The sequence below is a fragment of the Dethiosulfovibrio faecalis genome, assembly GCF_021568795.1.
Taxonomy (GTDB): domain Bacteria; phylum Synergistota; class Synergistia; order Synergistales; family Dethiosulfovibrionaceae; genus Dethiosulfovibrio; species Dethiosulfovibrio faecalis.
On record NZ_JAKGUE010000013.1, the window covers coordinates 1 to 56,540 of the forward strand.

The following is a 56,540-nucleotide window of genomic DNA, read 5'->3' on the forward strand; positions in this document are numbered from 1 at the left end:
GACACCGCAGGAGATCTACTTCGGAAAGGAAGACCTATAGCAGTCTGACCTAAACTAATCTAGGCTAAAAAATGGTCTTGACAATGGGGTCCACCATAGGTTTAGCTCCAGCTGTAGCTCTTCCGGACATGGCTCCCAATGTAGTCGAGTATATTTCGGAGGAGTGATCTCTTTGAAGATGAAGCTTTTGCGCCCCACCTTGGGAGTCATTACGATCGTAGTGTTGTTGCTGTATATGTTCTCCTTTGTCGTTCCGTTTAACGAAACGGTTTTGATAACTACGTTTGGAAGGGCGGATCAAGCTGGTGTTAGAAATTCCGCAGGAGACGAGTCCGGGCTTTTCTGGCGCTGGCCTTGGCCCATACAGAAGCTGTATAGATTCGACCGTCGCATTAGAGTTCTCTCCGAAAGCCTAGAACAACAAGAGACCTCGGATAGACAAGTGATAGTGGTCCAGGGCTACGTCTCCTGGAAAATAATTAATTGTCTTGACTTTTTTCGTAGTATGAAAACCGTAGAGGAAGCAGAGAGACTTTTAAGAGATCGGATGAGGACCGCTTGTTCCGAATTGGGTAATTTTAGGTTTGATCAGCTTATCTCCATCGAAGGAGCTCACGTTGAGAAGGCTGAGAAGGCTATCTTGGAGAGGATGAGGTTGGATCTGGAGGGGCGTCGATGGGGAATAGCCTTGGAGAGAATGGGGATAAGCAGGGTTCTTTTCCCCGAGAAGATAACGGAGGCGGTTTTTCAGAGGATGAGACAGACTCGACAGAGAATGGCTCAGAAGGCGAGATCGGAAGGAGAGGCTATAGCTAAAGGCATAATGGCTAAAGCCGCTAGCGACAGCGATAGAATAATGGCTTTTGCTAGAAGACGTGCTCAGGAGATACGTTCCGAGGGGGATGCTCTCGCTGCCGGGTATGCAGAGGCATTTGCATTGCACCAGGATTTTGCTCTATATCTTCGTCAATTGGAGACGTTGGAAAATACCTTGCAGCATAATACAACTTTCATTCTAGATTCGGGGATGGCTCCTTATTCTTTGCTTGATGAAATGTTGTCCCATTCTTCTAGGAATAAGGAGGCGAAGCGACCTTGAGGGAAATGTCCGAATCGGATATCTTAAAAGCGAGGGCTTTAGATAAGCTTATTCGTTCAGGAGGGCGTTTTTTCCTTGTCGTAGGAGTTCTTTTTTGTGTTTATGTCGCTTTGAGCGGGGTGTTCTGGGTCGAAGAAGGAACGGTCGTTATCCATACGAGGTTGGGAAGGATTTTAGGAACCGGATCCGAGTCGGTATATGTGCCGGGAGGCCCTTATTGGGCTTTGCCTAGCCCGATAGACGATAAGATAGTGGTAACGACAAATCTTCAAAGATTGTCGTTGGAGAACTCTTTTTGGTGCGATCGCCTGGGAGGAGACGGTTTGGTCCCAGGGAAGGACGGGTTTCTCATCACCGGAGATCACAACATCGTTCACGGTAGCTGGGAGTTGGTCTTTCAGGTGTCCGTCGAAGGAGATAACCCTATTCGTTTCTTAAAGTCTATAGGCGACATGGACAGGGCGAAACGACTACTTTCTTTTATGACGGAAGGTGCGTTGGTCTGCGGTATAGGCAGTACCTCTATAGATGATTTTACCCGTGGGAATATAGACGAAAAAGCCATCCTTTCTTTGATAAGAGGGCGTTTGAAATCGCTCGATTGTGGCATAGAGGTAGTAGATCTGTCTAGATCATCTCAGCCGCAGGTTCCTTTTCAGGTAGTTGACGATTTTTTAGCCGTTAACGAGGCGGAAAGCGCTAAGCTGAAATCCATAGAGGATGCCAGAAGAGACAGAGAGAGCCTTTTGCAGGCTACGGCGGGAACGGTTTTTAACGAGTTGATAGAGGCTATCGATCGTTACGAAAAAAAGGACAGTGCCGATAGTTTTCTGACGGGAGAAAAGTTGGAAACGATATATGGTCTATTGGACGGAGAGAGAATTGGAGGAAACGCCTCGATTGTCATCAATGAAGCCAAACTTTATAAGACCGAGGTTGTGGAGGAGTTTCGGGGGCGTTCTGAGCGTTTCGAAAAGTTGATCTCGTCATGGAAAAACGACGGAGCGGTTGTGGAAGACAGATTGCTTTGGAGAACATGGGAGAAGATTTTATCTGGAACGGTAAACTCCTACTATCTTCCTCCAGGAAAGAAGAGAATATATCTGCATCTCCAGGATAGTCTCAACGGTCTATAACAGAAGAGAGAGAGAGAGAGGGGGGCCTCTCTCTCTCTCTCGTTTTATCTCATTTCCGTTCTAAGCTGGTCTAGCCAGGAGACGATCCTTCCCTCGGTAAGCTCCGGCTGATTCGTCTCGTCTATTGCCAGTCCGAGGAACTCCCCGTCTCTTATTGCCAGTTCTCCTCCCGAGTAACCCTCGGTAGAACGCTTGCCTATGACCTGGATGCCTTTGTCCGCTACGGCATCGTGGAGAAGCCCTAGGGCATCCACGAATGTGTCGCCGAAGCCCTCCTGATCTCCCGTTCCGAAGAAAGCTACCTTTTTTCCGGACAGATCGGCCTGTTCCAGCTTGGGAAGGTAGTCGTTCCAATCGTCCTGTAGCTCTCCCATCCCCCAGGTGGAGGATCCCAGAATTAGGACGTCATATCCGGTGACGGCCTCGTCCCCGGCGGATGCGACGTCGAAAAGGTCCGCTCCCAGATCCTTGGCTATTTTTTCCGCGACCGCTTTCGTAGCTCCGGTGGTGCTACCATACAGTACACTTATAGTGGCCATCTATAAAGCGCCTCCTTTTTGTAGTTTGCTTATGCTAACAAAGCTTATCATGTCTAAGACAACTAGGCAAGGTGTCAGTCTTTTTTTATTGGCGAAAGAGGGCTTGACCTTTGTAAGATAGGGTGATAAAGTCTCGTTAGTTAAGGCTAACAGAGCCTTATCGCCTGAAATTCATCCTCCAAGGGGAGGTCTTTCGACTTCCCCTTCCCCCAATTTTTTGTCGCCTTTGGGAGGTGTCGTAAGATGCAGAACTCTCGATCCATGTCGATCTGCCCTTCCGGAACGAAGGGTTTGGTGTTGGTGATCGACGGTGGTAACTGCATGAGAAATCGGTTGGCCGATATGGGAGTTTTCCCAGGGGCCCTGGTGGAAGTGCTAAGAAATGAGGGTGGCCCGGTTTTGCTCAAGGTCGGTAGTGGCCGACTGGCTTTAGGGAGGCAGATGGCAGAGAGGATAATGATCGCTTAAACCCGAAACTACCGGCGGAGTCGCCGGTTTTTTCGGTCGTTTTTTTGAGTTAGATTACAGCAACTTTGTTGGAACGGAGGTAACGCTGTGACTTTGGACGAGGTTAAGCCAGGAAGCACCGTTCGTCTGGTCCGTAACGGGGCCAGGGGTGTGGTGGGGCAGAGGCTTATGGATATGGGTTTTTTTAAGGGCGTAACCATCAAGGTGGTCCGGAATGCACCGCTTGTAGATCCGGTGGAGTTTCTCCTGGGAAGTCAGCACGTTACCGTAAGACATGCCGAGGCCGCCACGATAGAGGTCGAGCCGATATGACGATCTCAAACACGGTAGTCGCTCTGGCCGGTCAGCCCAACTGCGGTAAATCGACCATCTTCAATATGTTGACAGGGGCCCGTCAGCACGTGGCCAACTATCCCGGAGTGACCGTGGACATAAAAAGAGGGAAGTATCGATTCCAGGATCGTTTCTTCGACGTGGTGGACCTTCCAGGAACCTACAGCCTAACGTCCTATTCCTCCGAGGAAATGGTCGCCCGGGACTTCATCCTGGATGGCGAGGCCGACGTCGTGGTGGGGGTCGTTGACGGCTCCAACCTTCGCAGAGGACTTTACCTTACGTTTCAGCTTTTGGAGATGGGAGCTCCGCTGGTAGTGGCTTTGAATATGGCGGACGTCGCCAGGTCCAAGGGGACTCCCGTCGACGTAGATGTCCTATCGAGAGAACTGGGGGTTCCCGTTCTGGAGACCGTCGGCAACAGAGGAATAGGCGGCAAGGAGCTTAAGAAGCAGCTTTTCTCGTTCCTATCAGCCGAGGGTAGATCTCCCTTTGTCGTGGATTACGGGCCTTTGGAGCCTTTGATATCGGATCTTTCCGACGAGATGAAGTCCATCCCCGAAATATCCTTCCCAGCTAGGTGGTCGATCATAAAGCTTTTAGAGGGAGATTCCTCCGTCATTGAACGGGTGGGAGCCTCCGGAGATAGAGGAAGAATCCTTTTGGAAAGGGTCTCTCGTTTGGGCGCTTCCTTCGAGGAGGAGCATGGGGACGATCCCAGGTCCCACATCGGTCTCTGCCGTCACCTGAGAGCGGAGGAGATAGAGTCTCGGTGCGTGAACGACAGATCCGCCGGCAAGGTGTCCTGGACGGACAGAATAGACTCTGTGGTGGTTCACAGGTTCGGCGGTCCCCTGATACTTCTGGCCGTTGTCTACGGGCTTTACGAGTTGGCGATAGTTCAGGGCTATAAGGCCACCGAGTATCTGGTCCCTTGGCTCAGCCGTTTCGAGGCTTTGGTGTCCGGGTGGCTGCCTCCCGCCGGAGTGCTGGAGGAGCCTCTGGTTCGCTCCCTGGTGTTGAGCGTGGTGGCGGCGATTAACTCGGTTCTTATATACGTGCCTATATTCCTCATCCTTTTTGCGTCGATAGCCATTCTGGAGGACGTGGGGTATATGCCGAGGATGGCCTTCATTCTCGACCGTCTGTTCCGTAAGTTCGGGCTTCACGGTCAGTCTACCCTGCCTCTGATACTTGGAGGGGTCTTCGTCGGAGGGTGTGCCGTCCCGGGCGTCATGGCTACCAGGGTCATAGCGGACGAGAAGGCTCGATTGGCCACCATACTGGTGGTTCCTCTGATGAACTGTATGGCCAAGATACCTCTCTACACTCTCTTGATAAGCGTTTTCTTCGCCGATCGCGGGGGGGCCATGATGGCCTTCATATCCACCATAACCATAATCTTCGGCCTGGCCGTGGCGAAGGTGCTGTCTTTAACGGTCCTGAAGGGGAAAGAGAGTTCGCCCTTCGTCATGGAGCTGCCCTCCTATCACAGGCCTACCGTGAGAGGTGTGCTCACCCGATCGGTCGAGAGGACCTGGCTTTTTCTGAAAAAAGTTGGAACCGTGGTCGTGGCGGTAGCTATATTGGTCTACTTCCTGATCAACTATCCCTCTCTGTCTCAGGAGCGTTACTCAACTTTTACCGAAAGGGCAGGCGAGCTCGTGGCTGGATTCCAGTCGAAGGTGGAGGGGACGTCCTACGAAAAACTTCTCGGAAGCGAGAGTGGAGTTATACGTCTTATCGACTACATGGAAAAGTTCAAGAGCGCCAGGATGTCCGGGCAGGACATTAACAGCCTGGACGCGAAGTTCAAGGCGATGGATCCCGAGCTTTTCCCCTTGATAGATCGTTCTAATCGCTCGGACAAGGACGCTAAGAAGGTCAACAGGGCCTATAAGCTCTTCAGGAGAGACAGGGCCTTCCTGATGAAGGAGATGTCCGACGAGAGGACCAACGGTAGTTGGCTCGGACGTGCGGGAAAGGCCCTGGAGCCCGTCACCCGTTATGCCGGTTTCGATTGGAAGGTGAACGTGGCTCTGCTGAGCTCCCTTGCCGCCAAGGAAAGCAGCGTTGCTACCTTGGGGATGATATATCGTCCAGTCGACTCGGATCAGGGCTCTTTGGAGGAAGGCATAAAGAAAGAGGGAGGCATGACGCCTCTTCACGCTTTGGCACTGATGGTCTTCATGGCCCTCTATCCCCCCTGTGTGGCGACTTTGATAATGGTCAAGGTTGAATCGGGAAGCTGGAAATGGGCCTTCTTTTCCTTGGGGTATCCGATAGTTCTGGGGCTTTTCTGCGCGTCACTGATATTTACAGTAGGCAGTAACTTGGGCCTGTCCGGGTTTACCGCGACCTGGGTCTTCTACGGCTGTGCCCTTTTAACGACATTTGCCCTCGGCCTCATCAATCCATCGAGTCGAGAGGCATCCATAGAGAAAGGGAAGGAGGTGTAATACATGAAGAGGAGAGTTATATTCGCTCTGGGAATGGCCCTGTGTCTGGCCTGGACCGTGGTCGCTTATGCTCATACCCCCATCTGCGCCTGTTACCTCAACGGCGACGGTACCGTTACCTGCGAGGGTGGTTTCTCCGACGGATCTTCCGCCGCCGGTGTCAAGATGACGGTACGTACTCCCGATGGCGCTGTCATCCAGGAGGGAAAGATGGACGATCTCGGCGAGTTCACCTTCGATGTCCCCGAAGGGGATTACGAGGTTGAGTTCAACGCCGGACCTGGTCACGCGGTCTTGATAAAAGGTGAGGAAATACAGTAAGCCATGGACCCCGGGGTGCCTCGTCAGGCGCCCCGGTTATCTCGAGAGGAGTGACTTTATATGAAGCGTAGCGGTGTTTTGGGGCTAGCCTGTGCCCTTATATGTTCCCTCAGCGTTCCGGCTTTTGCCCATTTTCAGATGGTATATACCCCTGAGAGCGCTCTGACCAAACCGGAGACCTTGAATCTCAAGCTTGTTTTTACCCATCCCTTCGAGGCGGGACACACCATGGACATGGACGGCGTGGACAGTTTCGTGATGGTTCATAAGGGCAAGAAGACCGATCTTACCAAGTCGGTCAAGCCCATAATGTGGACCAGTCTCACCAATTCCGGAAAGGGATACGAGGCCGAGGTTCCCCTGAGAGGCATGGGAGACTTCGTCTTCGGTCTGGTCCCCATGCCCTACTTCGAGGCATCCGAGGGGATCTGGATGCAGCAGTGCACCAAGATGGTAGTCAACGTCGCGGGGCTTCCCACCGACTGGAACGAGGAGATCGGCCTTCCCGCCGAGATAGTCCCTCTGGACAAGCCCTACGGTCTCTGGACCGGCAACGTCTTCCGCGGTGTGGTCAAGGCCAACGGAGAGCCCGTCCCCTTCGCCGAGATCGAGGTGGAGTATCTGAACCACCTTCCTATGCTGGAGGGTAATTCCTTCGCCGCCGAAGCAGCAGTGGAGGCCCCTCAGGATTGTTTCGTCACCCAGACCATCGTCGCCGATGCGAACGGTACATTCGTCTACGCCCTTCCCAAGGCCGGATGGTGGGGATTCGCCGCTCTCGGAGTGATAACCGAGGACTACAAGGGAGCCGAGCTCGGGAAGGATGCCGTCATCTGGGTCCAGGCCCGAGATATGAATTAGGCCCTGAGATCTCTGACAAAAAAGGCCGTCCCGTTATTCCTAGGGGCGGCTTTATGTTTTTGTAGCTCTTCCTCCGCCGAGGCGATCGATCCTCCCAGGCTTATGCTTAAAGAAGGGGGCAGGACCTTTCTTGGATTGGATGGCTCTCAGATCAGGAAAGCGTCGATCTGTCTATCCCCTTTGGTTGGGGGTGTCTTTTTATGGATATTTACCTTGAGGCGGAAGGTGGCCGGTCAGACAGAGGCCCTTACGGCCCAGTTGGACCGGAGCGAAAGGGCGGAGAGGGAGGTCATACGGCTCAACTCCGAGCTCCGAAGAACCCAGAGAGAGATAGCCTTCACCCTGGGCGAGGTGATAGAAAACAGGTCTAAGGAAACGGCCAATCACGTTCGCAGGGTGGCCGCCATGGCCGAATCCCTTGCTTTGATGAGAGGTCTTACCGTGGAAGAGTCCAGAAGGATTGCCTTGGCTTCCTCCATGCACGATATCGGAAAGATAGGCATACCCGATAGGATTTTATCGAAACCCGGTCCTCTCTCGGAAGAGGAATTCGAGCTCATGAAGGGGCATACCGTGCTGGGATACGAGATATTGTCTCGTACAGGAGGCCCCCTATTCGGGATAGCGGCTCGGATAGCCCACGAACATCACGAGAGGTGGGACGGTAAGGGCTATCCCAAGGGAATATCGGGAGAGGATATTTCGATGGAGGCCAGGATCGTGGCGATAGTAGACGTTTTCGACGCTCTATCTCATAAACGGGTTTACAAGGAAGCCTGGCCGATTCAGAGGATACTGGACCTGATATCGGAGGAGAGGGGGTCTCATTTCGACCCGTCCTTGACGGATCTCTTTCTGTCGAATTTCTCCGTGTTCTCCGAGATATGCGATTCCATGCCGGATAGGACATGAACATCACGGAATAAAAGGGCAGCCCGGTTATAGTGCCGAGCTGCCCTTTAGCCTATAAGTTCCTCTCTGTCAGGTCTCTTTTTAAGGTATCTGGCACATTGTTTCATCCTGTCGTATCCTAGCATTATTCCGAGGATAAAATCCTGTTCGTCCGTAAGCTTGGATAGATCGGTCGTTCCGAAACGGCTGACCACGGCGATGCAGTCGGGATGTCCGAAAAACACGTTTATCCTGCCGTTGCCTATGGGGTGTATGACGTAGGGTATCCCGTGATGGCTCAGTTTATGTTCGATCTGTCCTTTTTCTGAGATCGGAGCGGTGTGAAGTATCAGGTTTCTGAGTCCCTTCCAGTATTCGTAAACGTGATGACAGAAGATCTCCATATAAAACGCCTCCATGGGATAAATAGGAGGAGCCCGGGGGGAACCGGGCTCCAGCATTGAGAGGGGGAATTTGACATCATGTCAGGAAAGAACGGAAGGGGAGTTCGTTCTTTCTAACTTCCTGACTGGCCATAGGATACATCCGTTTGTTCGTCTTGTCAAACACTTTTTCTCGTTTCCGGCATTAAAAAAGGAACCCGTTTTTCGGGTTCCTCGTATAGGTGTCTTCTCTATGGGGTGGTGGAGGTCATCCTTTTCCACTTGGACTCCCTTTCCATTCGCCTCTCCGCAAAGAACTTCTGTCTCTGCCGTTTTATCTCCAGATCCTCTTCCGCCAGTTCTTTCCTCTTCTCCCTGGCTTTGTCCGATTTCTTCTTGAGGTCTTTCATCTCGTAGAAGGCCTTGCGCCTTTCCTGTCCCTCCTTGACCGTCTTGTGGTGTATGTCGATCATGTCGATACTGGCTTTATGGACGTTCTTTTTCGCTTTTTTCAATTCCTCGAGAAGCTCTTCATCGGTCTGTGGAACTTTTACGGGTGGATTTTGGTCTACTCGCATGGGCCTCCCTCCTCGAAAGGTTATCTATGCTATCTATATATATGTTATCGGATTTTTTCCCTTTGTCCATCAGCCTCTTTTCGGAAAAAAACGAAATAGCCGAGGGATCCGTCTTGATCCCTTGGATACGATCCACAGGGTTATCAAAAGGACGGAGGATCCCCAGCTTATCCACGGAGAGAGAATCTTCTCGGTCTGACCCAGAGTGGCCTGGGCTGAGGTACCTAAAAACCCGTACAGGCCGTCGAGAGCCAGGCCGGAGACCACGGATACCACCGCTATCGATCCCAGGTATATGAGGAGTCTTTTCGTTCCCAGGATTTTCTGCAGTACCGGGATGGCCGATACGTTGGTGGCCGGTCCCGCCATGAGAAATACGAGAGCGGCTCCGGGAGACACGCCCTTGAGTATCAAGGCCGCCGCCAGAGGGGTGGAAGAGGTGGCGCAGATATACATCGGTATGCCCGCTATCAGCATGATCAACATGGATCCTATACCGCCTCCCAGGGCCCCCTCGAGGAAGGTCTGAGGTACGGCGACGGCTATTATTCCCGATAGGGCTATTCCCAGGAAAAAGGCGCCGGCCAGATCTCCCCATATGTCGAAAACGGCGAACTTCAGCCCGTCTCTGAACTTATCGCGGATCGAACGGTGCTTACTGTCTCGAATATGTCCGTGGTCGTGTCCATGGTGGTCGTGGCATGAGTTACAGGCGACGTCCAGCCTCTCTTTCGCTTTTTTATCCTCCTCTTCTCCTCCGAAAAATACGGATAGAATTCCTGCGGTAAAAGCCGATATGAACGCCACTATCGGACGGGCCACCGTCATGATGGGATCCAGAAGGGCGTAGCTCATGGCTATGGAGTCCACCCCGGATTCCGGCGTCGAGATCAGAAAGGCGGTGGTCGCACTCGCCGATGCTCCCTGTTTTCTCAGTCCCGCCGCCGCCGGGATCACCCCGCAGGAACACAGGGGCAGGGGAATTCCCGCCAAGGAGGCCCTCACCACGGGGGCTACGCCACGTCCTCCCAGAAAACGGTTGACCCAGCCGGGATCTATGAAGGCTTTCAGAAATCCGCTGAGCATGATCCCGATCAACATATAGGGGGCTGCATCGAGAAACATATGTCCCGCTTCCTTGACGATTTCCACCGCAAAATTCATCTTTCCTCTTCCTTTCCTCTATGTTCCTGGTGCTCCAGTCCTATGGTCAAGATCAGATATACGTGATGATCGTCGAGAGAGTAGAATAGTTTCTGTCCTTCTCGTCTTCTCTTGACTAGCTTGAGCTGTCTGAGGCTTCTGAGGTGATGGGATGTCGACGAATCGCTTATGCCCAAAGAGGAGGATATCTCGGAGACGCATTTCTCCGTCTCCATCATTTCGAGCGCTATCCCCAGTCTCGTAGGATCTCCCAGAGCCTTGAACATGGCTGATAATTCCTCCAAAAAAGGTCTGTCCTTTTCCAAGTCGAACTCACTCCCTTCGATATATGAGCATATATTCAAATATACGTTTAGTCAAGTATCCCTTGCGGTTTCAGACGGAAACTGATATACAAACATCCGTGGTTCGAGGAAGGGAGAGGAAAAACATGTCCCGAAAAAAAGCTTTTCGGATGACCTTCGTAACCTTTTGCATAGCCATCGTGTCCTGGTTTTTCGGCTTGGCGGCGGGGAAAGTAGTGGTGGATTCCTGGGATCTGGAGGATTGCTGGATAGTGGAGATAGAGACGTTCCGGCAGGTTCAGGAGGATCCGTCGGAAAAAATGAGCGAGGACGACGGATGGAAAAGCCTTCGCTTCGACGTCTTGGCTACATTTCTCACAGGAGATATGGAAGGAAGAAGCGGCAAGGTCACGGTGGAACAGCTGGAGGGTAGCTATCTGAAGATGGTTCCCGGAAGGAAGTATATCCTTATGGCAGACCGTTTTCCCGACGGAGTGGTCCAATATTCCGTCAGCGACAGGTTTAGGCTTCCCTGGGTGGTGTCCTTTATCGTCTTCTCAGTTTCATCCGTGTGTTTTTTCGCAGGATGGGCCGGGGTTAGGGCCCTGATAGGGCTGGGACTTTCTCTGGTGGTGTTGTTGAAGGGGTTCGTGCCAGCTATACTTTCCGGTTTCGATCCGGTGTTTTCCGCCATAGTCGCGGTGGCGTCAGTTTCGGTGGTCACCGTATTTCTAGTCGTTCGTAGACCGGCCTACAGGCCGATAGCCTTTTTAGGCGCCATAGGCGGAGCCTGTGCGGCCTGGGCTCTCGGGGCCTCGGCGAACTGGCTCTGGCAGATCACAGGCCTCGGAGGCGAGGGGGCGGCTCTCTTCGCCAGTTCCTTCCCCGGATACGATATGAGAGGGATCTTTCTGGCTTCGGTGATAATAGGGGCCATCGGGGCTGTCTTGGACGTAGCCATATCTGTTACATCCTCCATGGCGGAGCTCGTGGATTACGATCCGGCAATTCCGATGCCGAGACTCTGGCTTTCCGGGATAAGCGTGGGGCGAGAGATATTGGGAAGCATGATCAACACCTTGATCCTGGCCTATTTCGGCAGTTCCCTGATAATGACCCTTTTGATGGTGACGTCCGGGATAGATCTGAACTTTCTTTTTAACGATCCTATGGTCGCCCAGGAACTGATCCAAAGCCTTGCAGGAACCATGGGGCTTCTGTTGACCGTGCCTTTGACCGCTACAGTAGCGGTCTGGTGGATATCTCTGAGAAGAAAGACGAGGTAAAGTCGTCTATCGTCCTGTTACTTCCTCTATTTCCTTTTTTATCGTCTCGTATATCCTCTGTGCCAATTGCTTGTCGTTGGAGTTCTCCAGGTAGAGCCTTGATCCGCAGTTCTCGAACGCACTGCGGAAGACGTCTCTCTGTTCTTTCGAGAGAGAGACGTAACGTTGTCCTTTTTCCATGGAGCTCACTATCTTATCCAGTTTTTTCCGGTTCTGCTCTCTCTGGATTTTCAGGGCTAGCGGTCGCAACTCCTCTATGGAGTCGGAAACGATATCCCTGACTTCCTGTGGAAGACCTTTCCACATCTTAAGGTTGACCATGGTCTGCATAACGTAGATCTTGTGCTTGGACCTTACGTAATGGCTTTGAAAGTCCATAAACCCCATCTCCTCCACGACGTAGGGAGGGTTTTCCTGTGCCTCTACGTGGCCGAGGTGGAGAGAACTGTAGACATCCATGAACGGAACTATCCTGGGTTTAGCTCCCAATGTCTCGTAGCATTTACCTATTATGCTCGATGGCATCGTCCTTATCTTCAGCCCTCTGAAGTCTTCTGGAGAGGTCAAGTTCCTGTTGGAGGTCCAGTCCATGGCTCCCTCGTTCCAGTAGGCCAGAACCGTGATTCCCTGTCTTTCATAGGCCGACGTAAGATATTCGTTCAGAGCCACGCTTTGGGAGAGAATCCTCTCGTTTTCGTCGTCGTCGTCGCTGAAAAAAAAGGGTATGGAGAATATCTGGTTTTCAGGGACCCTCGCTCCCACCTGTCCCGCCCCGTCCAGAAGGAAGTCGACCGATCCCTGACGGCAGAGTTCGTAGATTTCCTGCGGGGTTCCAAGAGTTCCCAGCGGGAATACGGATAGCTCTATCGCTCCTTTGGATTTTTCGTTCAAAAGCCTGGCGAACTCTCTGGCGTAGAGGTCGCAGACACTGCCCTCTACCTCCTCCTCGGCGAGTCGCCAGCGGTAGATATTGCCACAGGCTTCTGTCGCTGTAAGTGCGATAAAAACTAAGAGGATGCTTAGAATTCTACTTTTCACGTTGTCTCACCCCTTCCCCTAGCTGTATTTTCACTATAGGCAAAAGAGACGGGGTTAGCAAGGTTCCGCCTCAGACCGCAGAAGCTAAAAAATCTAGTTCTTCCCCATTATCTCCTATCTTGATGTGTTCCCTTAAACGCCTCCAAAAAATCACGTCGTAGTAGTAGTGTTTTTTAAAGATGCCCTCTTGGATTTTATCTGTCAGGTTCTTTAGGTTCATGTTTTATTATGGAATAGCCATAAGACGTGTTGATTCATAGATCCAAAGAATGTATTCTGTAGTTGAATGTTCAGGATATCATCGATCTTTTCAAAGGAGGCGGGGTTTATGACTATTCGAGCTAGACTTTGGCTTATGGCTTTTGCTATAGCTGTCTTGATCGTCGCCATCAGTGTCGTCGGTTTTGTGAGGAGTTCCAACGTTATGGAGAGACAACTCAACGAAGTTGGGACCGAAACTGCCCAGACGGTGGCCCACGGAAGTGCTCTCTATTTCGAGAGGTTAGAGATGGTCCTCGAGAACATCAAAGAGGCGGTGGACCATCTTAGGGAGGCTGGCCTGGGGGATACTACAGAGAAGCTCATACCTTACATGGAACACTACACCGAGATAAACAAACAAAGGGGCATACAGGACGTGTACATGGCCTTCGAGGATCGGTCCTTTGCCGACGGGACCGGGTGGGTCCCACCAGCCGACTACGACCCTAAGGTGAGGGCTTGGTATAGAAGTGCCGCCGACAATCCAGATGGAGCCGTGGTCGTCACAGATCCATATCTTGACGGCATAACGGGCAAGATGATCATAAGCTTGGCTGTGGCCTATAAGGAGAAGGGCAAGTTGCTTGGAGTAGTCGGTCTTGACGTGGAAACATCTTCTCTTATGAAGTTTGTGGTTAGCCAAAAGATCCTTGGGAAGGGTTTTGGGATGTTGTTGGACCGTTCCGGCAACGTAATAGCGGCTCCCTACGAAGACTGGGTTATGAAGGAGAACATGCTTACAAAATCCTCTATCGTCACCGATGACATGGTGGCTATAGGAAAGGATATAGTCGAGGGAAAGACCGGCATGGCCGATTACGTCTCACCTGTTGACGGAGCCATGAAGAGGCTTTTCTTCGCTCCCACTGGAAAAGGGCTGTATCTTGTTCTGGAATATCCCGTGTCTGAAATCCGAGCTGCTGTGGCGTCCCTAACCTCCTGGCAGGTTGGCATAGGGGCTATGGGGCTGATAATCTCTCTGTTTATCGTCTTCTCCATTTCAAGAGGTATTCAAAAATCCCTCGTAAAACTTTTGGATACTACATCCAGGGCTGGGGGCGGCGATCTGCTTGCTAGGTATGACGGCAAGGGTAGAGATGAGCTGGATCAGATAGGTTCGTCCATAAACGACATGATCCAAGGGTTGCTTTCCCTGGTCAAGTCCGCCGATGGGGTTGCCAAGAGCTCCATGGCCAGAGCAGAGGCTCTTGCCGCGCTGTCGGAGGAAACAGTTGCCTCCATGGAGGAGATCAGAAGCTCTATGGACGAGATGCTGACCCAGTTTGAGAGCAACGCATCAGCCCTTCAGCAGGCCAATGCAGGCATAGAGGAGATTTCGGGAGCCTCTAACTCCGCTGCTACCGCGGCCTCCGGCGGAGCGGAAGGAGCCTTTAAGACCAAAGAGATGACCGACACCGTGTCCAAGGAGATGGAGTCAGTCCTTAGAGAGATCCTCCACGTGGAGGATATAGCCAGCGAGAATGTCGATAAGGCGGCACAACTAGAGGAGACGGTAAAACAAATAACCGGTTTTGTGTCCTCCATCACCACCATCGCCGACCAGACCAACCTGCTGGCTCTGAACGCCGCCATAGAGGCTGCCAGGGCAGGAGAGCACGGCAGGGGATTTGCCGTGGTTGCCGAAGAGGTTAGGAAGCTGGCGGAGGAGTCCGCCAAAGCCGCTTCCCGTATAGAGAATCTTATTGCCAACTTGAGGGATCACTCGGCAAAGTCTGTGGGATCATCTAAAAACGCCGTCGATACCCTGAAGGGGACTGGTGCGAGGACGGAAAGCGTACAGGAGAGACTGAAACAGAGCGTCATGGAGATAGCTAAAGTCAGCGACGCAATGCAGAGTTTGGCTGCGGTGGCTCAGGAACAGGCTGCCTCCAGTGGTGAAATGTCCTCTGCCGTCGGATCGGTGGCCAAGGGAACCACAGCCCTGGCGGCAATGGTGGACAGGGTGAGACAGGCCACCGACGAGACTGCCGGTGCCTCCGAATCCATAGCGACCCAGGCCCAGGAGTTGTCGGAGATGGCTAGATCCCTCCAGGATCAGATGGAGAAGTTCTCGACAGAGGAAAGGGGCCCTTATGAGATAGAGGGGCCAAGAGCTAAAAGCCTTCCTCCCAAATCGTAGCGGTAGCAGGTCGTAAAGGTGTCGCTAGGCGGCCTTTGCGAGATGATAGCCAATAACAAGAAGGGCTATTGGAGACTCTCCAATAGCCCTTTTCTTAAATGCGGTTTTCTGCCTAATTTAGAACAATCCGGAGATTCTTCCGTTTTCGTCCACGTCTATCGCCAGAGCGGCCGGTTTCTTGGGCAGACCCGGCATGGTCATTATGGAACCGGTTATGGCCACTATGAATCCGGCTCCGGCGGAGGCCCTTACCTCTCTGACCGTTACGGTGAAGCCGGTAGGGCGGCCCTTCTTCGCCGGGTCGTCGGATATGGAGGCCTGGGTCTTGGCCATGCAGATCAGGAGGTCGTCCAGACCGAGATCGTGGATAGCCTTTAGGTCCTTCTCCGCTTTGTCGGTGAAACTGACTCCGTCGGCTCCGTAGATCTCAGTGGCTATCTTGGTGATCTTCTCCTTGGGGCTCAGCTTCTCGTCGTAGAGGAAGCGGAAATCGTTCTTCTCGTCGCAGGCGGCTATGACCTTCTCCGCCAGGTCGATTCCTCCCTCGCCTCCCTTGGCCCATATCTCAGACAGGGCCACCGGGGCGCCCAGGGCGGCGCATTTCTCCTCGACCAGCTTGAGCTCCTCTGGCGTGTCGGTGGGGAAGGCGTTGATAGCCACCACCACGGGAAGCCCGAAGCTCTTCATGTTCTCTATATGTTTCTCCAGGTTGGGGATACCGGCGGCGAGGGCGTCCATGTTAACCTCGCCCAGCTTCTCCTTGGAAACTCCCCCGTGCATCTTGAGGGCCCTTACCGTGGCCACTATCACCACCGCGTTCGGCTTCAGACCGGCCAGACGACACTTGATGTCCAGAAACTTCTCCGCGCCCAGGTCGGCGGCGAAGCCCGCCTCGGTCACGAAGTAATCCGCCAGCTTCAGGCCGTACTTGGTGGCCATGACGCTGTTGCAGCCGTGGGCTATGTTGGCGAAGGGGCCGCCGTGTATGAAGGCCGGAACGTGCTCCAAGGTCTGCACCAGGTTGGGCTTGAGGGCGTCCTTCAGCAGCATCGCCATGGCTCCCTGGGCTCCCAGGTCTCCCGCCGTCACAGCCTTGCCATCGTAGTCGTAGGCCACGATGATCTTGGCGAGCCTCTCCTTGAGGTCCGAGATCCCCGAGGCGAGACAGAGAATGGCCATTACCTCCGAAGCCACCGTTATGTCGAAGCCGTCCTCTCTGGGCATGCCGTGGGGTTTGCCCCCGAGGCCTATGACTGTATGTCTCAGGGCCCTGTCGTTCATGTCCAGAACCCTCTTCAAGACGACCCTGCGGGGATCGATGTTCAGCTCGTTGCCCTGCTGTATCGAGTTGTCCAGCATCGCGGCGAGGAGATTGTGGGCCGAGGTTATGGCGTGGAGGTCTCCGGTGAAGTGGATGTTGATGTCCTCCATAGGCACGACCTGGCTGTAACCGCCTCCGGCGGCTCCGCCCTTGACTCCGAAAACCGGGCCAAGAGATGGCTCTCTGAGGGCCAGGGTGGTCTTCTTTCCCAGCTTGGCCAGGGCCTGGGCTAGGCCTACCGACGTGGTGGTCTTTCCCTCTCCAGCCGGGGTGGGGGTGATGGCCGTCACCAGGATGAGCTTGCCGTCCTCCTCGTCCTTGATACGGTTCCACAGATCGTAGGACACCTTGGCCTTGTACTTGCCGTAGTGCTCCAGGTCGTCCTCCTCTATGCCGAGTTGGGCGGCCACCTCCGTTATGGGTTTCATCTTAGCCTGCTGGGCTATCTCGATGTCCGAGAGAAATGCCATGTAAGAACTCCTCCTCACTCTTTTGTCTCGTTTTTGGGACGCTCTGTCCCTTTTTTGCTCTTCAAAGATCTTACCTCACATTTCGATCGATCACAAGTCCGTTTGATCGGGTAAAACGGGGTCCTTCAACAGGTTCCGTCCTTTTTTCAACATATCTTCGTATAATTCGTCCGGCAGAAAGCTTCCTCCTGTAAGCCAGGATATCGCCGTCTCGCCGGGAAGCGGAGAGAGCAGCAACGGGCCCTGCAATCCTGCCGTCGCCGAGGGTTCTGTCTTGACCGACTCGGAACGGTCCATCAGATATTGAAGCTCGTAAAGGCGGTCGTCCTCCACGGTCATAACCCCGTCTATAAGATTGCGGCAGATGGACCATACCAGTTTCGAAGGGGCTCCGACGGCAAGGCCGTCCGCCTCGGTGATCCCGTCTATGCCGTAATCCGAGACGGTGATATCCGGGGTGTCCTGTACCATGGCCAGGGCCATACAGGGAGCGTGGGTCGGCTCTACGAACCAACATTTGACCGAGTCTCCGTAAAGCTGTTTGAGTCCGAAGGCTATTCCTCCGGGAGCTCCTCCGACTCCACACGGTAGATACACCCTGAGCGGGTGTTTGTCGTCGACGACGATCTTCATCTCCTTGAGTTGATTTCTAAGCCTGAGAGCTGCCACGGCGTATCCCACAAACAGGAGTCGGGAGTTCTCGTCGTCGACGAAGTGACAGGTTTTGTCCTCACGGCAAATCCTCCGGCCTTCCGATACGGCGGTACTGTAATCGTCGTCGTGCTCTACCACCTTTACGCCCTTGGATCTCAAAAGTTCCTTTTTCCAGTTTTTTGCGTCTCTGGACATATGTACCGTCACGTTAAAGCCCAGCTCGGCGGACATCACCCCTATGCTGATCCCCAGGTTTCCAGTGGATCCTACCGCTACAGAGTGATGGGAGAACAGTTCCTTGAACTCCGGTTCTTCCAGAACCCGATAGTCTCGGTCTATCTCGAGTTTCCCCGATCTCAGAGCTATAGCCTCCGCGAGGGCGAGTATCTCGTGGATTCCCCCTCTGGCCTTTATGGAGCCCGCCACAGGCAGGTCGTTGTCTTTCTTTAACAGCAGCCTCGGGAGGGTGGTTCCGTAGGATTTTTCCAATGCTTTTTTCAGTTTTCCCGCCTCGGATAGAGGTGATTCTATGATCCCGTCCGCCGTCTTCGGAAAACGGGAGGCCAGATAGGGTGCGAAGCGATGGAGCCTTCCGTCGGCATCGGCTACGTCCGACATGGTCAAAGGGAGCTTTCTCAAGATTTCCGCAGCGGGAGATCTTCTGTCGTTTTCCCAGAACATGGGCTTTTTTCCCCTCAAAGATCTCAGTGTATCGTCTTTTTTGTCCATAGGTTCAACCTCCCTGAAGTTGATAGTTTCACAGAATGGAGGAGGGGAATCGGCGACATAATTCGGCAGTTTCCTCCAATACGTTCTTTCCCGAAAGGGCCCTGGAGATGAGGGCTGCGACGGTCTCCATCTCCGATGGGCCCATTCCCCTCATGGCCGCCACCGTGGTGCCTATCCTTATGCCGCTGGCTATCCAGGGCTGTAGGGGGTCGAAAGGGATCCCGTTTCTGTTGACCGTGATTCCCGAGCTCTCCAGAAGCCCTTCGCCCTCCTTGCCGGTGATATTAAGGTTCCTCAGGTCCAACAAGACTATGTGACTGTCGGTTCCTCCTGTCACTGTTCGGAGCCCTCGTCTCGTCAGCCCCGAGGCCAGGGCCCTCGCGTCGTCCACGATGCGTCCGGCCAATACCTTGAATTCCTTGGTCGCAGCTATGGCGAAGCAGGCCGCCTTTGCCGCTACCAGAGAGGTTATCATCGATCCCTGATGGCCCGGGAATATGGCCAGGTCGATCTCCTTGGCGTATTTTTCACGGCAGAGGATACAGCCACCTCTGGGACCCGGCAGGGTTTTGTAAAGGGAGAAGGTCACGAAGTCGCAAAAAGGAACGGGGTTTACGTGAATTCCGGCGGCTATCAGTCCTGCCGTATGGGCAACGTCGGCCAGTAGCATCGCCCCCGATTCGTCCGCTATTTCCCTGAAGGTTTTCCAGTCGATCTCTCTGGGATAGCTGCTGCCTCCCCCCACTATCAGTTTGGGCCTGTATCTCATAGCCATATCTCGGAGTTGGTCCAGGTCTATGAGCTCGTCGTCTTTTCTCACCCCGTAATGTACGAATCGGTAAATTCTGCTGGCTATGTTTTTTTTGTGCCCGTGAGATAGATGTCCTCCCGACGACATATCCATGGATAGCACCGTGTCTCCCGGTTCCAGCACCGCCTGATACACAGCCAGGTTGGTGTTTGTACCGCAATGGGGCTGGACGTTTACGTGTTCCGCTCCGAACAGGGCTTTCGCCCTCTCTATAGCCAAGGTCTCTATCTCGTCCAGATATATCCCTCCGGCGTAGTATCTCTTGCCGGGATATCCCTCTATGGTTCGGTTGGATAGACAGCTGCCGGAGATCTCCAGAATGGCTCGAGGGGCTATACTCTGAGATGCGACCATGTCGAGATGGTTTCTCTGTCTGTTCCTCTCAGCCTCTATGAGCTCTGCCAGCCGTACGTCGTCTTTCAAGTTGAATGCCATCGTGAGTATCCCTCCCGAAGTCGTTTTGTTTAGACTAGAGGGAAAAACGCAAAAAGGCAATCGGTATTTTCCCGATTTTTCTACGGAAAATCCCGATCGCCTTTTCTGACTCCTACTTCATCTTTCTCCGTGTCTCTCCCTGTAGCAGGGAAGGCAATAGACCTCTCCATCCATGTTTCTGGTCATGGATTCCATGGTTCCCTCGCCGCATCCGGCACAGATAAGGGTGTTCTCCCTGAACGCCTTCGGGGGAAGTTCCTCCCTCGGCGCCCCTAATTTAAAGAGCTCTTCCAAAGGGGCCTCCAGCAGATAGAGCCTGTATTCCTCCCTGTCCATCTCCCTGTTTAGGTTCGGTCTCAGGACCATCCTGATTCCCTTGCCGTCTCTACGTCGGTAGAAGGTGAAGGCCACCTTCCCGTAGTGATGGAGTACGAGGTTTCCTTTTCCCAGGGTGCAGTTAGTCATGTGCTGGATGGCGTCGATTCCGCACATATCGGTCTCGGATATGCATACCAGTTCCTCGTCTCCGTCGCCTTCTCCCAACTCCTTCAAAGCCAGTTCAGAAGCCCTTATCCCTATGGCCAGTCCAGGACACCGATGGCCGTGAAACCTCTCTACCTCGTCGTATTTGTTCGCTTTTTTGTCCTTATTCAAAGCTATTTCCCCTCCCCGATTAGTCCAAAACATTTCCCGTATTTTGTTCCATAGTCGCTGAAAGGGCAAGGCTTTTTGTATACCTGTGCTTGACCGTAGCGATGGAACAGGTGTATCCTGCCGGTGGAGTTAGCATCACAAAACTAAGTTTTATAAAACGAGAGGAGCAGTGTGTGATGAAGCGAGTTTTGCGTTTTTCCCTTTTTGCCTTGGTCGTCGCTTTAGTGGCGACCTCGGTCTTTTCTCTGGAGGTGTCTACTGCCTTCGCCTGGTCCGCCGAAAGTGACGATAAAGAATTCTCTTATCTCCTAAGGGATGGTTCTCTTTCCTGTATAGCCGAGAAAGGCACGGTAAAGACTTTTTCCATGGCCGAGTCCTGCATGGAAGGAGAGGGCGATTCCCGCCACGCTTGTCTGTGCATGGCCATGGCCTATAGGGTGGCTCAGATAGTTTCGGGGGCCTGGAGCGACGGATTTTTCCATCCCGAGGACGTCATGGTTGCTACGGGATGGAACTCCGATGGAGCGGAGGAGCTTTTCTGCGATCTCCTTGGTGTGGATTCCGTGACCTACGGTGTGGACGGTTCTGTCACGAAACCCGGTGATATGACCCTTTTGGACTGTTGGTATAGAATCTCAATAAAATCGCTGGGTAAAACCTTTACCTTTAGGGGGACAGAGAAGATTTTGACGGAGGATTTCCTGACCCTCAGACGTAAGGTAAAAGGAGGCGGAGGAACCGATGAGGAGAAAAAAGTCCTTGCCGCCAAGAAGATGGTGCTCTGGAACTCCATTCAGGAGAATCCTTTCGACGGGGGGTTTGAGGTGCGAGAATCAGAAACTGCAAGATGTCTCTGCGATGTCGTTCCTACCTCTACCCTTTACTACGTTCTCTCCGACGATGTGGTGAGGAGCATGGATCTTCCCGATGCGGCTAAAGAGGATAACGGTTCAGGAGGAACCAAGATCTGCCTATGTCAGACAGTGGCCTTCAGGGTATCCCAAATGGTGTCCTCCAGTTGGTCCGACGGGATATTCCATCCCGAGGACATCTCCGTGGAGACCGGCTGGAATACCGATGGTCCCTTAGAGTTCTGGGTAGGCCAGATGGGCATGAGCTCCGAGGACGTAGTCATATCCAGTTCCGCCACCTCTGGAGACAGGCTCTCTCTGGCGGACTGCTGGTACAAGGTGACGATAAAGTCTACCGGAGAGACCTACGTCGTCCGAGGGACCTCGGACCTTTACGTCTCGGACTTTCTAGCTCTTCGTGCTCTCTTCAAACAAGGGAAAGCTACGGATGAACAGACGAAGAGGATGAAAGAGCTAAGGGCGAAGACGGTGAATAATATCTGTTGTTCTCCCTTTGTCGCTAAGTTTTCGTCGGAAAGGCAAGAATCTAAAAAGGTAGGCTCCAGTGGCTGTTCCGTTTCTCCTTTCTCAGTCGTCTCCTTGGTTCTGTTGGCTCCTCTGGTTGCCCTCCGTAGGTAAAATACACGAATAGAGGAGATCTAAAGGCCGCCCTGTCAGAGGCGGCCTTTTTCGTGATTATATCGTAGCTATCATTTTCTCTATATCTACCTTATGAGGCAACATTCCGTTGTCGAACAGAAAATCCTGGGTTCTCTTCAGTTCCTCCACATCGGAAGGGCGAATCGTGGAGTCGAAGTCGTAGAGGGGGAGCATTGTCTTTACGTCGTCGACGGAGAGTCCCGTCTCTTCCGCCGTTATCTCTATGGCTCTCGTCCTGTCGCTATCCAGGAGATTGACGCTCTCCTCGTCCACCTTCATAAAACGTCGAACCAGATCGGGGGCGTCCCTGAGAAGCTCTCCTCTGACAGCGATAACGGTGGTGGCGTCCACCAGGCCTTCCCCCGTCGTTATTATCCTAGCCCCCCGTTCGGTTGATCTCAGTACAGCGGGTCCGGCGGCCAGACAGGCGTCTACGCTCCCGTTCATCATCGCCGTAACCCCGTCGGCCAGCCCCATTCCGAGGAACTGAACGTCGTTTACCGACAACCCCTCTCTTTTCAGAGCCGCTACCAGCAGCTGATGGAGTATGGTCCCTTTAGGACCTGCGATTTTCTTCCCCTTGAGATCGGCGATTGACGCGATGTCTTTGTCCTTTGCCAGTACTGTAAAGGCCTTAGGTGAACGGGCGAATATGCCTATCACCTTCAGGTCGACCCCGTTGGCGTAGGCCAGAATAGCCGATGTTCCACCGAGACAGTTTGCTACGTCCACCGACCCGGAGGCAAGACCGGCGGTCTGCTTGGGCCCGGCGGTCAATTCGGGGTGAGACACGGTGAAATCGGGAAAGGCTTTTTCTATGAGTTTCAGTTCCTTCTGTAGGATAGACGGCACGTTGAGTGGGGCCTTTACGTACGTCACGCTGAGTTCCTTTTCCTTCGCCGTCGTCTGTACGACAGTGGATGCCAGGATGACTGCGGCTACTACGGTTATGGCCATTCTCTTCAATCCAGAGTCAAGCTCCTTTCGACAGGGTCGATCGCGACGATCCCCCGTCATCGTCGAGGGATGCGAGGATCCCTGCTTTTAGTGTCTCCCTTTCCTGTAGGTTCATGGAGCTTGAGTTAACGTCCTCCATTACCGACAGGATCCTGCCTTTTCCCATTACGACTATTCTGGAAGCCAGAAAAATGGCCTCCTCGACGTCGTGTGTAACCAGAACGACGGTCAATCCCCTTTTTTCTACCAAGAGAGCTAGATCCTGTTGTAGCTTTCTTCTGGTGAAATAATCCAGTGCTCCGAAAGGCTCGTCCATCAACAATATTTCCGGCTCGTAAGCCAATGCTCTTGCTAGGGCGACTCTTTGTGACATACCGCCGGAAAGTTGACTCGGCATGGCATTCTCGAAATATGACAACCCGACCTGTTTCAATATCTCTTCGATTCGATCGGTATTCTCTGAGGTTTTGTCGAGCACGAGTTCGACGTTTTTTCTTACCGATAGCCAGGGCATAAGTCTCGGCTCTTGGAAGACGACCCCTACGGAATGCCCTCCTTTCATCACGATTTCTCCGGACGATGGAGGAGCGAGTCCGGCCATTAACCTCAGCATGGTCGTCTTTCCGCATCCGCTTTTGCCGAGGACTACCGTGAAGGATCCTATGGGGAACTCGATGGAGACGTTTTTCAGCGCTGTTATGTCGGATCGACCAGGCACCGAAAATCTCTTATATATGGATTTAAGCTCACATTTCATCGGAGGCGTTCCCCTTCCATGGGACCAATTTGCTGGATAGCTTTAGAAAGCCCCAGTCGGATAGGCAGCCTATCACTCCCATGAGGATAACTCCCGCTACGATCACATCCGATCGCGAAAGTTGTTCCGCGTCGTGTATCACGTAGCCTATTCCGGACGATGCTGCTATCAGTTCCGCTCCTATCAGCGAGCGCCAGCTGTACCCAAGCCCAAGCCTCATCCCCACCAGAATCGATGGAAGAGCGGACGGAACCAGGATCTCCCTGAAACGCCGTCTCCGGGACATCCGGAAGACTCGTCCCACCTCCAGGAGGCTTTCGTCGCATGAGACGACCCCTTCCTGGGTATTTAGGAGAATAGGGAAAAAGGTTGCCATGACTACGACGACTATCTTGGATATCTCCCCTATGCCGAACCATAATATCAACATGGGCATCACAGCGAGGGGAGGAACGTGTCGCAGAAAGTCCAGCGTGGGGTCGAACCACCTTCGAGAGCTCGATGAAAGTCCCAGCAAAAATCCCATTGGAACGGCTGTGATCACCGAAATGACGAATCCCGTAAAGACCCTGAAAAAGCTGGCCCCCATGTGGCGGACAAGGCTCCCGTCCATAGCCATTTCTTTGAGGGGTTTTATAACCTTGCAAGGAGCCGGAATAACGTAATCGTTCCAGGCGTTCTGGTTCGAGCCGAGCCACCAAAGTAAAAGTATTGCCGCGGGGAAAACCGCTCCTCCGGCGAGGCGTTTAACGTCTCTTCTCACCTTGCCTCCTCCTTGTTGTTGGTGTTACAACTTCAAAATATTGTACTACGGAATGTTAGAATGAGCAAACGTAAGGCTCCGTCGATATATCGACGGAGCCTTACGTTTGATGGTATTTGTCAGGCCGGAGTAACCTCGACCATGGTTATCTTAAAGGTCAGCTCCTCTCCTGCCAGACGATGGTTGCCGTCCAGCGTTACGACGTCCTCGTCCAGTCCCGCTATGGTGACGGGGAAGACTCCTCCCTCTGCGGAGGTAACAGAAAGCTGATCCCCTATCGAGGGCTCGTATCCCTCTGGAAGCTGCTCTCGTCCTACGGCGAAGAGGAGCTGTTCGTTTCTCGGGCCATAGGCCTTCTCGGGAGGAAGCACTATCGTCTTTTCCTCGCCCTCGGACATTCCCAGGACTCCCTCGTCGAAGCCTGCTATCATCTGTCCGGCTCCCACCGTGAAGGCCAAGGGATCCCTCTCTAGAGAGGAATCGAAAACGGTTCCATCCTTCAACGTTCCGGTGTAGTGGACCTTGACGTGGCATCCTGCGGTTGTCTTTGTCATTGGCAAAAATCCTTTCCTATCCTTTCGTCAGGCCTGAGCCTCGACGCTCTCTATTGCCTCCATGAGCTCTTCCCACCGGGCCATAGCCCGGTGGAGCTCGTCCTCGACGTTCTTGAGGTCCACCATGAGGTTCCGTACCTTGGAGGAGTCTTCGAGGGTCTTGGGGTCGCATAGGTCCTCGTGTATGGTCTCTTTTTTCATCTCCAGGTCGGATATGGTCTTTTCCAGAGGAGCAAGTTCCTCCACGAATCTTCTCTTCTCGCGGTAGATCCTGTTGCGCAGCTCCGCCTCCGCCCGTTTTCTGTCCTTCAGCGAAGGGGGGGCGTCGTTCTTTCCGGAGGTCGCCTCCGCCTGTTCCTGCATAGCCTGATCTCTTTTTTCGATAAAATAACTATAATTTCCGGGGTAATCGTACAGTTTACCGTCCCGAATTTCAAGTACCCTCTCGACCAGATTGTCCAGAAAATAGCGATCGTGGGATACGATTATCATCGTTCCGTCGTATTCCAGCAAGGCCCTCTGAAACAGGTCCTTGGTGGACATGTCCAGATGGTTGGTCGGCTCGTCCAGCACCAGAAAGTTCGTCTCCTGGAGCAGGAGCTTAACCAGGGCAACCCTGGACTTTTCACCGCCGGATAGCACCGATATCCTCTTGTGTATGTCCTCTCCGGAAAAGAGGAACGCTCCCAGCAGGGTCCTCTTCCCCTCTGGGGAAAGCCTGTCGGATGCTCGGTCGATCTCCTCCCATATGGTGTTGTCGTAGTCCAGGTTCTGGCTGCTCTCCTGGGAGAAGAACCCCATGGACACGTTGTGTCCCAGCTCGACGACCCCCTCGTCGGGCAGCTCTCTTCCTGCGATCAGCCTCGAGAGGGTCGATTTGCCGGCACCGTTGACGCCCACCAGGGCGACCTTTTCGCCTCTGGTGATCTGGAACTCCAGATCGTCGAACACGGAGAGATCTCCGTAGGATTTTGAAAGTTCCGCTGCCTCCAGCACCGAGTGGCCGCTTCTTGGACATTTGGGGAAACGGATGGACACGGTCTTGCCCGGTCCGTCTATCCTCACCTCTTCCATTCGCTCCAGTTTCCTTATCCTGCTTTGAACCTGGGCGGCTTTCGTTGCCTTGTATCGGAAGCGGTCTATGAATTGACGGGTTTTCTCGATCTCCTCCTGCTGTTTGAGCCGTTCCTTCTCCAGCTGCTCCAGTCTTCTGGCGCTTTCCTCCAGATACTGGGAGAAGTTGCCTTTGTATTCGCATATCCTGCGGTTGGACAACTCCGCTATGGACCCCATGATCCTGTCCATGAAGCGCCTGTCGTGGGATATGGCCACCACCGTTCCGGGATAGCTCATCAGCCATCCCTCCAGCCACTCCATGCTCTCGGTGTCCAGGTGGTTCGTCGGCTCGTCCAGTAAAAGCACGTCCGGTCTGGACATAAGGGCCGCCGCCAAGGAGATCCTCATCTTCCAGCCTCCGGAGAACTCGGACGTAGGTCTGTCTCCGTCGGCCGGTGAGAAGCCCAATCCCTTTATGGCTTTCTTCGCCATGGCGTCGAAAGAGTATCCGCCAGCTCTCTCGAAGGCCTCCATGGCCCTCTCGTATCTCTCCAGGGCTTTTTTTTGTTCCGGGCTGTCCGGAACGGTCCTTCCGAGCTCGTCCTCTGCCTTCCTGAGAGAGCTTTCCAGCTCGTCTATGCCGGCGCTTTCCTTTATGTAGGACATCACGGATATATTCGGTAGTTCGTGCAGGTCCTGAGGGAGGTAGCCCACCTTGGCCTTAGAGGGCATGGTCACTGTACCGCCGTCGGGTTCTATGAGCCCCATCAGAACCTTGAGCAGGGTCGTCTTGCCCGATCCGTTTGCTCCCACCAGGCCGATCTTGCTCCCGTCCAGTATCCGCCAGGAGAGGTCGTCGTATAGAAGTTTCCCCCCAAGGGTGAGCCTGAGATTACCTATGTCGATCATGGGGCCTTTTCTTCTCCGCCGCTCCAGCGTCCGCCGCTTCTAGCCTTCTCCAGCTCGAGATAGTACTTTCGTTTCATCTCGTCCAGCTCCAGTGCCATGCGGCTCTCGGATTCTTTCTTGGCGAGCTCCAGCTTCCTGGCGTGTTCAGATTCCAGTTGGGCCAGTCTGTGGTCCTTCAAGGAGATCTCTCTCTGCTTCTGTCCCAACTCCTTCTCGAGAGCGGTGATGCGGGAGCTTTTCTCTCTCTCCAGGTCCATCAGTTCTTTGCGGGCTCTCTGCTCCAGATCTCTAAGGTCGTCCTGGGCCCTTCTCTCCATGATCTTCAACTGGTCCTTCAAGGAGGCTATCTGCCTGGCAAACTGCTCCCGGATCTCTTTTTTCTCGGAATTGACTCGGTCCATTTCCTCGACAATGGCCTTTTTCTCTCTATTCAGTCGTTCCCTCGCCACCGATTCCTCCGAGTTAAGGTCGGTCAGGTTACGAATTCTATCCTCCAGGGAGCATTGGATATCCTGTAGTTTGTTCTTCTCCTGTTGGAACTGGTTGTTCATATCCTCGATCTTGCCGGCGTGGAGTCCTTCGATCTTCTTTCTCTCGCTTCGAAGCGATTCTATCTCCTGGAGCAGCATGTATTTCTCGTCCTTGAGCGACTCGTTCTCCTTTCTCTGCAACTCCATGGCCCTCAGGGAGTTCTTGGTGCGGTCCAGCTCTTCCCGGAGGTCTCTGCACTCCTGTTCGGATCGCTGAAGCTTTTTATCGCAGTTATCCTTGCCAGTTTCGAGGGAGTCTTTATCCTGTTGAATCATCTCGAGCCTATGGGTTGTGTCCCGAAACTCTCTCTCCATGGATATGAAGTCATCCTTGAGGGTCTCTATAGTCTTGTCCCTTGTTTCCAGTTCGTCGTGTATCCTCTGCCGAAAAAGATGGAGCGAACTATAAAGAGCCTCCATCGTCTCGCAGACCTTTTTCTCCTCCTCGTTTTCCGTGAAGGAGACTATTCTATCTCTATCGTCCATTTCATATCACCTCGTTCGATGCGACCTTCAGGGACCCATTATAACAACGGCCCTCTCTTTTGTAAGATGTCGGGTATAATTCCTGGAGAGAATCTTCTTAAAAAACCGGAGGTGAGTCGATTTTGGATTCCTCTAAAAACTCGGTGGAAGAGGCGGTATACCGTTTTTTCCACCGATACAGCGCCCGGGACTTGAAAGGTGTTTTGGAATGCTTTATTCCCGATGAAGGGCGTTATGTCGGAACGGGAGTCGACGAAGGTGGAGCGGGTATAGAGGGAATTCGGGCCATGATGGAACGTGATTTTAACAGTACGTCTTCCATGAAAATAGTCATAGAGGACCTTTGGAGCAGGGTATCCGAAGACGGAAAGAGCGCCTGTGCTTTCGTTCGAGGCAGAATGCACGCCAGCCTTGTGGACGGACATCTACTGGTCCCTCGTTTTAGAAAAACGATGTTTCTTGAACTTCATGACGGTAGATGGCTTCAGTCTCATTCGCACATGTCTTTTCCCTGCATGGAGCAGGACGAAAAGAGCTCCTTTCCCGCGGTTAATCTCAAGGGGCGATACGATCTTCTTTTCAGTAGAACCATAGACTCCATACTCTTTCTGTCGCCGCATACGTTGGATGTAATAGAGGCGAATCATGCGGCCCGTTCTCTGTGGGGCTTTTCCAAGGAAGAGTTGGAGGATCTTTCTCTGAAAGATCTAACGGATGAAGAGACTTTCTTGAGGGTGACTCAATTGCTTTTCGAAGAGGGCAGCCCGATGTTTTCTCTCGAAGGATTTGCGCTGAGAGGCGATGGAAGAGAGTTGGAGGTGGAGATCTCCTTAGAGAGGGTCTCAGTCGCCGGGTTGAGCTCCTGTCTTTGTATTGTAAGGGATATCTCCGATAGAAAAAAACAGGAGCGGGCTTTGCTTCGTCGTCTGGAATTCGAGAAATTGATCTCCAGTCTGTCGTCCAGGGTGCTGTTGAAGGAAGATCTTGACGAAGCTATCGAATTTGCCTTGGCCGGTTTGGGGAATTTTTCCGGTGCGCGATCATGCTATATATTCCAGTTTTTCGACCGAGGAGCCAGACGTTGTATGACTCACTGTTGGGAAAAAGTGAAGGGAACTGTGGAGCGATCCCATTTTCAGGATTTTCCGAGTCATGATTTTGAATATTTCGTGGGTCGTCTCAAGGCCGGTGATTCTATCGTCATAGACGACGTCCCGGCGATGGGAGACGAATGGGGTCTTCAGAGGGAGCTTCTACAGAGACAGGGGCTGAAGTCCTTCGTGGTGGTCCCCTTCTTCGTCTCCGGTAAATTGAAGGGCTATCTGGGGTTCGACGACGTCTGGGACTCCCGAGACTGGACTCCGGAGGATCTTGTGTTGCTGCAGGCCTTCTGCGATGTCTTGAGCCAGGCCATGGTCAAGAGAGAAGGGGAGGCCCGGCTCAGAAAGACCATGAACAGCAGTATAGAGGTGCTCTCCCGGGCGGTGGAGCAGAGGGACCTGTTTACCTCGGGACATCAGAAAAGGGTGTCCTCTCTGGCGGAGGCCATAGGGGTTAAACTGGGCTTCGATCCCTATCGGGCCGAGGGGATCAGAATCGCCGGGTTGCTCCACGATATAGGCAAGATAAACGTGCCTGCCGAGATACTGAACAAGCCCGGTCCCCTCTCGGCTTTGGAGTATCAGCTGGTCCAAAGGCACCCGGAGATAGGCAGGGACATCCTTGGCGACGTCCATTTCCCGTGGCCCATAGCAGAGGCGGTGCTTCAGCATCACGAAAGGCTGGACGGGTCCGGCTATCCTCAGGGACTCGCCGGCGACGCCATATCCCTGGATGCCAGGATACTGGGCGTCGCCGACGTGGTGGAGGCTATGTGCTCTCATCGTCCCTACAGGCCCAGCCTAGGGCTGGACATCGCCTTAGACGAGTTGAGGAAAAACAGAGGGGGTCTCTACGATCCGCACGTCGTGGACGCCTGTTTTCAGCTGGCAGAGGAGGGGTTCTTCTCCGAGCCGCCCTTCGCGTAGAGGGCCGCCTCGTTTCCTGCCACGTAGCCGGTGGACCAGCATACCTGTAGATTGTAGCCCCCGGTGGGACCGTCCAGATCCAAAATCTCTCCGGCGAAGAACAGCCCGGCTGTCTTTTTCGATGCCATAGTCTTGGGGTCCACGTCCTTCAACGAGATCCCTCCGGACGTTATGACGGACCACCGATATCCCAAGAGGCCAATAGGGGTTATGGGAAGGGATTTTACCGCCTCGATGAGATCCTTCCTTTGTTCCTTGGTGACCTCGTCCACCCTGGTCTCCGCCGGGATCCCTGCGGCCTCCATTATCACCGGGATTATGGCCCGGGGCAGCAGATCCTTCAGACCGTTCTTCAGCAGTTCTCTCCTGTGGGCCTCCAGGTCCCTAAGGATCCTGGCGTCCAGCTTACCCTTGTCCAATGCGGGCTTTAGGTCCAAAAACAAGGTGGAAGGTCCCTTGGTCAAGGACGCCCCTATCTCCTTGGCCATGTCCATAACGATAGGTCCGCTTATGCCGAAATGGGTGAACAGCATCTCTCCGAAACGGTCGGAGACCTTCTTTCCTCCCCTCCACAGGGAGATAGACACGTTTCTCAATGTGAGCCCCTGTAGCTCGGAGCACCACGTCTCCTCGGTCTTCACCGGGCATATGGCCGGTTCTGGCCCCACTATACGGTGTCCCGTCTCCTTTGCCCAGCGATAGCCGTCGCCGGTGGATCCGGTGCCGGGATAGGACATCCCCCCGGTGGTCACTATCACCGAGGAAGCCGACATGGTTCCCCTGTCGGTGACTATCCCGGTGACTTTGCCGCCGGAAACGGTCAAGCCTCGGGCGGTGGTCACGGTGAAGATCTTGACCTTCCCCTCGAACATGAAGTCGCTCAGAGCGTTTATGACGTCCTCGCTGTTCAGTCCGGTCTCGGGAAAGACCCTGGATCCTCTCTCGACCTTGGTTGCCACCCCTCTGGACCGGAAGAACTCCAGGGTCTCCTCCACTCCGAAACGACTGAGAGATGAAAGCAGAAACCGGCCGTTTCTGCCGAATGGCTCAACCAGCTTCAGAGGATCTTTTTCCATGTGGGTCAGGTTGCATCGTCCCTTGCCGGTTATGGCAAGCTTGACTCCGAGCCTGTCGTTCTTCTCTACCAACGCCACCGAGGCGCCGGTCTCGGCGGCCTTCCCGGCTGCCATCATCCCTGCCGGTCCGCCTCCTACGACTATGACGTCGAATTTCTCTAATTGCACTTTAAAAACCCCTCCCGATAACTTCGTGAGGTTATCATACCATCACCCCGAGGAAATCCAGTGGTTAAACAATATGTTCTTTTTTTTCTTCTCACTCGACCCCTTGACCTGTATAATGTATATTGCTAATCTTGTCACAAAGTTGAACCGAGGCCGAATTCGGTCTATAGAGAAGAGGAGGAATGACCTATGTGGGATGCCAAGATGCCTATTCACGAGATACGAGAGATAAGGGCCAAGACCACAGTCTACCTTGGGGTGGGAGCCATCGCCAAGATAGACGACATCGTGGGGGAGCTCAAGGGAAAGGGAATCGGAAAGGTGCTCTGCGTTACCGGGAGAGGGTCCTATAAGAAGACCGGTGCCTGGGATCACGTCACCGCCGCCTTCCAGAAGCACGGAGTCGAGCACGTTCTGTTCGACAAGATTCGTCCCAATCCCGAGGCCGACGACGTCGACGCAGCCGCGAAGATGGGCCGCGACTTCGGCGCACAGGCTGTGGTCGCCATAGGCGGAGGAAGCCCCATAGATGCGGGAAAGAGTGCCGCCATCCTCATGGAGTATAAGGACCAGGATGCCAGGAGCCTCTACGAGTTCAAGTTCACCCCGGAGAAGGCCGCTCCCATCGTGGCCATAAACCTGACCCACGGAACCGGAACAGAGGCGGACCGTTTCGCCGTCGTGACCATACCGGAGAAGGAATACAAGCCGGCTATCGCCTACGACTGCATCTATCCCGCCTACGCGATAGACGACCCCGCCCTCATGACCGGTCTGTCCGCCGCTCAGACCCGCTTCACCGCCATAGACGCGGTCAACCACGTCACGGAGGCGGCCACGACCAAGGTCGCCACTCCCTACACCGTCCTTTTGGCCAAGGAGGTGGTCCGCCTGGTGGCCAAGTACCTGCCTCAGGCTCTCCAGAATCCCGACGACCTCACCGCCCGCTACTATCTTCTTTACTCCTCTCTCATAGCGGGTATATGCTTCGACAACGGCCTTCTTCACTTCACCCACGCCCTGGAGCATCCCCTGAGCGGAGTGAAGCCCGATCTGGCCCACGGTCTGGGTCTCGCCATGATCCTCCCCGCCGTGCTGCGCCAGATATACGTGGCTCAGCCCGAGGTCCTGGCAGAGCTCTACGCCCCCATAGTATCGGACCTCAAGGGAATTCCCGCCGAGGCCGACATGGTAGCTCGCAAGGTCGAACGCTGGCTCTACGACATGGGAGTAACCTCCAAGCTTTCCGACGAGGGCTACACCGATGCGGACGTCCCCAAGTTGGTCAAACTGGCTCAGACCACCCCGTCGCTGGACGGACTGCTCTCCATGGCTCCTATCCCTGCCGGAGCGGACGTCATCGAGAGAATCTACAGGGACTCTATGACCCCCTACGGGTGCTGCTGCTGATATTTAATATTTAAATCAAAATAGGGGATGCGATCCCGCGGGATCGCATCCCCTATTTTTCAGTTTTCGTCCGTCTTGGGAAAATCCTTTTTTTTCATCGAGAGGGATAGCCTCTTTCTCTTCAGATCTACGTCCAATACCGCTACCTCCACCGTCTGTCCCGGCTTGGCCGCCTGATGGGGGTCCTTTACGAAACGATCGGACAGGCGACTGACGTGGACAAGGCCGTCCTGGTGAACTCCGACGTCCACGAAGGCCCCGAAGTCCGTGACGTTGGTCACTATTCCCGGCAGAACCATGCCGGCCCTAAGGTCCGACAGCTCGGACACGGAGGGGTCGAAGGAGAAGGGCTGAAGCCTTTCCCTAGGGTCTCTGCCGGGCTTAGCCAGCTCGGACAATATGTCGTTCACCGTAGGCAGTCCCACGTCTCCTCCGACGTAGCGACCGGGATCTATGGATTTTCGTAGTTCCTCGTCTTTCAAAAGGTCCGGGATGGACCTTCCCAGATTTTCGGCCATGGAGTTGACCAGGTCGTATCTCTCGGGATGGACGGCGCTGTCGTCAAGAGGATGGGATCCTCCCCTGATCCTGAGGAATCCCGCCGCCTGCTGGTAGGTCTTTGGCCCCAGGCCGGATACCTTCAGCAGATCCTTTCTGGTCTTGAAGGGACCTTCCTTTCGTCTTCTCTCGACCACCGACTTGGCCAGCTTGAGACTCAGTCCGGAGACGAAGGAAAGAAGCTGAGGGCTGGCGGTGTTGACCTCCACACCTACGGAGTTGACGCAGGACGCCACGACGTCGTCCAGGGCCTTCTTCAGTTCCTTCTGGTCCACATCGTGCTGATACTGGCCCACCCCGATGGATTTCGGGTCCACCTTCACCAGCTCCGCCAGGGGATCCATCAGCCGCCTGCCGATGGAGACCGCCCCCCGGTAGGACACGTCGAGGTCGGGAAACTCCTCTCTAGCCAGTGCGGAAGCCGAATATATGGAGGCTCCGCTCTCGTTGACCGAGTATATCTCGGCTCCCTCGGGCAGACAGTCCTTCAGGAACGCCTCCGTCTCCCTTCCGGCCGTTCCGTTGCCCACCGCGACCGCCTCTATGCCGTATTGGCCGAACAGCCTGGCCACGCTTTCCATAGCCTGCTCTCGTCTCGCCTGAGAAGTGTGGGGGAAGACCGTCTCGTGATGGACCATCTCTCCCGTCTCGTCCAGACAGACCAGCTTGCATCCCGTCCTGAAACCCGGATCCAGTGCCATTACCCTCTTCTGCCCCAGAGGAGGGGCCATCAGGACCTCCCTGACGTTCTTGACGAAAACGGAGATAGCCTCCCTGTCGGCCTTGCTCTTCAGGGCCTTTCTTGCCTCTGTCTCCATAGAGGATTCCAGCAGTCTCTTGTAGCCGTCCTCCACCGCCTCTTTCACCTGATTGGAGTCGGCCTTCTCACCCTTGACGAATCGGGTCTCCAGCCTGCGGATGGCCGCCTCCTGAGGAGGGCGGACCGACACGGAGAGAGCTCCCTCGGACTCGCCTCTGAACATCGCCAGTATCCGGTGGGACGGGGCCTTGGCCATGGGCTCCTCCCAGTCGCTCCAATCGGCGAAACGAGCCCCTTCCTCCTCCTTGCCGGGCTTCATCTTGGCCTTCAGGGTTCCTCGGCGGACGAAAAGGGCCCTCATCTCCATCCTGGCCTCTCCGTTCTCGCTTATCTCCTCGGCGATGATGTTTCTCGCTCCCTCAAGAGCCTCCTGGATCGAGTTCACTCCCTTTTCCTCGTCCAGGAAGCGGGACGCCTCCGCCTCGAGGTCGATACCCTCCTGAGACATTATGATCCGAGCCAGAGGCTCCAGCCCTTTCTCCCTGGCTACAGTCGCCTTCGTTCGTCTCTTGGGTCGGAAGGGCAGGTATATGTCCTCCAGGGCGGTCATGGTACCGGCCTTGTCCAGTTTTGCCTTAAGCTCCTCCGTCAGAAGGCCTCTCTCCTCCAGAGAGCTCACCATGGACGCCCGACGTTTGTCCGTCTCGACAAGCCTCTCCAGGCCGTCCCTTATTCCCGCTATGGCGACCTCGTCCAGGCTTCCCGTCGCCTCCTTGCGGTAACGGGCTATGAAGGGAACGGTGCATCCTTCCTCCAACAAGGCCGCCGTGGCCTCGACGTTCTCTCGGGGTATGCGGAGCTCCTTGGCCAGGATCTTCTGGTGAGATAGTTCCATATCTTAAAATCGCCTCCGTATTCGTCGAACCGTATCGATCTTACATAATACAGCAAAGGTCTGGAAAAATGGGGTAGAAAGGGTTATCTTGTCTATGGTAGCGATACTTCAGGAGGTGTATTTATTGTCCATTTACAGAGGGCTCGCCATGACCGTGGCGGGCAGCGATTCGGGCGGTGGAGCGGGGATCCAGGCGGACCTGAAGACCTTTGCGGCCCTGAGGGTCTTCGGAACCTCCGCCTTGACAGCCGTGACGGCTCAAAACAGCCTGGGAGTTCAGGCCATACACGATATACCGCCTGAGATTATATACGAGCAGATGAAATCGGTACTGTCAGACTTCTCCATAGGAGCGGTCAAGACCGGCATGTTGGGAAAGACGGACGCCATAGGAGCGGTCTGTCGGGCCGTAAGGGATTTTTCCGTACATAAGCTGGTGGTGGACCCGGTGATGATAGCCCAGAGCGGCGACTCTCTCATCCAGGACGACGCGGTATCGGCCATAAAGGAGGAACTGCTGCCTCTGGCCACCCTGGTGACCCCCAACGTCCCGGAGGCGGAGAGACTAAGCGGGCTGGAGGTCCCCGACGTGGAGGGCATGATCGCAGCGGCCTCAGCCATAGCAGGAATGGGACCTCAGGCCGTGTTGGTAAAGGGAGGGCATCTGGAGGGCGATAAGGTGATAGACGTACTGTGGACCTCGGGTAAACCGATCAAGTTCGAGTCTCCCAGGATAGACACGGAAAACAACCATGGCACCGGCTGCACCCTAAGCGCCGCCATAGCCGCCGAACTTGCCGCCGGATGCGAGCTGGACCTGGCGGTGGAAAGAGGTCGGGCCTATCTCATGATGGCCCTGGAGAGGGGCTTCAAGCCCGGCAAGGGATACGGCCCCACAGGTCACGCCGTGACCCCCGATTGGGTTGAGAAAGGAGAGTAGAGTATGAACGTACCGGAAAGACTAAATCAGTGTTGGAGCAAGGTAGCTCAGAAAAAGCCTCTGGTCTATCACGTTACGAACTTCGTAGCCGCTCCCTACCAGGCCGATCTGTGTCTGGCCATAGGGGCGTCTCCCATAATGGCCCCCTCCGAGGAGGAGGCCAGCGAGATGGTACAGGCCGCCGACGTGGTCTTGGTGAACATAGGAACCCCCACTGCCCAGTCGATGGAGACGATCCGAACAGCCATGAAAACCGCCGCCGACACAGGAACTCCGGTCGTCCTCGATCCGGTGGGGTACGGAGCCACCGCCAGAAGGATCGCTCTGGTGGACGAGATCCTTCAGCGTTACCCGGTGGCCATAGTCAAGGGGAACTCGGCGGAGATAGCTCTTATGGCCGGATGCCACGGCGGACTAAGAGGAGTTGACTCCACCGGAATGTGCCGTTCCGACAACGCCGTGTTCCGGCTGGCCAGAAAATACGGCACGGTCGTGGCAGCCACGGGAAAGGTGGACTACGTCAGCGACGGGAACAAGGTCCTGGAGGTTCACGGAGGCAGCGACATGATGCAAAGTATCACCGCGGGAGGCTGTGCGGTCGGTTCCCTTCTGGCGGCAATACTAGGAGCCAGCGGAGACGCCTTGGCTGCCGCCATAGCCGGACTGATCGCCATGGGGATCGCGTCCGAGAGGGCCATTGAGTCCGGTCCGGGAAGCTTCAAAACCTCCATAATAGATCAGCTATACGGAATGTCCAAGACCGGCCTCGGCGAGATAGAGGGACGGCTCAGGCTTCAGGACAGGATTGCCGGTTAGCGATGGATCCTAAAATCCTCACCCTTTACGTGATCCCCGACAGACGGCTGGGAGCCCCTCGTTCCATATTGGAACAGACCTCCGCCGCTCTCGAAGGGGGAGCCACAGCCATACAGCTCAGGGACAAGGAGCTGACCGCTCGTGAACTGACCGATCTGGCCTCCCGGATGACCGAGATGTGCCGAAAAAAAGGGGCCAAGCTCTTCGTGAACGACCGCCTGGACGTGGCCCTGGCGGCCGGGGCGGACGGATGCCACCTAGGTCAGTCCGATCTGCCTTTGGCCGCCGCCAGAAAGCTGGCCCCGAGGCCCTTCCTGCTAGGCCGATCCACCAGGACCGTCGAACAGGCCCGCATAGCCCTGGAGGAAGGGGCGGACTATCTGGGGGTCGGGGCGGTCTATCCGACGGGGACCAAGGACGACGCCTCTGTCATAGGGATAGAGGGACTGAGAGCCGTGGTGGAGTTTACCTCTTTGCCGGTGGTGGCAATAGGCGGCATAGGGCTATCTTCGGTGCGGGAGGTCATGGCTACCGGGGCCTCTGGAGTGGCGGTGGTCTCCGCCGTCGTGGAAACCCCCGACCCCACGGTATCGGCGGTGGAGTTTCTGAAACTGACGAAGAAGCCGTGACAGGATTGTTGCCTGGATGGGTTGCACGGAGGGGGTGAGTCGCGATGAACCTCGATTTCAGGACCGTCGTCTTAGGCGGGGTGATACTGTTTTGCGTCTGTACCCTACTGGTGGGCTCTCTATGGCGACAGACCAGAAGTAGATTCGACGGACTGGGGCATTCTTTTGTAGGATTCATGCTGATATCGACCGGACTGGGCCTTATGTTTCTAAGGGGCAGTATCTGTCCTTTTATATCGGTCGTGGTGGTCAACGGGCTCCTTGTATTGGGGATCATCGCCGGTCTGGTCGGGCTGGAAAGGTTCCTGGAAATCCGCCGCTCCCATCGGAGCGACCTAGTTATCTGGGCCCTGTTCGTGTCTCTCATAGCCTACTTTGCCTACGTCGATCCCAGTACCCCCAAGAGGATTATCTGCTTTTCCGTAGCCTTGGTCTATTTTTCCTGGCGGTACATAAAAACGTCCATCATAGAGGTCGACAGTTCCACGAGAAGAACGACCTTAGGGGTCGGAGTGGCCTTCACGGGGTTCCTGATACTGGGGCTTTTGAGGATAGGAGCTGCATTCTTTCTATATCGCGATCTCCATTCTCTGGAGCTCCCTTCGGGGACACTGGAGGTGTTCCTGGGCTACTCCCAGCATGCCCTGGTAGTGCTCTGGGCCTATGGACTCACACTCATGGTGAACAGCAGGCTGATGGCGGAGCTCGACAGGGAGAGGGTCAAGTTCTCGTCCATATTCAACGGGGCTCCTCACGCGATAGCCCTTACCAGACAGTCCGACGGCATGGTTATCGATTCCAACTGGGAGTTTTCCAGGCTTCTTGAACTGGAGGACCGGCAGATAGTTGGAAGAAGCACCGTGGATCTTGGTTTTTGGGGATCCTCCGAGGAAAGGTCTCGCATAATCGACGGCATAAAATCTAATGGATCGATCAAGGCCGTGGACGTCAGGCTGAAACGTTCCAACGGGGACGACATGATAGGATCTCTTTTCGTCGACCTGGTGCCGGTAAACGGAGAGGGAGTGCTGCTCTCCACGATAATGGACGTCACGGAGCAGAGAAAGATGGAGCTTCAGATAGCGAAAATGGCCAGAACCGACCCTTTGACGGGGCTGTTGAACCGAGCGGCTTTCTCCGACGAGGTCGACCGAGCCATGGAAGAGGCCTCGTCTAAGGGAGAAAAGCTGTCCCTCATGTTTTTGGACCTCGACGGTTTCAAACCGGTGAACGATGACTTCGGCCACGCCGTAGGCGACGTCGTGCTCCGCCAGGTGACGGAGCGAATGGCAGAAACCGTGGGGAGCGAAGGAACCTTAGGCAGGATCGGCGGCGACGAGTTCGTGGTACTCCTTCCCTTCGGAGAAAAACGAGCCGAGTCCGTGGGAGAGGAGATCAGACTCGCCCTGGAAAGGCCTTTCGATGTGGGCGGACGATCTATCGGAATATCCTGTAGCGTCGGCATAGCGGTCTATCCGGATCACGGAAAAGACGAAATAGAGCTGGCAAAAAACGCAGATCATGCCATGTACATGGTGAAAAAGGCGGGAGGCAACGGAGTCGAGGTGTTCGGACAGACGGCTTTTGACGGCGATTGGAGACGGAAGGGAGAGCGAGGTAGATGGTTTTAGATCGCATCGCTCTGGTGAGGGGCGACATAACCGAGATGGACGTTGATGCCGTCGTGAACGCCGCCAACACGTCGCTCCTGGGCGGAGGCGGAGTGGACGGGGCCATTCACAGGGCGGCCGGACCGGAGTTGCTAGAGGCCTGTCGACCTCTGAGAGGCTGCGCCACCGGAGACGCCAAGATAACCATGGGTTACGGACTCCCTGCCAGATATGTCATACACACCCCCGGCCCGGTGTGGCACGGAGGACAACAAGGCGAGGCCAAGCTTCTGGCCTCCTGCTACAGAAGGAGCCTGGAGCTTGCCAGAGACCACGACTGCAAGACCGTGGCCTTTCCCGCCATAAGCTGCGGCGTCTACGGCTACCCGGTGGAACAGGCCTGTGCTGTCGCATTGAAGGCCATAACCGACTTCCTTAAAGACGACGACAGCCTGGAGAAGGTGTATCTGGTGGCCTTCGGTGACGAGGTGGCGGAGGAATATCGGAGGCTGTTGGGGTAACGGGGCCTAGGTTTTTGATTCGAAGGGGGCGAGAAGATGAGACAGTACGTAGTAGGTGCCTTTACGGACAGGGTTTTCGGAGGAAACCCCGCCGCCGTGTGCGTTATGGAGCGGTGGTTGTCGGAGGAGCTCATGATGAACATCACCCGGGAAAACAACCTCTCCGAGACGGCCTTCGCCGTGCCGGAGGGGGATGGTTTTCGACTTCGTTGGTTCACTCCGGGAGGGGAGATAGACCTTTGTGGACACGCTACCCTGGCAACCGCCTACGTCGTATCCCGCTACGTCCGACCGGAATCTTCAACCATCGACTTCGAGACTTTAAGCGGCACCCTGACCGTTGAGAGAAAGGGCGACCTTTTCGAGATGGATTTTCCCGCCTACGATCTTAAACCCGTGGCTGTCACGGACCGGATGGCCGACGCCATAGGAGTTATGCCTAAAGAGGCCTATATGGGAAGAGACCTGCTATGCGTTTTGGACTCCGAAGCTGCGGTCAGGAACCTCGTTCCGGACATGACTAAGCTTCTGAACCTGGAGGGCCTGCTTCTGCACGTAACGGCCGTGGGATCGGATTACGACTGCGTGTCCCGTTCCTTCGCCCCGAAGCTGAACGTGCCGGAAGATCCTGTCTGCGGTTCGGGACACTGTCACATACTGCCCTATTGGGCGAAGGTAACCGGCAAGCCGGAGCTGGTGGCCTACCAGGCGTCCAGACGGGGCGGCGTCCTGTACGGAAGGATTTCAGGTTTTCGGGTAAAACTGGCTGGCAAAGCCGTCCTATACTCCGAGGCGGTTATACAGGTGTAGGAAAAGGAGGCTCCTCGTTTGTCTTGAGGGGCCTCCTTTTATGGGGGGAAGGTGGTCTCAGGGTTTCAGCAGGTGTGGCACGGATAACAGGATAAACTCGTTGTCGTCTGCGATGTTTGGCTCTCGACTCGAGGAAAAGGGGTAGTTGTTGTCGTTTCCCACTATGATGTGCTCTTTATCGACTATCCAAAGATAGCCTCCGTTGCTTTCAGGGCCAATATAGCTTTTTCGTGTTTCACCGAGATAACGGAGGGGTTGCGGATAGGTCAAGGTTTCGTTGCCGTTATTCGAGGTCCCGTCGCGATACATATCCCTTACCTTTTCGAAACGGTTCCGTTGCGAAACGGTGGTAGCCTTTCAACTACCATATTCGCATACAGGAAGGTGAGTGTCGTGCAGATGAAGCTTAAATCCTTGGGGATCGCCGCGTCCCTGTCGGTCTTTACCCTTTTGAGCCCTCCGTCGTCGGAGGCTGAGGTAAGATCCTTTGCGCTTGAGAATCATTATGCCGTGCCGGGAGGACAGGTCGCGGAGATAGTGACAGCCACCCCGGACGGGATGAGCCTCTTCTACACCAACGCATCCGGCGAGAAGGTGGGCATACTGGATATATCCGACCCCGCCAGCCCGAGGGGTGCGGGGTCTATAGAGGTTTCGGGAGAGCCGACCTCGGCAGCTGTCAGCGTCGACGGGCGTTACCTGGCCGTGGCGGTTCGAAACGGCGATAACCTGAATACAGCGGCGCCGGGCACTCTGGGTATATACGATATATCCCTTCCCGATAAGCCCCGCCATTTGGGCGATGTAACAATTGGTGTCGGCCCGGATTCGGTGGCCTGTTCCGAGATAGAGGGAAAGATGGTCGTGGTCGTTGCCATAGAGGACGAGGAGAGCGACGAGGAGGGAGAGGCCACCCTCGGAGGGAAGCGTCCCGGAAGGGTCGACGTGGTGATCGTGAACCCCTCCGACGTTCCATCCTCCAATATTGCCTCGGTGGAGCTTGGGCGGGAACTGCTCGGATCGGTGGAGGGGATTAACTACCCGGCGGATCCTCAGCCGGAGTTCGTGGCGATCTCGTCGTCGGGCACTGAGGCTGCCGTGTCGATCCAGGAAAGCAACGGTGTCGCCGTGATAGATATATCCGATCCGGCGAAGCCATCGGTAAAAAAGGTGTTCTGTTCCGGAACGGTGGAGAGAAAGGCGGACCTGAAGAAGGACGGTCGGATAAGCTTTTCCGATAACTTCAAGGGACGCAGGGAGCCGGATGGCTTGACCTATTTATCCATAGGGGGAAAGAGCTACATAGCCTTGGCCAACGAGGGAGATACCGGCCTTGAGACCTTCGGCGACGGGGTCTACCCCGGCGGTCGGGGAATAAGCCTCCACGACACGGACGGCAAGGTTCTGTGGGATTCTGGCGTTGAGCTCGACATAGCCGCATCGCTGGTCGGTCACTATCCCGATGGACGTTCAAGCAAGAAGGGAGCGGAGATCGAGGGGATCGCTTCGACGAGGATGTTCGGCGACGATCTGTTGATAGTGGCGTCGGAAAGGGGATCCTTTTTGGCCGTCTACAGGGTCAGGGATGTCTTTGCCCCGGAGCTGATAAAGATACTTCCTACAGGAAGCAGCCCCGAAGGGGTTATAGCTATCACGGGAAGACAGGACGGAAAACAGCTGATAGTCAGTGCCAACGAGGGCGATGGGACAGTCAACCTGTATTCGGTCAGCGATAAGGACGTCCCAGGCGATCCCTCCGACCTGACTCTGTCTTCCAGATCCGAGCCTTGGAGCGCCCTTTCCGGTTTCTCTTCCGACGGGAAACATATATATGCGGTTCCAGACAACGCCTGGAGTTCCTCTAGGATATGGAGGATAAGTATGTCGAGGACGATGGACGGCGTGGCAGATATAGACGGGATGATCCCCATAACCAAAGACGGGACCCCCGCTGCCTACGATCTGGAGGGCATCTGCTGGACGAAGGACGGTTTTTGGCTTGTCGGCGAGGGGAAGAATGCCTCGGAGAACCTGTTGATCTTCGTCGATCACGACGGGAAGGTCAGAGAGGAGCATCCCCTTCCTCAGGAGCTGATAGACGAATACGGAGATCCCGGCAAGTTCGGCTTCGAGGGAGTGGCTGCGTCCTCCGACGGATCTTTCCTGTACGTGGCGATGCAAAGAGGGTTCGACAGCGACGATAAACGGGCAGCGATACTCCGTTTTTCCCCATCCGATGGGAAATGGGAGGTCTCCTGGTATCCTCTGGACGATAACCCGGTGGACTCGAAGAAATACTGGATGGGGTTGTCCGATCAGTGTCTCGTAAAGAATGATAAACTGCTTGTCCTGGAGAGGGACAAGGGTAAGGGAGACAGCGCCAGGGTCAAACGGGTGTACTCCGTGGATCTGAAGGGCTTTTCCAACGGATCGGTTTTGGATAAAAAACTGGTAAAGGATATCGTGGAATCTCACGGGTTGTTGTTGGAAAAGGCCGAAAGCCTCTGTCTGTTCGATGGCGATATCTGGATGGCGATCGACAACGACGGAGCCGGATGGACCAGGATGTTGAATCTCGGTAGTGTAGACTAGATTCTACCGTTAAAAACGAGGTCTCTTCGATAAAAGTCGGAGAGACCTCGTTTTTTGTGTCTCGGTAGGCGGTTATGGACGTGGAGTGACCTTGTTGACCACGTTCAGTATCTCTCTGCCGTCCCTCTGTCGAGAGAGGTTTCCCTTTATTCCCGCAATAGCCCCTTTGTAGAATTCGTCGGTGACCCCTCCTGTGTGTGGGGAGAGGGACAGCCTGGGGTCCTCGAACAGCGGGTCGTTCGGGTCGGCCGGTTCTCCCCATATGACGTCCAGACCTGCCCCGGCTAGTTGGTTGTCGTCCAGCGCCTTGAGGAATGCCTCTCGATCCACCAGGTTGGGCCGGGCCACGTTTATCAGCCAGCTGTCGGGGTCCATCGCCTGAAGGATCTTTCCGTCTATTATGCCGTCGGTTTCGGGTTTGCTCGGCAGGGCCAGCACGACGAATCGACATCCTCTGACCGCTTCGTCCAGCCGGGAGAGGGGGAATACCTCCTTCAATCCCCACTGAGAGAATTGAGGACGTATGGTCCTGTTGGCTCCTACGACCTCCATTCCCAGGCCTGTCAGTCTTTCGACGATGGCGTGTCCTACGCCGCCCAGTCCCACGACGAGGACTCTCTTTTTCCAGAGGGCGGTGCTGAAGGGGGCGAAAATCCTTCTGGCCCTGAATGTCTCCTCGAATAGATGGGTCCTCTTCGCCAGTATCAGCATATGCATTATGGCCGTCTCCGCCACGCTTTCGGCGTTTCCCGACCTCCAGGACGGAACGTTGGCCACCTTTACGTCAAATTCGGAGCAGGCCTCCAGGTCCGCGCTGTCGTATCCCGCCCCTACGAACTGGACGAGCCTCAACTTGCCGGCTATTTCCAGATCTTCTCTTGATATACCCCTGCTGGAGGTCAAAAGGACCTCAGCATCCGGCAGGTTTTTCCTTATTTCCTCCTCGGACCGACAGAAAACGAAGTCGCATCCTTCCAGTTCGGGCTTTATCTCTTCGTCGATGAGCTCCTGTAGTTTTCCGTTGTTTTCGGTGAGAACTATCTTCATGGCTGCTCCTTGAGATGCAATATTTTATCGGTGGCCTTGAGTCCCGATCCGGACAGAAAGGCTACGGTAACGTCCTGGTCCGATAATGTCCCCTCGATGCGGAGTTTCTTCAGTGCCGGAACCACCACCGCACTGGTGGGTTCCACGTAGATTCCTCTTGAGGCCAGGGCGAAGATTCCATCAACTATGGGTTTCTCGTCCACAGCCACTATGGATCCCCCCGACCGTTTCACCGCCTCCAGGACCTCGGCGCCTCTGAGAGGGGTGGCCGAGCTGATGCCCTCCGCCACGGTCTCCGTCTTGGTTATGTTTTCCGGCACGTCCAGCCCAGATTCGTAGGCCTTCGCCAGAGGGGCGCAGTTGGCCGATTGAACGCCGTGAATTTTAGGAATGTTATTTATTAGACCCATCTCACGGAGTTCAGAGAATGCCCTGTAGGCTCCGAGAACGAGGCTTCCCTGGCCCAGGGGCAGGACCAGGTGGTCCGGGACGGTCCAGCCCAGCTGTTCCCATATCTCGTAGGCGAAGGTCTTGACGCCCTCTACGAACCATGGGCTCCAGTTGTGGCTGCCGTAGTAGGTTTCTCGTGCCGCCGCCATAGCGGCATCGGTGGTGTCCTCTCTGGTTCCGGGAACCCTGATCAGCTCGGCGCCGTAGGCCTCTATCTGAACGCATTTTCCCGCCGAGGTGTAGTCCGGTACGTAGACCGAGCAGTTCAGTCCCCCTGCGGCGCAGTATGCGGCCATGGCCGCTCCTGCGTTTCCCGACGAGTCCTCTATGAGGGAGGTTATTCCCAGCTCCCTGAGTCGGCTGACCAACACCGATATTCCCCTGTCCTTGTAGGAACCTGTGGGGCAGAGGAAGTCCATCTTGACCAGATGCTTCATCCCGTCCAGTTTCACCGGGATCAAGGGGGTGAGTCCCTCTCCCATAGTCACGGCCTTTTCTGGCGATCTCACCGGTATGGTTCTGCCGTATCTCCACATGGAGAGGGGGCCTCTCTTTATCTCCTCCGGCGATATGGATAAAAGTTTTTCCGTTATGTGGTCAAGATGGCCTCCGCAGCCGGGGCATCTCCAGATCGATTCGTCGTCTCCGTAAGAGGCCCCGCACTTTAGGCATTTGAGCATCAGCTGTCTCCGACCTCGGCTATCACGTCTATCTCCACGTCCAGACCGTTGTGGATGTCTATTCCGCTTGCTACGGTTCTGGCCGGAGGAACCGGACTGGTGAAGAACTCGGAGTATGCCTTGTTCACCTCGTCCCACAGTGTGACGTCCCTGATGAGGACCGTGGCTTTGGCGACCTTTTCCAGCGAGGATCCGTTTTCCTCCAGCAACGCCGCTATGTTTTTCAGTATCCTCCTGGTCTGTTCCGCAGGAGATGCCCCCTTGAGGGCTTTTCCCGTCGTAGGGTCCACCGGTAGCTGCCCCGCCGTGAAGATGAGATTTCCCACCCTCGTTGCCTGGGAGTAGCATCCCGCCGGTTTCGGTGCTTTTTCGCTTTCTATGCGACGGATCATGGTTTTCCCTCCTTCTGTGTTTCTTCCTGGGTCTTTGCTTTAAACGTTCCCCATAATATCGACAGAGCGCCTCCGATCAGGGCCAGGTCGGCGATGTTAAGGTAGAGCCCTCCGGGCCAGAACGGCACCGGTATGTAGTCCATGACCGCTCCGTAGAGCAAGCGGTCTATCATGTTGCCCATGGCCCCTCCCCACATAAGAATCAGTCCGTTTTTCGTGGGGGCCGGTTTTTTGTCCGCCATAGCCGTTACCGCCAGAAGAACGGCGAAGCCGACTGCGGAGCCCCACGTTGATCCGTTCTCCAGCGACGAGAAAGCGACCCCCTTGTTCCAGATGGCCGGAAGACCCATTCGGCGTACTGCGACGGAGCAGCCATAGGTCCCTATCGCAACGAAAGAAGCTAAAGATGCCGGTTTCAAGGAAGCCCTCCTGTCTTGTGGTTCCCGATATAAAAGAGGCGGCCTTTTGGCCGCCTCTCTTGCTATTCCACCTTTATGCCCGATTTTCTCAGGCCCAATATGACGGCATATCCTATGATACACCCCGGGATGGCGCTTGTCAGGAACGCTCCTTGTAGAGCCCACAGTCCGACCGATTTCCCCATGGCGGGAGCTATCAGCAGTGCCGATAGGGTCGCTCCTATCGGGCCGGTACCGAGGGGTTCGGCCAGTGCGCACCAGTCTTTGCGGATGAACCGGTAGGCCAGTCCCACCGCCAGAGCTCCGGGTATGCTGCCAGGGAAGGCGAAGAGGGTTCCCGTTCCCATGGCAACTCTCAGTATGCTGGTCACCAGGGCCGCCCCCGCAGCCCACCAGGGTCCCAGCAGAACTCCGGCTATGGCGTTTACCGCGTGCTGAAAGGGAAAACATTTGGTCGGGCCGAAGGGGACCGAGACTCCCGACAGCAGCAGGGCCGTTGCCGTGAGCAATCCCGCGACGGTTAGCCGTCGGAGGGCGATTGAACTGGTCGAGGCGTTTTCGTGGGTCATTTTTAGGTTCTCCTCTTCTTTATCTGACCAACAGCGGCGAAATGTCTACCGCTTTTTCTATGAGCCCCGCCTCCAAAGCGAAATCGGCGAAGGCTTTCCACCGTGACCGGTCGTTTTCCTGGTTTTTAGCGAAGTAGGGCAGGGTCGCCTCGAAAGCGTCGGTCTCCATCCCTCTGTCGGCGTCGGGCAGGGCCTTGAAGTAGAGATTCAGCGCCTCTTTCGGGTTTGCCCTGGCGAAGTCTATGCCTTTTTGAACTGCGTCGGAGAAAGCAGTGATCGCTCCTTCGCGTTTTTCAACGGTCTCTGGGGATGCCAGGAAGATCAGTTCGTCGTAGTCCGGTATTCCGTGTCTTTCCAGCTCGAAGTACTCGGCCTCGATTCCCTGGTGTTTCATCTCCACCACCTCGTAGGTCTTGAAGGGGCCCATGACGGCGTTGACCTTTCCGGATACCAGTGCCGGTATTATGGTGAAGCCGATGTTGATCGCCTCGTAGCTTTCTATGCCGTTTTTCTCCGCAAAGGCGGCCATGAGGAGGTCCATCATTCCCGGGACGGTGTAGCCAACCTTCTTGCCCTCTAGGTCTTCCGGAGATGATATACCCTTGTCCTTCATGTAGAGCAGGGTAGTGAGAGGGTGTCCTACCAGTCTTCCTACCACCCTGGGATTCAGACCTTCCGCTGCTGCCATGACGGTCTGAGGCTGGTATCCCACAGCCAGGTCGACCGTCTGGGCCATCGCCAGCTTCAGGGAGTCGGAGGTGTCGGAGGGGCTCATTATCTTCACGTCCAACCCGGCTTCTTCGAAGTATCCCTTCTCCTGCGCCACGTATATAGGCAGGTGGTCCACGTTGGGGAACCAGTCGAGCATCAAAGTCAGTTTCTCCGCCGCATCGGCATGAAGCACCGCCACCATGACAGTTAAACAGGCGATCGTACATATCAGGGTCTTTTTCATGTCTCATTTCTCCTTTTTATTTAAGTTCAGATTTTTTCGTCTCCGTCGCTCCACGGAGCGTATCTATCGGCCAGTTTCCCCACTAGCCACCAGAGAGCCAGTCCCATCGCCGAGAGCCAGAGTATCGCCGCGAATACCACGTCGGTCTTGAGCCTGGCGTTGGACTGTATCATCAGATAGCCCAGACCGCTCTGGGCTCCCACCCATTCGCCTATTACGGCTCCTATCGTGGCGACCGATACGGCTACCTTGAGGCCTGCGAAGAAGTAGGGCAGAGCCCAGGGCCAGTAGAGCTTTACCATGGTATCCCGGAAGGGGTATCCCATGAGTCTGAACATCTGACGATATCTTCTGTCGCAGCTCTTGAATCCCTCCAATAGGTTCACCGTGACGGGAAAGAATATTATTACCGTGGCCATAACCACCTTGCTGGTTATGCCGTAGCCGAACCAGACCACCAGTACCGGGGCCAGAGCGAAGACAGGTATGGCTTGAGAGGCGACCAGAAAAGGGGAAAGGGCCCTCTCAAGGTAGGGCTTGGCGAACATTGCGGTGGAGAGAGGCACCGCCAATGCCAGTGCCAGAGCCAGCCCCAGGAAGATCTCCAGTGCCGTGACCGCTCCGTGTCGGGCCAATATCGGTGCCTGGATTAGCGCCGTCATCACGACCGAGCTGGGGCGGGGGAGTATGTAGCTAGGTACTTTGGAGATCACGCAGCCTATCTCCCACAGTAGGACCAGGATCGCCCCGGCCAGGAGGGAGCTCCATCGGTTCATGACGCCCCCCCCTGTAGAACGTCCATGATGGTCCCTCGAAGCTCCACAAGGTAGGGATCGTCTCTGTGTCTGGGCTTATCCCCTTGGAGGCGATAGTTGCCGGTGATCTTCATCGGCGTTTGAGACAGTGTGACCAGCCTGTCCGAGGTGACCAAAGCCTCCTCTACGTCGTGGGTTATCATGACAATTGTTTTCCCGAACTCTTTCTGCAGGGTTACCAGCATTCCCTGAAGTCCCTGTCTGGTAAGGGCGTCCAGTGCGGATAAAGGTTCGTCTAAAAGTATCAGCTCTCTGTCGAAGAGTATGGTCCTGGCCAAGGCGCATCTTTGTCTCATCCCCCCCGAGACTTTCCCCGGAAGGTAGTTTTCGAAACCTCGAAGTCCGAGCCTTACCAACAGAGAGTCTCCTCTTTTTTCGTCTTTTTTCGTGGGATGCCGGATCGGGAGCATGGCGTTTTCCCTCAGGGTCAACCAGGGGAGCAGGAGGTCCGATTGGGACATCCAGGCCGTCAGAGAAGACAGGTCTTCGACCGGAGCTCCCTTCCACGAAATTACTCCTTCGTCGGGTGACACCGATCCGGTCAGTAGGTCGAAAAGGGTGCTTTTGCCGCAGCCGGATGGTCCTATCATGGAAACGAACTCTCCAGGCTCTACCTCGAGGTCCAGTTCGGAAAGCACCAACAGGCCTTCGAAGCTTTTTCTCAGTTTCGAGACGGAGAGCAGAGTCATCGTCCGGCGGGAGATGGGAGCCTCTTCCAGAGGATCTCTATGAGCAGTATGGATATCAGGAGGTTAGGAACCATGTAGCTGCCGTTGTAGACCAGTGAATATAGGAGAGGGTTCTGTCCTTCCGGCGCGTAGCTGGCGAAGAAGACCACCCCGGAGGCCACGTGGCAGGACAGTCTGGCCAAGGTTCCGGCGGTTATGCCGATCCAGTGTCGTCTGGGAGTCGCTCCGGCCAGAGCCAGGGCACCGAAGGCTATCGGGTAGTCCAGCAGAGCCTGTATTGGGTGGGCTACGTAGCCTCCCAGTATGAGCTGGAGAAGTCCGGCCACAGCTCCGGCTCCGAAACCGGCCTTGAGGCCGTATCGTAGGGCGAAGATCAGCAGCGGGACGTTCTCGAGGGTTATGGAGCCTCCTTGAGGCATTCGGAAGAGCTTCACGTAGGATAAAGCCAGGGCTAAAGATGCCGCTAGGGCTCCTTCTACGAGTATTCGGGTGTTGCCTTTCATGGGTGAGTCCTCCTCTATATGATGTTGCCGGAGGAGGGAAGATCCGCCTTTTGAGAGGGGGTGTGATAGAAAGGAGCAACTTCCCTGCGCCGGCATGATCCGGATCAGGTTCCAGGGGTCGAGGCTTAACGCCTCCTCTCAGCCGGGACACCGACTCCCCCAGTTCCAACACAACTTGTACACCAGTAAGGTCCGTATGTCAACTCGATATCGTTGTCGGTAGGTTTTTGTGCTTGCAGGTTCATGCAACCGGTTGTATAATGTACTTGAGTCCAAAAGATTACTGGAGGTGCCCTCTATGTGGGAAAAAGACAGCTGCGGAAATTGGTATATGGACGGTTCAAAGGTCTTTTCGGCTTATCGGTCCGAAGTTTCTTTTGTGTGGGATAAGGACGAGTCGGGACGGTGGGTCAGAGTGTGCCCGTCCCAGGAGGTCCCGGTCACGTTGTAGCTAGGGCTCGTAGCGCTAGAGAAGATAACGTCTATGTGGTAAACTTTTCCATGGGGATTAGGATTCTCACATGGAGGGGTGTCAATGGCGATTATCGGTATAGATGCCCTTGAAGGGCGTGTCCTTAGAAGAGATCTCTTTGCCCCTAACGGTCGTTTTATCCTCGCCGAGGGGACGACGGTGAGCGATAGATGTCTGGATATACTCCGATCCTGGGGTGTCGTAGAGGCAGATGTTCGCGACGACCATATCCTTCCGGGGGAGATCCTCTCCGTTAGAGCGGTGGAGTCCGACGGTATTGAGAGCCCCTTTCGTTATCTGTCCCCCGGGGTTTTGAGAGACTGGTTCATCGACTTGGCCGGTGAGCGAAATGTAATGCTCAGTCTGAACGCCTCTCTTCCTATCGACCTGGAAGGAGAGTCGGATGTTTTATCCCTGGAGTCCCTTGTATCTCAGGAGCCCGGTCTGGTCTCCTATTCTCCTGTCCTGGGACAGATAATAGACGTCATAGAATCTCCCCGGAGTTCCGCTTCTCACGTGGCCTACGTGGTGGAGCAGGATTCCGCCCTTTCCGCAAAGTTGCTTCGTCTCGTAAACAGCCCTCTCTACGGATTTCCGAGAACCATAAATTCAATAGAACAGGCGGTCGCCATAGTCGGCAGCGGAGATCTCATGTCTTTGGCCATACAGGTGGCATCCATCACCCATTTCAGAAGTATAGACGATCCTATCTTGGACATGGCGCATTTTTGGGAACACTCGATCTGCTGTGCCATCTTCGCCAGGTTGTTCGCCGGTCGCCGCTTCAGAGGAGACGATTCCCGCTATTTCATCGGGGGTATGTTGATGAACCTGGGGCGAATGGTGATGATGGAACGGATGCCCAGGGAGTTTTGCAGGGTCCTGTCCTCCGCTTATGGTGGCAAGACGACCATAGAGGCAGAGAGGGATATTTTCGGTTACAGCTCCCCTCACGTGACCTCCGTTCTCCTGTCCAGGTGGTGCCTGCCTCCTGAGCTGGCATGGTCCGTGACAGAGTCGAGGCTTTTCCCCGACTGCAGGGAGTTGGAAAGTTCGGTCTTTCGTCTTGCCGAGGCCATGGCCTGTGCTTTCGGTTCCGGTTTCGCCGGTGATTACTTCGTGCCCGTCCTCGACGACGGAGTGGTGGACTCTCTTGGTCTGTCCTACAACGAGCTTGTCTTTGTACTGAAGCAGTTCGACAGGCAGAGGTCCGAGATAGTGGACGTTTTTCTAGGGGGAATCGGAGGATGAGGTACAGAGGCGTTTCCGACGATCTTGAGTATCAGCTGGCCTCGTTGAAGGAACGTCATCGTTTTGTCGATAAGGTGTTGGATATAGTCTTGAGGCTCAACGATTTTTCGTTCCTGTCGGGTTCTACCGTTTCCAGAGAGGTCGTGCTGGGAGAGACCCTGCGGAGGTTGAAGCGACTTTTCGAGTGTTCCTCCGCCGGGTTTTATCTGGTGGACGACGAGGCCGCCTTTTCCCTGGCTCGGTTTGAGGGGGACGGAGAAAGACTGGAGGCGGAGAGGAAAATACTGTTAAAAGACGGCAGTTTCGCCTGGGCCCTTAACCGCAACAAGCCGGTTTTGCTGAAAGCCTCCGACGGAGAAAACACCGTTTTGCTTCACGCGATGTCGACTTCCACCAGGACCATGGGCATGTTTTTGGGAATTATGAATTCCGATAGAGGAACCCTTCTGGATTCCCATCTTTATTTCGTGACGGTCGTTCTGAATTCCGCCGCCAGTGTCCTACAGTATCTGGAGCTTTTTTCCATGGTCAGAGGCCTCAACGAAGATCTTGAATTAAAGGTCGACGAGCTGACCAGGTCGGAGAGAGAGCTTACCCTCTACAAGGAAGATCTGGAACGTCTGGTTCAGCTTCGAACCTCCGAACTGGCGGACGCCAACGCCAGACTGGGGGATACGGTTATCGGTGTCGTCGACGCCATGGGAAAGATAGTGGAATCCAGAGATCCCTACACGGCGGGACATCAGAGACGGGTTGCCTCCATTGCCGCCACTTTGGCCGAGATGGTAGGAATGTCGGAGGACGAGGTCGAGGGTGTCCGGATAGCCGGGCTGGTTCACGATATCGGTAAGATCGCCATTCCTGCGGAGATCCTTACTAAACCGGCCAAGTTGAACAAACTGGAGTTCAAGATGGTTCAGACCCATCCCGAGGCTGGGTTCGATATGCTTCGGTCCATAGTGTTTCCCTGGCCCGTGGCAGACATGGTGAGGCAGCATCACGAGAGGTTGGACGGGTCTGGGTATCCCAAGGGGTTGTCCGGAGACGAGATACTCATGGGGGCCCGGTGCCTTGCCGTCGCAGACGTCGTGGAGGCGATATCCTCCCATCGTCCTTACAGGCCCGGCCTAGGTATAGAGGAGGCCGTTCAGGAACTTAAGCTCAACAGAGGGTCCGGCTACGATCCGAAGGTCGTGGATGCCTGTCTGCAGCTTATGGAGGATTCCTCTTTTGTGGAGCGGTATCTTTCTTAGCGAATTTTTATGTCAATAAACGCCGGGGCGTCCCATTAATGGGACGCCCCGGCGTTTATTGAAGAAGAGTGGCTATGTCTCTATAATATGTTTTATTGGGGTTTTGCGGCTTGTCGAAATATTGGGGTTTGCGAGGTTGAGGAGGGGGATAATGTATCTTTTCGCGGAACAGTTCTTGAACGGCCTGGCTACGGGGGCGACCTACGCCCTGATTTCACTGGGCCTGGCTTTAGTCTACGGCGTTTTGGGGGTCCTTCACGTGGCTCACGCCGGGGTCTATATGGCCGGAGCCTACATCGGAATAGGGGTCTATTCCGTCACGGGCAACATATGGTTCGCTATGGTCGTCAGCATGATAGCATGCGGTTTCATAGGGGTCGCTATAGAGCGGCTGGTTTATTTTCCTCTTTTGAAATACCCGCCTTACGTTCCTCTCATCAGCAGTATCGCCATATTTACCGGTATGGAGGAACTCGTCCGTCTGGTAGCCGGTCCATCGGTGCAGACTTTCTCTTTGGAGCTTCCCTTCCCGAGTTTCGATCTGGGAGGTATTCACGTTTCGTCCAACCTTATGGGGATATACGTCATAACCGCGGTAGTATTCTTCCTTCTGTGGTTCATCACCACCAAGACCGAGACCGGTCTTGCCATGAGGGCCGCCTCTCAGGATATGCCTATAGCCGGTGCGATGGGCATAGACAGTCGTTTCATGGTCGATTTCAGTTTCTTCGTCAGTTCGGCCGTGGCCGCCCTGGCGGGGATCTTGGTGGGGATATTCTACAATACAGTCTCTCCCGGCATGGGAGCCATACCGGCATACAAGGCTTTGGCCCTCATAGTGGTGGGCGGCCTGGGGTCCGTCCCGGGAGCGGTGGTGGGCTCCCTCTCCCTTGGAGTGGCGGAGACCCTTCTCATAGGCTACGCCGGTATCCCCCTTCCAAGAGACGCCCTTGCCTTCATAGCCATGATAGTCGTTCTTATGTGGCGTCCTCAGGGCCTGTTGGGAAAACGGAGTTAGGGGAGGTGTCGTCATGAGCTATATAATTACCGTCGCCACTTTCATCTCCATTCAGGCCATAGTGGCCTACGGACTGAACATAATAGTAGGATACGCCGGACAGATATCTCTGGGACACGCCGCTTTTTTCGGAATAGGAGCCTACAGTGCCGGATTGCTGGCCACCAAGGCCGGTCTGTCTTTTTGGGCCGCTTTGCCTCTGGTGATAGCTATATGTGCTGTTATAGGTATAATCTGCGGTCTTCCCAGTCTTCGTCTAAAGGCGGACTTTTTGGCCATAACCACCATAGGCATAAACTTTATCGTCGAGTCACTGTTTCTCTACGTGCCCTTTTTCGGAGGAGCTCTCGGTCTGGGCGGCATTCCCAGAGTGGTCTTTCTGGGGAATAAACTCAAGGGAGGCGAGTTCCTGGCCCTTTGCCTGGTTTTCCTGGCTTTGGTTATGTTCCTGTCCTGGTGGTTTTCCAGAAGCTGGATGGGATTGGCCTGTATATCCCTGAGGGAGGAGGAGACCGCCGCATCCAGCATGGGAGTCTCTCCCGTTAAGTTCAAACTGGTGGCCTTCGTCTTGGGGTCGGTTATAGCCGGCATAGGAGGGGCTCTCTACGCCCATCAGATGAGGTTTATCGCTCCCTCCGATTTTGGGTTTCCCGTTTCCGTCATGCTTCTGTCTCTCATCGTCTTAGGAGGCATGGGGACTTTCTGGGGACCTCTGGTAGGGGCTATCATACTGGGATCCCTGCCTGAACTGGCCCGTCCTCTGATGGAGTACAGGATGTTGATTTACAGTCTTTTGCTTTTGGGGATGATCCGCTTTCAGCCCCAGGGATTGCTCGGTGAGGAGAGCGTGGTCTCCAGGATAATCGGCAGACATGTCGGAGGTGACAGATCATGAGCGATGTCCTTCTATCCGTATCCGATCTTTCCAAGCATTTCGGAGGTTTGAAGGCGGTGGATCGGGTCTCCTTCGAGCTTGAAAAAGGGGAGATCCTAGGACTTCTGGGGCCCAACGGAGCGGGAAAGACCACCTGTTTCAATATGATTTCCGGGGTGTACACTCCCACCGGAGGAAGTATCACCTTCGACGGAAAGCGTACCGACGGAAAAGCCCCCCACGATATGGCAGGTCTGGGAATAGGACGGACCTTTCAGATAGTGAAGCCCTTTTCCGGCCTTACCGTGTTGGAAAACGTCGTAGTGGCATTGGGTATTAGACGTTATCGCAGCCTATCCAAGACCTTGGGTTTCTGGGGTAGCAGGTCGGTGAGGAACAGGGCGATGGGGATCCTGGATAGGGTCAACCTGAGAGGTCATGCCGATAGAAAGGCCTCCGTTTTGCCTCTCGGAGACCATCGTAGACTGGAGATAGCCAGAGCTCTGGCCCTGGAGCCCCGATTGCTCCTCCTGGACGAGTCCTTTTCCGGACTTCGACACGAACAGATAGGGCGGATGGAGGATCTGGTTATGGATCTCGCCTCCGACGGCATCTCTATACTCTTGATAGAGCACAACATGAAGGTGGCCATGAAGCTGAGCCGACGGATCGTCATCCTCGATCATGGCAGAAAGCTGGCCGAGGGAGAGCCTCAGGAAGTGGTCAAAGATCCCAAGGTCATAGAGGCCTATCTGGGAAAGGGGGGATCCGGCGATGTTGCTTCGAATTGAGGATCTTCACATATCCTACGGTCAGGTCCGGGCGGTTCACGGAGTATCCTTCCACGTGGAGGAGGGGGAGCTGGTCTCCATAATAGGGGCCAACGGTGCCGGCAAGACGTCCATCCTGAACGCGGTGATGGGTATTGTGCCTAGTTCGTCCGGTGCGGTGTTCCTGGAGGATCGGGATCTTTCGTCCATGCCCTCCCACATGAGGGCCAGAGAGGGCATAAGGATCGTTCCTGAGAGGGCGAGGGTTTTCCCTTGGCTTTCGGTCTACGAAAATCTTCAGACCGGCATATACGGCATGAGGGATAAGATAGACCTAGAGGAAAAACTGAGTTGGATATACAGCTTTTTCCCCGTACTGGAGGAACGGAGGGATCAGGCCGCAGTAACCCTGTCCGGAGGGGAGCAGCAGCAGCTTTCTATCGCCAGGGCGTTGGTCTCGGAGCCTCGCATATTGCTCGTAGACGAGGTGTCCATGGGGTTGATGCCTATATTGGTGGACAAGGTTTTCGAGATTTTACAACATCTCAACCACGAATACGGCCTCACCATCCTGATAGTTGAACAGAACGCCCTGGCCTCTTTGGAGATATCCCACAGAGGCTACGTGCTGGAGGCGGGGAACCTGGTTATGGAGGGATCCGCCGGGGATCTGATGGAGGATCCCGGGGTTCGAGAGGCCTATCTGGGCCTCTGATACCTATAAAGCGTCAGGCTGCTCCTGGGAGCGGTCATACCTACCTTGGAGGTGGTGCGTACCATGAATAAGCTGTTGAAATTGGGGTTGTCGATCGTCTTCGTCCTTTCTCTGTTAGTGGGATCCGTCTTTGCGGAGGACACCATAAAGATCGGTCTTCTCGCTCCTCTGACCGGAAACGGTGCCGATGACGGGATAAACGTCAAGAACTCCGTCGTCATGGCTGTGGAGGAACTGAACGCCTCCGGTGGACTTCTCGGCAAGAAGGTCGAGCTGGTCTACTACGACGATCGCAACGAACCCAAAGAAGCTGTGGGATTGGCCTACAAACTGCTCGAGAGAGACGAGGTCGTCGGAGTTGTCGGAGGTTCCTATAGTTTTCCGACCAGAGCGGTGGCTCCCATTTTTCAGGAGGAGGAGATCCCCTTCGTCGCCGCCTATGCCCTTCATCCCGACGTTACCGCCGCCGGCGACTACTGTTTCCGGATCGGTTTCCTAGGAGAGCTCGAGGGTCGTGGATGCGCCTATCTGGCGGTAGAGAAGCTGGGGGCCAAGACGGTTTCTTTGATCCATGCCGACAACGATTTCGGCAGGACCCTTTCCACCGGCACCATGGAGTATCTCGAGAAATACGCTCCTGACGTGAAGGTGCTCTCCGACCAAGCATATCCTTTCGGTGAGAAGGACTACAAGGCCTATCTCTCCAAGATCAAGGAGGAGAACCCCGACGTAGTCATAGCCAGCGGATACTTCTTTCAGGCCGGCCCCATGCTCAAACAGGCCAGGGAGATGGGCATCACCGCCCAGTTCGTTGGAGAGGAGGGCGCAGATTCGCCGGAGACTCCCAAGATCGCCGGAGACGCCTCCGAGGGCTTCATAATAGCTACCAATCTGAACAGAGACGATCCTCGTCCCTTCGTTCAGAAGTACCTCAAGGAGTACAAGGAGCGTTTCGAGGTGGATACCTGCATGGTCGGGGCCTCTGCCTACGATGCCTTCATGGTCCTGGTCGACGGTA

The 56,540-nt window shown here is 54.9% G+C and carries 54 protein-coding genes and 1 riboswitch (1 of these 55 running past the window's edge); of the genes, 27 read left to right on the forward strand and 27 right to left on the reverse strand.

Going from position 1 to position 56,540, the window contains the following annotated elements; genetic code table 11:
* The first annotated feature begins 178 nt into the window (after positions 1 to 178).
* Complete coding sequence (locus L2W58_RS09355) at positions 179 to 1,099, forward strand: SPFH domain-containing protein (RefSeq protein WP_236103143.1); 921 nt, start codon at positions 179 to 181, stop codon at positions 1,097 to 1,099.
* A 161-nt stretch (positions 1,100 to 1,260) separates the two neighbouring features.
* Complete coding sequence (locus tag L2W58_RS09360) at positions 1,261 to 2,235, forward strand: SPFH domain-containing protein (RefSeq protein WP_236103077.1); 975 nt, start codon at positions 1,261 to 1,263, stop codon at positions 2,233 to 2,235.
* A 44-nt stretch (positions 2,236 to 2,279) separates the two neighbouring features.
* Here the strand turns inward: L2W58_RS09360 and L2W58_RS09365 are convergent, their stop codons facing one another.
* A complete protein-coding gene (locus L2W58_RS09365; RefSeq protein WP_236103078.1) occupies positions 2,280 to 2,774 on the reverse strand; it encodes a flavodoxin in 495 nt (164 codons plus the stop codon).
* Between the two features lie 243 nt (positions 2,775 to 3,017).
* Here L2W58_RS09365 and L2W58_RS09370 point away from each other — a divergent pair, with 243 nt between their 5' ends.
* The 6 genes from L2W58_RS09370 (at position 3,018) to L2W58_RS09395 (ending at position 8,128) form a co-directional block, all read left to right on the forward strand.
* A complete protein-coding gene (locus L2W58_RS09370) occupies positions 3,018 to 3,242 on the forward strand; it encodes a FeoA family protein (RefSeq protein WP_005660952.1) in 225 nt (74 codons plus the stop codon).
* 87 nt (positions 3,243 to 3,329) lie between these two features.
* Positions 3,330 to 3,554, forward strand: coding sequence for a FeoA family protein (locus L2W58_RS09375; RefSeq protein WP_236103079.1), 225 nt, complete (start codon positions 3,330 to 3,332; stop codon positions 3,552 to 3,554).
* Positions 3,551 to 6,034 (forward strand): ferrous iron transport protein B, encoded by a 2,484-nt coding sequence (gene feoB, locus L2W58_RS09380; RefSeq protein ID WP_236103080.1) that lies wholly within the window; start codon positions 3,551 to 3,553, stop codon positions 6,032 to 6,034. Before L2W58_RS09375 ends, feoB begins: the two co-directional genes overlap by 4 nt.
* 3 nt (positions 6,035 to 6,037) lie before the next feature.
* A complete protein-coding gene (locus L2W58_RS09385) occupies positions 6,038 to 6,355 on the forward strand; it encodes a hypothetical protein (RefSeq protein WP_236103081.1) in 318 nt (105 codons plus the stop codon).
* 60 nt (positions 6,356 to 6,415) lie between these two features.
* Positions 6,416 to 7,216 (forward strand): DUF4198 domain-containing protein, encoded by an 801-nt coding sequence (locus tag L2W58_RS09390; RefSeq protein WP_236103082.1) that lies wholly within the window; start codon positions 6,416 to 6,418, stop codon positions 7,214 to 7,216.
* A gap of 102 nt (positions 7,217 to 7,318) precedes the next feature.
* Positions 7,319 to 8,128 (forward strand): HD-GYP domain-containing protein, encoded by an 810-nt coding sequence (locus tag L2W58_RS09395; protein ID WP_236103083.1) that lies wholly within the window; start codon positions 7,319 to 7,321, stop codon positions 8,126 to 8,128.
* Positions 8,129 to 8,175: 47 nt separating this feature from the next.
* Here the strand turns inward: L2W58_RS09395 and L2W58_RS09400 are convergent, their stop codons facing one another.
* The 4 genes from L2W58_RS09400 to L2W58_RS09415 all read right to left on the reverse strand — a co-directional run bounded on the left by L2W58_RS09400 (position 8,176) and on the right by L2W58_RS09415 (position 10,537).
* Entirely contained in the window at positions 8,176 to 8,511 is a 336-nt protein-coding gene (locus L2W58_RS09400; RefSeq protein ID WP_236103084.1) for a DUF2023 family protein, read from the reverse strand.
* 230 nt (positions 8,512 to 8,741) lie between these two features.
* The gene (locus L2W58_RS09405) at positions 8,742 to 9,068 is read right to left on the reverse strand and encodes a hypothetical protein (protein WP_236103085.1); all 327 of its coding nucleotides are present in this window, start codon (positions 9,066 to 9,068) and stop codon (positions 8,742 to 8,744) included.
* A 69-nt stretch (positions 9,069 to 9,137) separates the two neighbouring features.
* Positions 9,138 to 10,232 carry an SO_0444 family Cu/Zn efflux transporter gene (locus tag L2W58_RS09410; RefSeq protein ID WP_236103086.1) on the reverse strand — a complete coding sequence of 365 codons (1,095 nt, stop codon included), beginning with the start codon at positions 10,230 to 10,232 and terminating at the stop codon, positions 9,138 to 9,140.
* The gene (locus L2W58_RS09415; RefSeq protein ID WP_236103087.1) at positions 10,229 to 10,537 is read right to left on the reverse strand and encodes an ArsR/SmtB family transcription factor; all 309 of its coding nucleotides are present in this window, start codon (positions 10,535 to 10,537) and stop codon (positions 10,229 to 10,231) included. Before L2W58_RS09415 ends, L2W58_RS09410 begins: the two co-directional genes overlap by 4 nt.
* Before the next feature lie 125 nt (positions 10,538 to 10,662).
* Here L2W58_RS09415 and L2W58_RS09420 point away from each other — a divergent pair, with 125 nt between their 5' ends.
* Positions 10,663 to 11,802 carry a YibE/F family protein gene (locus tag L2W58_RS09420; protein WP_236103088.1) on the forward strand — a complete coding sequence of 380 codons (1,140 nt, stop codon included), beginning with the start codon at positions 10,663 to 10,665 and terminating at the stop codon, positions 11,800 to 11,802.
* 6 nt (positions 11,803 to 11,808) lie between these two features.
* Here the strand turns inward: L2W58_RS09420 and dctP are convergent, their stop codons facing one another.
* Positions 11,809 to 12,840, reverse strand: coding sequence for a TRAP transporter substrate-binding protein DctP (gene dctP, locus L2W58_RS09425; protein ID WP_236103089.1), 1,032 nt, complete (start codon positions 12,838 to 12,840; stop codon positions 11,809 to 11,811).
* A 328-nt stretch (positions 12,841 to 13,168) separates the two neighbouring features.
* Between dctP and L2W58_RS09430 the strand changes: the two genes are divergently transcribed.
* Positions 13,169 to 15,241, forward strand: coding sequence for a methyl-accepting chemotaxis protein (locus tag L2W58_RS09430; protein WP_236103090.1), 2,073 nt, complete (start codon positions 13,169 to 13,171; stop codon positions 15,239 to 15,241).
* A 117-nt stretch (positions 15,242 to 15,358) separates the two neighbouring features.
* On the opposite strand, the gene L2W58_RS09435 is transcribed toward L2W58_RS09430, so the two are convergent.
* From L2W58_RS09435 to L2W58_RS09450, 4 genes are all read right to left on the reverse strand, one after another.
* Entirely contained in the window at positions 15,359 to 17,032 is a 1,674-nt protein-coding gene (locus L2W58_RS09435) for a formate--tetrahydrofolate ligase (protein ID WP_236103091.1), read from the reverse strand.
* Between the two features lie 90 nt (positions 17,033 to 17,122).
* Positions 17,123 to 18,415, reverse strand: coding sequence for a D-serine ammonia-lyase (locus L2W58_RS09440; protein ID WP_236103092.1), 1,293 nt, complete (start codon positions 18,413 to 18,415; stop codon positions 17,123 to 17,125).
* A gap of 28 nt (positions 18,416 to 18,443) precedes the next feature.
* Positions 18,444 to 19,661, reverse strand: coding sequence for a serine hydroxymethyltransferase (locus L2W58_RS09445; RefSeq protein ID WP_236103093.1), 1,218 nt, complete (start codon positions 19,659 to 19,661; stop codon positions 18,444 to 18,446).
* Between the two features lie 117 nt (positions 19,662 to 19,778).
* Positions 19,779 to 20,315: an FmdE family protein gene (locus tag L2W58_RS09450; RefSeq protein WP_236103094.1), complete on the reverse strand. Its 537-nt coding sequence runs from the start codon at positions 20,313 to 20,315 to the stop codon at positions 19,779 to 19,781.
* Between the two features lie 176 nt (positions 20,316 to 20,491).
* Between L2W58_RS09450 and L2W58_RS09455 the strand changes: the two genes are divergently transcribed.
* Positions 20,492 to 21,805: a hypothetical protein gene (locus tag L2W58_RS09455; RefSeq protein WP_236103095.1), complete on the forward strand. Its 1,314-nt coding sequence runs from the start codon at positions 20,492 to 20,494 to the stop codon at positions 21,803 to 21,805.
* Positions 21,806 to 21,862: 57 nt separating this feature from the next.
* On the opposite strand, the gene L2W58_RS09460 is transcribed toward L2W58_RS09455, so the two are convergent.
* The 6 genes from L2W58_RS09460 to L2W58_RS09485 form a co-directional block, all read right to left on the reverse strand.
* Entirely contained in the window at positions 21,863 to 22,783 is a 921-nt protein-coding gene (locus L2W58_RS09460) for an aliphatic sulfonate ABC transporter substrate-binding protein (protein WP_236103144.1), read from the reverse strand.
* A 16-nt stretch (positions 22,784 to 22,799) separates the two neighbouring features.
* Positions 22,800 to 23,540, reverse strand: coding sequence for an ABC transporter ATP-binding protein (locus L2W58_RS09465; protein ID WP_236103096.1), 741 nt, complete (start codon positions 23,538 to 23,540; stop codon positions 22,800 to 22,802).
* A complete protein-coding gene (locus tag L2W58_RS09470; RefSeq protein ID WP_236103097.1) occupies positions 23,530 to 24,303 on the reverse strand; it encodes an ABC transporter permease in 774 nt (257 codons plus the stop codon). The genes L2W58_RS09465 and L2W58_RS09470 overlap by 11 nt, the downstream gene beginning before the upstream one ends.
* Positions 24,304 to 24,422: 119 nt before the next feature.
* Positions 24,423 to 24,857, reverse strand: coding sequence for an FKBP-type peptidyl-prolyl cis-trans isomerase (locus L2W58_RS09475; RefSeq protein ID WP_236103098.1), 435 nt, complete (start codon positions 24,855 to 24,857; stop codon positions 24,423 to 24,425).
* A 27-nt stretch (positions 24,858 to 24,884) separates the two neighbouring features.
* The gene (locus L2W58_RS09480) at positions 24,885 to 26,822 is read right to left on the reverse strand and encodes an ABC-F family ATP-binding cassette domain-containing protein (protein ID WP_236103099.1); all 1,938 of its coding nucleotides are present in this window, start codon (positions 26,820 to 26,822) and stop codon (positions 24,885 to 24,887) included.
* Positions 26,819 to 27,838 carry a coiled-coil domain-containing protein gene (locus L2W58_RS09485; RefSeq protein ID WP_236103100.1) on the reverse strand — a complete coding sequence of 340 codons (1,020 nt, stop codon included), beginning with the start codon at positions 27,836 to 27,838 and terminating at the stop codon, positions 26,819 to 26,821. Before L2W58_RS09485 ends, L2W58_RS09480 begins: the two co-directional genes overlap by 4 nt.
* Positions 27,839 to 27,960: 122 nt before the next feature.
* On the opposite strand from L2W58_RS09485, the gene L2W58_RS09490 reads away from it, so the two are divergent.
* Positions 27,961 to 29,865, forward strand: coding sequence for an HD domain-containing phosphohydrolase (locus tag L2W58_RS09490; RefSeq protein ID WP_236103101.1), 1,905 nt, complete (start codon positions 27,961 to 27,963; stop codon positions 29,863 to 29,865).
* Here L2W58_RS09490 and L2W58_RS09495 read toward each other — a convergent pair.
* Positions 29,820 to 31,109 (reverse strand): BaiN/RdsA family NAD(P)/FAD-dependent oxidoreductase, encoded by a 1,290-nt coding sequence (locus L2W58_RS09495; RefSeq protein WP_338033081.1) that lies wholly within the window; start codon positions 31,107 to 31,109, stop codon positions 29,820 to 29,822. The genes L2W58_RS09490 and L2W58_RS09495 overlap by 46 nt on opposite strands.
* Before the next feature lie 189 nt (positions 31,110 to 31,298).
* On the opposite strand from L2W58_RS09495, the gene L2W58_RS09500 reads away from it, so the two are divergent.
* Positions 31,299 to 32,519, forward strand: coding sequence for an iron-containing alcohol dehydrogenase (locus tag L2W58_RS09500; protein ID WP_236103102.1), 1,221 nt, complete (start codon positions 31,299 to 31,301; stop codon positions 32,517 to 32,519).
* Between the two features lie 59 nt (positions 32,520 to 32,578).
* On the opposite strand, the gene L2W58_RS09505 is transcribed toward L2W58_RS09500, so the two are convergent.
* On the reverse strand, positions 32,579 to 34,732 hold the full coding sequence (locus L2W58_RS09505) for a Tex family protein (protein ID WP_236103103.1): 2,154 nt from the start codon (positions 34,730 to 34,732) through the stop codon (positions 32,579 to 32,581).
* Between the two features lie 124 nt (positions 34,733 to 34,856).
* Here L2W58_RS09505 and thiD point away from each other — a divergent pair, with 124 nt between their 5' ends.
* From thiD to L2W58_RS09540, 7 genes are all read left to right on the forward strand, one after another.
* Positions 34,857 to 35,672 (forward strand): bifunctional hydroxymethylpyrimidine kinase/phosphomethylpyrimidine kinase, encoded by an 816-nt coding sequence (thiD, locus tag L2W58_RS09510; RefSeq protein WP_236103104.1) that lies wholly within the window; start codon positions 34,857 to 34,859, stop codon positions 35,670 to 35,672.
* 3 nt (positions 35,673 to 35,675) lie between these two features.
* Positions 35,676 to 36,488 (forward strand): hydroxyethylthiazole kinase, encoded by an 813-nt coding sequence (thiM, locus tag L2W58_RS09515; RefSeq protein ID WP_236103105.1) that lies wholly within the window; start codon positions 35,676 to 35,678, stop codon positions 36,486 to 36,488.
* A gap of 2 nt (positions 36,489 to 36,490) precedes the next feature.
* Positions 36,491 to 37,117 (forward strand): thiamine phosphate synthase, encoded by a 627-nt coding sequence (thiE, locus tag L2W58_RS09520; RefSeq protein ID WP_236103106.1) that lies wholly within the window; start codon positions 36,491 to 36,493, stop codon positions 37,115 to 37,117.
* A gap of 44 nt (positions 37,118 to 37,161) precedes the next feature.
* Positions 37,162 to 38,748: a sensor domain-containing diguanylate cyclase gene (locus L2W58_RS09525; protein ID WP_236103107.1), complete on the forward strand. Its 1,587-nt coding sequence runs from the start codon at positions 37,162 to 37,164 to the stop codon at positions 38,746 to 38,748.
* Positions 38,739 to 39,248: an O-acetyl-ADP-ribose deacetylase gene (locus L2W58_RS09530; protein WP_236103108.1), complete on the forward strand. Its 510-nt coding sequence runs from the start codon at positions 38,739 to 38,741 to the stop codon at positions 39,246 to 39,248. The genes L2W58_RS09525 and L2W58_RS09530 overlap by 10 nt, the downstream gene beginning before the upstream one ends.
* 36 nt (positions 39,249 to 39,284) lie before the next feature.
* Positions 39,285 to 40,058, forward strand: a complete 774-nt coding sequence (locus L2W58_RS09535) for a PhzF family phenazine biosynthesis protein (protein ID WP_236103109.1) — start codon at positions 39,285 to 39,287, stop codon at positions 40,056 to 40,058.
* Positions 40,059 to 40,457: 399 nt separating this feature from the next.
* The gene (locus L2W58_RS09540) at positions 40,458 to 42,650 is read left to right on the forward strand and encodes an esterase-like activity of phytase family protein (protein ID WP_236103146.1); all 2,193 of its coding nucleotides are present in this window, start codon (positions 40,458 to 40,460) and stop codon (positions 42,648 to 42,650) included.
* Between the two features lie 72 nt (positions 42,651 to 42,722).
* On the opposite strand, the gene L2W58_RS09545 is transcribed toward L2W58_RS09540, so the two are convergent.
* From L2W58_RS09545 to thiT, 9 genes are all read right to left on the reverse strand, one after another.
* Positions 42,723 to 43,697 carry a 2-hydroxyacid dehydrogenase gene (locus L2W58_RS09545; protein ID WP_236103110.1) on the reverse strand — a complete coding sequence of 325 codons (975 nt, stop codon included), beginning with the start codon at positions 43,695 to 43,697 and terminating at the stop codon, positions 42,723 to 42,725.
* Entirely contained in the window at positions 43,694 to 44,827 is a 1,134-nt protein-coding gene (locus L2W58_RS09550) for a threonine synthase (RefSeq protein WP_236103111.1), read from the reverse strand. Before L2W58_RS09550 ends, L2W58_RS09545 begins: the two co-directional genes overlap by 4 nt.
* A complete protein-coding gene (locus tag L2W58_RS09555; protein ID WP_236103112.1) occupies positions 44,827 to 45,219 on the reverse strand; it encodes a RidA family protein in 393 nt (130 codons plus the stop codon). Before L2W58_RS09555 ends, L2W58_RS09550 begins: the two co-directional genes overlap by 1 nt.
* Entirely contained in the window at positions 45,216 to 45,638 is a 423-nt protein-coding gene (locus L2W58_RS09560) for a signal peptidase II (protein WP_236103113.1), read from the reverse strand. The genes L2W58_RS09555 and L2W58_RS09560 overlap by 4 nt, the downstream gene beginning before the upstream one ends.
* 62 nt (positions 45,639 to 45,700) lie before the next feature.
* Positions 45,701 to 46,207, reverse strand: coding sequence for an energy coupling factor transporter S component ThiW (gene thiW / locus L2W58_RS09565; protein ID WP_236103114.1), 507 nt, complete (start codon positions 46,205 to 46,207; stop codon positions 45,701 to 45,703).
* A 19-nt stretch (positions 46,208 to 46,226) separates the two neighbouring features.
* Complete coding sequence (locus tag L2W58_RS09570) at positions 46,227 to 47,162, reverse strand: ABC transporter substrate-binding protein (protein ID WP_236103115.1); 936 nt, start codon at positions 47,160 to 47,162, stop codon at positions 46,227 to 46,229.
* A gap of 26 nt (positions 47,163 to 47,188) precedes the next feature.
* A complete protein-coding gene (locus L2W58_RS09575) occupies positions 47,189 to 47,938 on the reverse strand; it encodes an ABC transporter permease (protein WP_236103116.1) in 750 nt (249 codons plus the stop codon).
* Positions 47,935 to 48,666 (reverse strand): ABC transporter ATP-binding protein, encoded by a 732-nt coding sequence (locus L2W58_RS09580; protein WP_236103117.1) that lies wholly within the window; start codon positions 48,664 to 48,666, stop codon positions 47,935 to 47,937. The genes L2W58_RS09575 and L2W58_RS09580 overlap by 4 nt, the downstream gene beginning before the upstream one ends.
* Positions 48,663 to 49,169, reverse strand: coding sequence for an energy-coupled thiamine transporter ThiT (gene thiT / locus L2W58_RS09585; protein WP_236103118.1), 507 nt, complete (start codon positions 49,167 to 49,169; stop codon positions 48,663 to 48,665). Before thiT ends, L2W58_RS09580 begins: the two co-directional genes overlap by 4 nt.
* A gap of 64 nt (positions 49,170 to 49,233) precedes the next feature.
* Positions 49,234 to 49,340, reverse strand: a riboswitch (TPP riboswitch).
* A gap of 364 nt (positions 49,341 to 49,704) precedes the next feature.
* Between thiT and L2W58_RS09590 the strand changes: the two genes are divergently transcribed.
* From L2W58_RS09590 to L2W58_RS09620, 7 genes are all read left to right on the forward strand, one after another.
* Positions 49,705 to 50,892 (forward strand): HDOD domain-containing protein, encoded by a 1,188-nt coding sequence (locus L2W58_RS09590; protein ID WP_236103119.1) that lies wholly within the window; start codon positions 49,705 to 49,707, stop codon positions 50,890 to 50,892.
* Positions 50,889 to 52,145, forward strand: coding sequence for an HD-GYP domain-containing protein (locus tag L2W58_RS09595; protein ID WP_236103120.1), 1,257 nt, complete (start codon positions 50,889 to 50,891; stop codon positions 52,143 to 52,145). The genes L2W58_RS09590 and L2W58_RS09595 overlap by 4 nt, the downstream gene beginning before the upstream one ends.
* Positions 52,146 to 52,296: 151 nt before the next feature.
* Positions 52,297 to 53,163 (forward strand): branched-chain amino acid ABC transporter permease, encoded by an 867-nt coding sequence (locus L2W58_RS09600; RefSeq protein ID WP_236103121.1) that lies wholly within the window; start codon positions 52,297 to 52,299, stop codon positions 53,161 to 53,163.
* Positions 53,164 to 53,176: 13 nt separating this feature from the next.
* A complete protein-coding gene (locus L2W58_RS09605) occupies positions 53,177 to 54,058 on the forward strand; it encodes a branched-chain amino acid ABC transporter permease (RefSeq protein ID WP_236103122.1) in 882 nt (293 codons plus the stop codon).
* Complete coding sequence (locus tag L2W58_RS09610; protein WP_236103123.1) at positions 54,055 to 54,828, forward strand: ABC transporter ATP-binding protein; 774 nt, start codon at positions 54,055 to 54,057, stop codon at positions 54,826 to 54,828. Before L2W58_RS09605 ends, L2W58_RS09610 begins: the two co-directional genes overlap by 4 nt.
* On the forward strand, positions 54,812 to 55,522 hold the full coding sequence (locus L2W58_RS09615; protein WP_236103124.1) for an ABC transporter ATP-binding protein: 711 nt from the start codon (positions 54,812 to 54,814) through the stop codon (positions 55,520 to 55,522). The genes L2W58_RS09610 and L2W58_RS09615 overlap by 17 nt, the downstream gene beginning before the upstream one ends.
* 63 nt (positions 55,523 to 55,585) lie before the next feature.
* Positions 55,586 to 56,540 carry the 5' portion of an ABC transporter substrate-binding protein gene (locus L2W58_RS09620; protein ID WP_236103125.1) on the forward strand. The gene runs 194 nt beyond the window's last position, so only the first 955 of its 1,149 coding nucleotides appear in the window; the start codon lies at positions 55,586 to 55,588; the stop codon falls past the right edge of the window.

Excerpts from the sequence above, each read along its gene's own strand:
- thiM (WP_236103105.1), top strand. The coding sequence starts at position 35,676 with ATGAACGTACCGGAAAGACTAAATCAGTGTTGGAGCAAGGTAGCTCAG.
- L2W58_RS09475 (WP_236103098.1), bottom strand. The coding sequence starts at position 24,857 with ATGACAAAGACAACCGCAGGATGCCACGTCAAGGTCCACTACACCGGA.
- L2W58_RS09555 (WP_236103112.1), bottom strand. The coding sequence starts at position 45,219 with ATGATCCGTCGCATAGAAAGCGAAAAAGCACCGAAACCGGCGGGATGC.
- L2W58_RS09535 (WP_236103109.1), top strand. The coding sequence starts at position 39,285 with ATGAGACAGTACGTAGTAGGTGCCTTTACGGACAGGGTTTTCGGAGGA.
- L2W58_RS09385 (WP_236103081.1), top strand. The coding sequence starts at position 6,038 with ATGAAGAGGAGAGTTATATTCGCTCTGGGAATGGCCCTGTGTCTGGCC.
- L2W58_RS09420 (WP_236103088.1), top strand. The coding sequence starts at position 10,663 with ATGTCCCGAAAAAAAGCTTTTCGGATGACCTTCGTAACCTTTTGCATA.
- L2W58_RS09440 (WP_236103092.1), bottom strand. The coding sequence starts at position 18,415 with ATGGACAAAAAAGACGATACACTGAGATCTTTGAGGGGAAAAAAGCCC.
- L2W58_RS09615 (WP_236103124.1), top strand. The coding sequence starts at position 54,812 with ATGTTGCTTCGAATTGAGGATCTTCACATATCCTACGGTCAGGTCCGG.
- L2W58_RS09550 (WP_236103111.1), bottom strand. The coding sequence starts at position 44,827 with ATGCTCAAATGCCTAAAGTGCGGGGCCTCTTACGGAGACGACGAATCG.
- L2W58_RS09390 (WP_236103082.1), top strand. The coding sequence starts at position 6,416 with ATGAAGCGTAGCGGTGTTTTGGGGCTAGCCTGTGCCCTTATATGTTCC.
- L2W58_RS09605 (WP_236103122.1), top strand. The coding sequence starts at position 53,177 with ATGAGCTATATAATTACCGTCGCCACTTTCATCTCCATTCAGGCCATA.
- L2W58_RS09595 (WP_236103120.1), top strand. The coding sequence starts at position 50,889 with ATGAGGTACAGAGGCGTTTCCGACGATCTTGAGTATCAGCTGGCCTCG.
- thiT (WP_236103118.1), bottom strand. The coding sequence starts at position 49,169 with ATGAAAGGCAACACCCGAATACTCGTAGAAGGAGCCCTAGCGGCATCT.
- L2W58_RS09575 (WP_236103116.1), bottom strand. The coding sequence starts at position 47,938 with ATGAACCGATGGAGCTCCCTCCTGGCCGGGGCGATCCTGGTCCTACTG.
- L2W58_RS09395 (WP_236103083.1), top strand. The coding sequence starts at position 7,319 with ATGCTTAAAGAAGGGGGCAGGACCTTTCTTGGATTGGATGGCTCTCAG.
- thiE (WP_236103106.1), top strand. The coding sequence starts at position 36,491 with ATGGATCCTAAAATCCTCACCCTTTACGTGATCCCCGACAGACGGCTG.
- L2W58_RS09600 (WP_236103121.1), top strand. The coding sequence starts at position 52,297 with ATGTATCTTTTCGCGGAACAGTTCTTGAACGGCCTGGCTACGGGGGCG.
- L2W58_RS09505 (WP_236103103.1), bottom strand. The coding sequence starts at position 34,732 with ATGGAACTATCTCACCAGAAGATCCTGGCCAAGGAGCTCCGCATACCC.
- feoB (WP_236103080.1), top strand. The coding sequence starts at position 3,551 with ATGACGATCTCAAACACGGTAGTCGCTCTGGCCGGTCAGCCCAACTGC.
- L2W58_RS09545 (WP_236103110.1), bottom strand. The coding sequence starts at position 43,697 with ATGAAGATAGTTCTCACCGAAAACAACGGAAAACTACAGGAGCTCATC.
- L2W58_RS09465 (WP_236103096.1), bottom strand. The coding sequence starts at position 23,540 with ATGAAATGTGAGCTTAAATCCATATATAAGAGATTTTCGGTGCCTGGT.
- L2W58_RS09570 (WP_236103115.1), bottom strand. The coding sequence starts at position 47,162 with ATGAAAAAGACCCTGATATGTACGATCGCCTGTTTAACTGTCATGGTG.
- L2W58_RS09580 (WP_236103117.1), bottom strand. The coding sequence starts at position 48,666 with ATGACTCTGCTCTCCGTCTCGAAACTGAGAAAAAGCTTCGAAGGCCTG.
- L2W58_RS09365 (WP_236103078.1), bottom strand. The coding sequence starts at position 2,774 with ATGGCCACTATAAGTGTACTGTATGGTAGCACCACCGGAGCTACGAAA.
- L2W58_RS09530 (WP_236103108.1), top strand. The coding sequence starts at position 38,739 with ATGGTTTTAGATCGCATCGCTCTGGTGAGGGGCGACATAACCGAGATG.
- L2W58_RS09610 (WP_236103123.1), top strand. The coding sequence starts at position 54,055 with ATGAGCGATGTCCTTCTATCCGTATCCGATCTTTCCAAGCATTTCGGA.
- L2W58_RS09435 (WP_236103091.1), bottom strand. The coding sequence starts at position 17,032 with ATGGCATTTCTCTCGGACATCGAGATAGCCCAGCAGGCTAAGATGAAA.
- L2W58_RS09405 (WP_236103085.1), bottom strand. The coding sequence starts at position 9,068 with ATGCGAGTAGACCAAAATCCACCCGTAAAAGTTCCACAGACCGATGAA.
- L2W58_RS09355 (WP_236103143.1), top strand. The coding sequence starts at position 179 with ATGAAGCTTTTGCGCCCCACCTTGGGAGTCATTACGATCGTAGTGTTG.
- L2W58_RS09525 (WP_236103107.1), top strand. The coding sequence starts at position 37,162 with ATGAACCTCGATTTCAGGACCGTCGTCTTAGGCGGGGTGATACTGTTT.
- L2W58_RS09480 (WP_236103099.1), bottom strand. The coding sequence starts at position 26,822 with ATGATCGACATAGGTAATCTCAGGCTCACCCTTGGGGGGAAACTTCTA.
- L2W58_RS09410 (WP_236103086.1), bottom strand. The coding sequence starts at position 10,232 with ATGAATTTTGCGGTGGAAATCGTCAAGGAAGCGGGACATATGTTTCTC.
- L2W58_RS09500 (WP_236103102.1), top strand. The coding sequence starts at position 31,299 with ATGTGGGATGCCAAGATGCCTATTCACGAGATACGAGAGATAAGGGCC.
- L2W58_RS09370 (WP_005660952.1), top strand. The coding sequence starts at position 3,018 with ATGCAGAACTCTCGATCCATGTCGATCTGCCCTTCCGGAACGAAGGGT.
- L2W58_RS09430 (WP_236103090.1), top strand. The coding sequence starts at position 13,169 with ATGACTATTCGAGCTAGACTTTGGCTTATGGCTTTTGCTATAGCTGTC.
- L2W58_RS09590 (WP_236103119.1), top strand. The coding sequence starts at position 49,705 with ATGGCGATTATCGGTATAGATGCCCTTGAAGGGCGTGTCCTTAGAAGA.
- L2W58_RS09455 (WP_236103095.1), top strand. The coding sequence starts at position 20,492 with ATGAAGCGAGTTTTGCGTTTTTCCCTTTTTGCCTTGGTCGTCGCTTTA.
- L2W58_RS09485 (WP_236103100.1), bottom strand. The coding sequence starts at position 27,838 with ATGGACGATAGAGATAGAATAGTCTCCTTCACGGAAAACGAGGAGGAG.
- thiW (WP_236103114.1), bottom strand. The coding sequence starts at position 46,207 with ATGACCCACGAAAACGCCTCGACCAGTTCAATCGCCCTCCGACGGCTA.
- L2W58_RS09445 (WP_236103093.1), bottom strand. The coding sequence starts at position 19,661 with ATGGCATTCAACTTGAAAGACGACGTACGGCTGGCAGAGCTCATAGAG.
- L2W58_RS09460 (WP_236103144.1), bottom strand. The coding sequence starts at position 22,783 with ATGGCCATAACCGTAGTAGCCGCAGTCATCCTGGCATCCACTGTCGTA.
- L2W58_RS09400 (WP_236103084.1), bottom strand. The coding sequence starts at position 8,511 with ATGGAGATCTTCTGTCATCACGTTTACGAATACTGGAAGGGACTCAGA.
- L2W58_RS09540 (WP_236103146.1), top strand. The coding sequence starts at position 40,458 with ATGAAGCTTAAATCCTTGGGGATCGCCGCGTCCCTGTCGGTCTTTACC.